This is a genomic window from Microbacterium sp. Nx66 (genome assembly GCF_904066215.1).
Classification (GTDB): Bacteria; Actinomycetota; Actinomycetes; order Actinomycetales; family Microbacteriaceae; genus Microbacterium; species Microbacterium meiriae.
This window is the reverse complement of record NZ_LR880474.1, coordinates 3,144,517-3,199,481: the sequence shown is the minus strand read 5'-3', so window position 1 is coordinate 3,199,481 and position 54,965 is coordinate 3,144,517. Positions and strand designations below refer to the sequence as shown.

56 protein-coding genes (2 of these 56 only partly in view) are annotated in these 54,965 nt (G+C 71.4%); 30 read left to right on the top strand and 26 right to left on the bottom strand.

Features of this window, described 5'->3' with window-relative positions; genetic code table 11:
• Window positions 1-3,347: the 3' portion of a bifunctional proline dehydrogenase/L-glutamate gamma-semialdehyde dehydrogenase gene (locus tag MICNX66_RS15465; RefSeq protein WP_187662609.1), read on the top strand. 148 nt of this gene lie to the left of the window's left edge; only the last 3,347 of its 3,495 coding nucleotides appear in the window; its start codon lies off the left edge, out of view; it ends in the stop codon at window positions 3,345-3,347.
• An 85-nt stretch (window positions 3,348-3,432) separates the two neighbouring features.
• Here MICNX66_RS15465 and MICNX66_RS15460 read toward each other — a convergent pair whose 3' ends face one another.
• From MICNX66_RS15460 to MICNX66_RS15440, 5 genes are all read right to left on the bottom strand, one after another.
• Window positions 3,433-4,515 (bottom strand): ABC transporter permease, encoded by a 1,083-nt coding sequence (locus MICNX66_RS15460; RefSeq protein WP_187662608.1) that lies wholly within the window; start codon window positions 4,513-4,515, stop codon window positions 3,433-3,435.
• A complete protein-coding gene (locus MICNX66_RS15455) occupies window positions 4,512-5,396 on the bottom strand; it encodes an ABC transporter ATP-binding protein (protein ID WP_187664243.1) in 885 nt (294 codons plus the stop codon). The genes MICNX66_RS15460 and MICNX66_RS15455 overlap by 4 nt, the downstream gene beginning before the upstream one ends.
• Before the next feature lie 106 nt (window positions 5,397-5,502).
• The gene (locus MICNX66_RS15450; protein WP_187662607.1) at window positions 5,503-6,681 is read right to left on the bottom strand and encodes a benzoate/H(+) symporter BenE family transporter; all 1,179 of its coding nucleotides are present in this window, start codon (window positions 6,679-6,681) and stop codon (window positions 5,503-5,505) included.
• A gap of 35 nt (window positions 6,682-6,716) precedes the next feature.
• A complete protein-coding gene (locus MICNX66_RS15445) occupies window positions 6,717-7,406 on the bottom strand; it encodes a response regulator (RefSeq protein ID WP_187662606.1) in 690 nt (229 codons plus the stop codon).
• Window positions 7,403-8,656, bottom strand: coding sequence for a sensor histidine kinase (locus MICNX66_RS15440; protein ID WP_187662605.1), 1,254 nt, complete (start codon window positions 8,654-8,656; stop codon window positions 7,403-7,405). Before MICNX66_RS15440 ends, MICNX66_RS15445 begins: the two co-directional genes overlap by 4 nt.
• 79 nt (window positions 8,657-8,735) lie before the next feature.
• Between MICNX66_RS15440 and MICNX66_RS15435 the strand changes: the two genes are divergently transcribed.
• The 3 genes from MICNX66_RS15435 (at window position 8,736) to MICNX66_RS15425 (ending at window position 10,821) form a co-directional block, all read left to right on the top strand.
• The gene (locus tag MICNX66_RS15435; RefSeq protein WP_232089116.1) at window positions 8,736-9,965 is read left to right on the top strand and encodes an MFS transporter; all 1,230 of its coding nucleotides are present in this window, start codon (window positions 8,736-8,738) and stop codon (window positions 9,963-9,965) included.
• Window positions 9,962-10,507 carry a hypothetical protein gene (locus MICNX66_RS15430; protein WP_187662604.1) on the top strand — a complete coding sequence of 182 codons (546 nt, stop codon included), beginning with the start codon at window positions 9,962-9,964 and terminating at the stop codon, window positions 10,505-10,507. The genes MICNX66_RS15435 and MICNX66_RS15430 overlap by 4 nt, the downstream gene beginning before the upstream one ends.
• An 83-nt stretch (window positions 10,508-10,590) precedes the next feature.
• A complete protein-coding gene (locus MICNX66_RS15425) occupies window positions 10,591-10,821 on the top strand; it encodes a hypothetical protein (RefSeq protein ID WP_187662603.1) in 231 nt (76 codons plus the stop codon).
• A gap of 134 nt (window positions 10,822-10,955) precedes the next feature.
• Here the strand turns inward: MICNX66_RS15425 and MICNX66_RS15420 are convergent, their stop codons facing one another.
• Together MICNX66_RS15420 and MICNX66_RS15415 are read right to left on the bottom strand one after the other, a co-directional pair.
• A complete protein-coding gene (locus MICNX66_RS15420) occupies window positions 10,956-11,813 on the bottom strand; it encodes a Cof-type HAD-IIB family hydrolase (RefSeq protein WP_187662602.1) in 858 nt (285 codons plus the stop codon).
• 46 nt (window positions 11,814-11,859) lie between these two features.
• Window positions 11,860-12,705, bottom strand: a complete 846-nt coding sequence (locus tag MICNX66_RS15415; protein ID WP_187662601.1) for an exodeoxyribonuclease III — start codon at window positions 12,703-12,705, stop codon at window positions 11,860-11,862.
• 37 nt (window positions 12,706-12,742) lie between these two features.
• Between MICNX66_RS15415 and pyrE the strand changes: the two genes are divergently transcribed.
• Window positions 12,743-13,303, top strand: a complete 561-nt coding sequence (gene pyrE / locus MICNX66_RS15410; RefSeq protein ID WP_187662600.1) for an orotate phosphoribosyltransferase — start codon at window positions 12,743-12,745, stop codon at window positions 13,301-13,303.
• Window positions 13,300-14,202 carry an ROK family protein gene (locus MICNX66_RS15405; protein ID WP_187662599.1) on the top strand — a complete coding sequence of 301 codons (903 nt, stop codon included), beginning with the start codon at window positions 13,300-13,302 and terminating at the stop codon, window positions 14,200-14,202. The genes pyrE and MICNX66_RS15405 overlap by 4 nt, the downstream gene beginning before the upstream one ends.
• Window positions 14,203-14,210: 8 nt before the next feature.
• Here MICNX66_RS15405 and MICNX66_RS15400 read toward each other — a convergent pair whose 3' ends face one another.
• From MICNX66_RS15400 to MICNX66_RS15390, 3 genes are all read right to left on the bottom strand, one after another.
• Window positions 14,211-14,513: a hypothetical protein gene (locus tag MICNX66_RS15400; protein ID WP_187662598.1), complete on the bottom strand. Its 303-nt coding sequence runs from the start codon at window positions 14,511-14,513 to the stop codon at window positions 14,211-14,213.
• 122 nt (window positions 14,514-14,635) lie between these two features.
• A complete protein-coding gene (locus MICNX66_RS15395) occupies window positions 14,636-15,778 on the bottom strand; it encodes an MFS transporter (protein ID WP_187662597.1) in 1,143 nt (380 codons plus the stop codon).
• Window position 15,779: 1 nt separating this feature from the next.
• Window positions 15,780-16,682 carry a MurR/RpiR family transcriptional regulator gene (locus MICNX66_RS15390; protein WP_187662596.1) on the bottom strand — a complete coding sequence of 301 codons (903 nt, stop codon included), beginning with the start codon at window positions 16,680-16,682 and terminating at the stop codon, window positions 15,780-15,782.
• A gap of 164 nt (window positions 16,683-16,846) precedes the next feature.
• Between MICNX66_RS15390 and MICNX66_RS15385 the strand changes: the two genes are divergently transcribed.
• From MICNX66_RS15385 to MICNX66_RS15350, 8 genes are all read left to right on the top strand, one after another.
• The gene (locus tag MICNX66_RS15385) at window positions 16,847-18,397 is read left to right on the top strand and encodes an ABC transporter substrate-binding protein (RefSeq protein ID WP_187662595.1); all 1,551 of its coding nucleotides are present in this window, start codon (window positions 16,847-16,849) and stop codon (window positions 18,395-18,397) included.
• A 67-nt stretch (window positions 18,398-18,464) separates the two neighbouring features.
• Entirely contained in the window at window positions 18,465-19,436 is a 972-nt protein-coding gene (locus MICNX66_RS15380; RefSeq protein WP_187662594.1) for an ABC transporter permease, read from the top strand.
• Window positions 19,433-20,320 (top strand): ABC transporter permease, encoded by an 888-nt coding sequence (locus tag MICNX66_RS15375; RefSeq protein ID WP_187662593.1) that lies wholly within the window; start codon window positions 19,433-19,435, stop codon window positions 20,318-20,320. Before MICNX66_RS15380 ends, MICNX66_RS15375 begins: the two co-directional genes overlap by 4 nt.
• Window positions 20,317-21,222 carry an N-acetylmuramic acid 6-phosphate etherase gene (gene murQ / locus MICNX66_RS15370; RefSeq protein WP_187662592.1) on the top strand — a complete coding sequence of 302 codons (906 nt, stop codon included), beginning with the start codon at window positions 20,317-20,319 and terminating at the stop codon, window positions 21,220-21,222. Before MICNX66_RS15375 ends, murQ begins: the two co-directional genes overlap by 4 nt.
• Window positions 21,222-22,412 (top strand): anhydro-N-acetylmuramic acid kinase, encoded by a 1,191-nt coding sequence (locus MICNX66_RS15365; RefSeq protein WP_187662591.1) that lies wholly within the window; start codon window positions 21,222-21,224, stop codon window positions 22,410-22,412. Before murQ ends, MICNX66_RS15365 begins: the two co-directional genes overlap by 1 nt.
• Window positions 22,409-23,536, top strand: a complete 1,128-nt coding sequence (locus tag MICNX66_RS15360) for an enolase C-terminal domain-like protein (protein ID WP_197971855.1) — start codon at window positions 22,409-22,411, stop codon at window positions 23,534-23,536. Before MICNX66_RS15365 ends, MICNX66_RS15360 begins: the two co-directional genes overlap by 4 nt.
• Window positions 23,533-24,615, top strand: a complete 1,083-nt coding sequence (locus tag MICNX66_RS15355; RefSeq protein WP_187662590.1) for a serine hydrolase domain-containing protein — start codon at window positions 23,533-23,535, stop codon at window positions 24,613-24,615. The genes MICNX66_RS15360 and MICNX66_RS15355 overlap by 4 nt, the downstream gene beginning before the upstream one ends.
• A complete protein-coding gene (locus tag MICNX66_RS15350; RefSeq protein WP_187662589.1) occupies window positions 24,612-26,243 on the top strand; it encodes an ABC transporter ATP-binding protein in 1,632 nt (543 codons plus the stop codon). The genes MICNX66_RS15355 and MICNX66_RS15350 overlap by 4 nt, the downstream gene beginning before the upstream one ends.
• A gap of 21 nt (window positions 26,244-26,264) precedes the next feature.
• Here the strand turns inward: MICNX66_RS15350 and MICNX66_RS15345 are convergent, their stop codons facing one another.
• The 6 genes from MICNX66_RS15345 to MICNX66_RS15320 all read right to left on the bottom strand — a co-directional run bounded on the left by MICNX66_RS15345 (window position 26,265) and on the right by MICNX66_RS15320 (window position 30,182).
• On the bottom strand, window positions 26,265-26,429 hold the full coding sequence (locus MICNX66_RS15345; RefSeq protein ID WP_187662588.1) for a hypothetical protein: 165 nt from the start codon (window positions 26,427-26,429) through the stop codon (window positions 26,265-26,267).
• On the bottom strand, window positions 26,426-26,995 hold the full coding sequence (locus tag MICNX66_RS15340) for a YdeI/OmpD-associated family protein (RefSeq protein WP_187662587.1): 570 nt from the start codon (window positions 26,993-26,995) through the stop codon (window positions 26,426-26,428). Before MICNX66_RS15340 ends, MICNX66_RS15345 begins: the two co-directional genes overlap by 4 nt.
• Window position 26,996: 1 nt before the next feature.
• Window positions 26,997-27,806, bottom strand: coding sequence for an HAD-IIA family hydrolase (locus tag MICNX66_RS15335; RefSeq protein ID WP_025104898.1), 810 nt, complete (start codon window positions 27,804-27,806; stop codon window positions 26,997-26,999).
• Between the two features lie 95 nt (window positions 27,807-27,901).
• Complete coding sequence (locus MICNX66_RS15330) at window positions 27,902-28,534, bottom strand: metal-dependent transcriptional regulator (RefSeq protein WP_187662586.1); 633 nt, start codon at window positions 28,532-28,534, stop codon at window positions 27,902-27,904.
• A gap of 44 nt (window positions 28,535-28,578) precedes the next feature.
• The gene (locus tag MICNX66_RS15325) at window positions 28,579-28,878 is read right to left on the bottom strand and encodes a hypothetical protein (protein ID WP_136052938.1); all 300 of its coding nucleotides are present in this window, start codon (window positions 28,876-28,878) and stop codon (window positions 28,579-28,581) included.
• Between the two features lie 20 nt (window positions 28,879-28,898).
• Window positions 28,899-30,182 (bottom strand): Nramp family divalent metal transporter, encoded by a 1,284-nt coding sequence (locus MICNX66_RS15320; RefSeq protein ID WP_232089115.1) that lies wholly within the window; start codon window positions 30,180-30,182, stop codon window positions 28,899-28,901.
• Window positions 30,183-30,287: 105 nt separating this feature from the next.
• Here MICNX66_RS15320 and MICNX66_RS15315 point away from each other — a divergent pair, with 105 nt between their 5' ends.
• The gene (locus tag MICNX66_RS15315) at window positions 30,288-30,953 is read left to right on the top strand and encodes a TrmH family RNA methyltransferase (RefSeq protein WP_187662585.1); all 666 of its coding nucleotides are present in this window, start codon (window positions 30,288-30,290) and stop codon (window positions 30,951-30,953) included.
• Window positions 30,954-30,975: 22 nt separating this feature from the next.
• Here MICNX66_RS15315 and MICNX66_RS15310 read toward each other — a convergent pair whose 3' ends face one another.
• The gene (locus MICNX66_RS15310; protein WP_187662584.1) at window positions 30,976-31,293 is read right to left on the bottom strand and encodes a hypothetical protein; all 318 of its coding nucleotides are present in this window, start codon (window positions 31,291-31,293) and stop codon (window positions 30,976-30,978) included.
• A gap of 119 nt (window positions 31,294-31,412) precedes the next feature.
• On the bottom strand, window positions 31,413-32,735 hold the full coding sequence (locus tag MICNX66_RS15305) for an MATE family efflux transporter (RefSeq protein WP_187662583.1): 1,323 nt from the start codon (window positions 32,733-32,735) through the stop codon (window positions 31,413-31,415).
• Window positions 32,736-32,829: 94 nt separating this feature from the next.
• Here MICNX66_RS15305 and MICNX66_RS15300 point away from each other — a divergent pair, with 94 nt between their 5' ends.
• Entirely contained in the window at window positions 32,830-33,375 is a 546-nt protein-coding gene (locus MICNX66_RS15300) for a J-domain-containing protein (protein WP_187662582.1), read from the top strand.
• Between the two features lies 1 nt (window position 33,376).
• Here the strand turns inward: MICNX66_RS15300 and MICNX66_RS15295 are convergent, their stop codons facing one another.
• Both MICNX66_RS15295 and MICNX66_RS15290 read right to left on the bottom strand, forming a co-directional pair.
• The gene (locus MICNX66_RS15295) at window positions 33,377-33,853 is read right to left on the bottom strand and encodes a DoxX family protein (RefSeq protein ID WP_187662581.1); all 477 of its coding nucleotides are present in this window, start codon (window positions 33,851-33,853) and stop codon (window positions 33,377-33,379) included.
• Window positions 33,850-34,299, bottom strand: a complete 450-nt coding sequence (locus MICNX66_RS15290; RefSeq protein ID WP_187662580.1) for a DM13 domain-containing protein — start codon at window positions 34,297-34,299, stop codon at window positions 33,850-33,852. The genes MICNX66_RS15295 and MICNX66_RS15290 overlap by 4 nt, the downstream gene beginning before the upstream one ends.
• Before the next feature lie 157 nt (window positions 34,300-34,456).
• Here MICNX66_RS15290 and MICNX66_RS16950 point away from each other — a divergent pair, with 157 nt between their 5' ends.
• The 6 genes from MICNX66_RS16950 to MICNX66_RS15265 all read left to right on the top strand — a co-directional run bounded on the left by MICNX66_RS16950 (window position 34,457) and on the right by MICNX66_RS15265 (window position 39,937).
• Window positions 34,457-34,612, top strand: a complete 156-nt coding sequence (locus MICNX66_RS16950; protein WP_232089114.1) for a response regulator — start codon at window positions 34,457-34,459, stop codon at window positions 34,610-34,612.
• Window positions 34,597-35,151: a winged helix-turn-helix domain-containing protein gene (locus MICNX66_RS15285; protein WP_232089113.1), complete on the top strand. Its 555-nt coding sequence runs from the start codon at window positions 34,597-34,599 to the stop codon at window positions 35,149-35,151. The genes MICNX66_RS16950 and MICNX66_RS15285 overlap by 16 nt, the downstream gene beginning before the upstream one ends.
• Window positions 35,151-36,308, top strand: a complete 1,158-nt coding sequence (locus tag MICNX66_RS15280) for a sensor histidine kinase (RefSeq protein ID WP_187662579.1) — start codon at window positions 35,151-35,153, stop codon at window positions 36,306-36,308. Before MICNX66_RS15285 ends, MICNX66_RS15280 begins: the two co-directional genes overlap by 1 nt.
• 45 nt (window positions 36,309-36,353) lie before the next feature.
• Complete coding sequence (locus MICNX66_RS15275) at window positions 36,354-38,339, top strand: M13 family metallopeptidase (protein ID WP_187662578.1); 1,986 nt, start codon at window positions 36,354-36,356, stop codon at window positions 38,337-38,339.
• A 112-nt stretch (window positions 38,340-38,451) separates the two neighbouring features.
• Entirely contained in the window at window positions 38,452-39,417 is a 966-nt protein-coding gene (locus MICNX66_RS15270) for a serine hydrolase (protein WP_187662577.1), read from the top strand.
• A gap of 121 nt (window positions 39,418-39,538) precedes the next feature.
• A complete protein-coding gene (locus tag MICNX66_RS15265; protein WP_187662576.1) occupies window positions 39,539-39,937 on the top strand; it encodes a hypothetical protein in 399 nt (132 codons plus the stop codon).
• Window positions 39,938-40,024: 87 nt separating this feature from the next.
• Here the strand turns inward: MICNX66_RS15265 and MICNX66_RS15260 are convergent, their stop codons facing one another.
• Window positions 40,025-41,467: an MFS transporter gene (locus tag MICNX66_RS15260; protein ID WP_187662575.1), complete on the bottom strand. Its 1,443-nt coding sequence runs from the start codon at window positions 41,465-41,467 to the stop codon at window positions 40,025-40,027.
• A gap of 56 nt (window positions 41,468-41,523) precedes the next feature.
• Between MICNX66_RS15260 and MICNX66_RS15255 the strand changes: the two genes are divergently transcribed.
• Window positions 41,524-42,144, top strand: a complete 621-nt coding sequence (locus tag MICNX66_RS15255; RefSeq protein WP_187662574.1) for a hypothetical protein — start codon at window positions 41,524-41,526, stop codon at window positions 42,142-42,144.
• A 48-nt stretch (window positions 42,145-42,192) separates the two neighbouring features.
• Entirely contained in the window at window positions 42,193-42,882 is a 690-nt protein-coding gene (locus MICNX66_RS15250) for a GNAT family N-acetyltransferase (RefSeq protein WP_187662573.1), read from the top strand.
• Between the two features lie 15 nt (window positions 42,883-42,897).
• Here the strand turns inward: MICNX66_RS15250 and MICNX66_RS15245 are convergent, their stop codons facing one another.
• Window positions 42,898-44,367 carry a peptide MFS transporter gene (locus tag MICNX66_RS15245; RefSeq protein WP_187662572.1) on the bottom strand — a complete coding sequence of 490 codons (1,470 nt, stop codon included), beginning with the start codon at window positions 44,365-44,367 and terminating at the stop codon, window positions 42,898-42,900.
• Between the two features lie 116 nt (window positions 44,368-44,483).
• Here MICNX66_RS15245 and MICNX66_RS15240 point away from each other — a divergent pair, with 116 nt between their 5' ends.
• The 3 genes from MICNX66_RS15240 to MICNX66_RS15230 all read left to right on the top strand — a co-directional run bounded on the left by MICNX66_RS15240 (window position 44,484) and on the right by MICNX66_RS15230 (window position 48,569).
• Window positions 44,484-45,869, top strand: a complete 1,386-nt coding sequence (locus MICNX66_RS15240) for a glycine--tRNA ligase (RefSeq protein WP_187662571.1) — start codon at window positions 44,484-44,486, stop codon at window positions 45,867-45,869.
• 1 nt (window position 45,870) lies between these two features.
• Window positions 45,871-46,611, top strand: coding sequence for a hypothetical protein (locus MICNX66_RS15235; RefSeq protein WP_187662570.1), 741 nt, complete (start codon window positions 45,871-45,873; stop codon window positions 46,609-46,611).
• Between the two features lie 278 nt (window positions 46,612-46,889).
• Window positions 46,890-48,569, top strand: coding sequence for an ABC-F family ATP-binding cassette domain-containing protein (locus MICNX66_RS15230; protein WP_187662569.1), 1,680 nt, complete (start codon window positions 46,890-46,892; stop codon window positions 48,567-48,569).
• Window positions 48,570-48,660: 91 nt separating this feature from the next.
• Here the strand turns inward: MICNX66_RS15230 and MICNX66_RS15225 are convergent, their stop codons facing one another.
• The 3 genes from MICNX66_RS15225 to MICNX66_RS15215 are packed head-to-tail and all read right to left on the bottom strand — an operon-like array spanning window position 48,661 to window position 51,054.
• Window positions 48,661-49,086 (bottom strand): DUF1801 domain-containing protein, encoded by a 426-nt coding sequence (locus MICNX66_RS15225; RefSeq protein WP_187662568.1) that lies wholly within the window; start codon window positions 49,084-49,086, stop codon window positions 48,661-48,663.
• Window positions 49,086-49,712 (bottom strand): HhH-GPD-type base excision DNA repair protein, encoded by a 627-nt coding sequence (locus tag MICNX66_RS15220; RefSeq protein WP_187662567.1) that lies wholly within the window; start codon window positions 49,710-49,712, stop codon window positions 49,086-49,088. The genes MICNX66_RS15225 and MICNX66_RS15220 overlap by 1 nt, the downstream gene beginning before the upstream one ends.
• A 25-nt stretch (window positions 49,713-49,737) precedes the next feature.
• A complete protein-coding gene (locus MICNX66_RS15215) occupies window positions 49,738-51,054 on the bottom strand; it encodes a glutamyl-tRNA reductase (RefSeq protein WP_187662566.1) in 1,317 nt (438 codons plus the stop codon).
• 72 nt (window positions 51,055-51,126) lie between these two features.
• Between MICNX66_RS15215 and hemE the strand changes: the two genes are divergently transcribed.
• Window positions 51,127-52,149 carry a uroporphyrinogen decarboxylase gene (gene hemE, locus MICNX66_RS15210; RefSeq protein ID WP_187662565.1) on the top strand — a complete coding sequence of 341 codons (1,023 nt, stop codon included), beginning with the start codon at window positions 51,127-51,129 and terminating at the stop codon, window positions 52,147-52,149.
• Window positions 52,150-52,200: 51 nt separating this feature from the next.
• Here hemE and MICNX66_RS15205 read toward each other — a convergent pair whose 3' ends face one another.
• A complete protein-coding gene (locus MICNX66_RS15205) occupies window positions 52,201-53,094 on the bottom strand; it encodes an NAD(P)H-binding protein (RefSeq protein ID WP_187662564.1) in 894 nt (297 codons plus the stop codon).
• A gap of 66 nt (window positions 53,095-53,160) precedes the next feature.
• Here MICNX66_RS15205 and MICNX66_RS15200 point away from each other — a divergent pair, with 66 nt between their 5' ends.
• Together MICNX66_RS15200 and MICNX66_RS15195 are read left to right on the top strand one after the other, a co-directional pair.
• On the top strand, window positions 53,161-53,472 hold the full coding sequence (locus MICNX66_RS15200; protein WP_060921528.1) for a metalloregulator ArsR/SmtB family transcription factor: 312 nt from the start codon (window positions 53,161-53,163) through the stop codon (window positions 53,470-53,472).
• A gap of 92 nt (window positions 53,473-53,564) precedes the next feature.
• A protein-coding gene (locus MICNX66_RS15195; protein ID WP_187662563.1) for a protoporphyrinogen/coproporphyrinogen oxidase crosses the window boundary here: on the top strand, window positions 53,565-54,965 show its 5' portion. The gene runs 105 nt beyond the window's last position; 1,401 of the gene's 1,506 nt are visible here — the first part of the coding sequence; it begins with the start codon at window positions 53,565-53,567; the stop codon falls past the right edge of the window.

The window sequence follows — 54,965 nt, the reverse complement described above, 5'->3', positions numbered from 1 at the left end:
CCGTCGGCTTCGTCGACGGCGTCATGCGTCCGGAGGACCTGCGGGTCGCCGGCCGCAAGCTCGCGGAGCTGTCGGACATCACGCCCACGCTGCTGCCCGGCTACCTCCGGGCCGCCATCAAGGCCGGCGGGTTCTGGGCGCCGAAGCTCCCGAACGTCGTCGTCCCGATCTCGCGGCGCGTGCTGCGGGCCATGGTCGGCCACCTCGTGCTCGACGCGACGCCGTCCAAGCTCGGCCCGGCCATCGCCAAGCTCCGCAAGACCGGCAACCGGCTCAACCTCAACCTTCTCGGCGAGGCCGTGCTCGGCGAGCGCGAGGCCGGCCGCCGACTGCAGGGCACGTACGACTTCCTCGCCCGCCCGGACGTCGACTACGTCTCGATCAAGGTCTCGAGCGTCGTCAGCCAGCTCTCCATGTGGTCGTTCGACGAGGCCGTCGCCGACGTCGTCGAGAAGCTCACCCCGCTGTACCGGCTCGCGGCGAAGGCCGAGGCGAAGGGGGCCCGCACCGGGACGCAGAAGTTCATCAACCTCGACATGGAGGAGTACCGCGACCTCGACCTGACGATCGCGGCCTTCACGAGCATCCTCGACCAGCCGGGCCTGGAGGACCTCGAGGCGGGCATCGTGCTGCAGGCGTACCTCCCGGACGCGCTCGGCGCCATGCAGCGGCTCCAGGAGTGGGCGGCTGCGCGCCGCGCCAAGGGCGGAGCGCCGATCAAGGTGCGCGTCGTCAAGGGCGCGAACCTCGCGATGGAGGAGGTCGACGCGAAGGTGCACGGCTGGCCGCTCGCGACCTACGGCACCAAGCAGGACTCCGACACGAACTACAAGCGCGTGCTCGACTGGGCGATGACGCCCGAGCGGCTCGACGCCGTGCGTATCGGCGTCGCCGGTCACAACCTCTTCGACATCGCGTACACGTGGTTGCTGGCGAAGGCCCGTGGTGTGACCGGCCCTTCGACAGGCTCAGGGACCCAGGGGCAGAAGGGCGCCCTCGTGGAGTACGAGATGCTGCTCGGCATGGCGACCGGGCAGGCCGAGGCCGTCCGCAAGGACGTCGGCCGTCTCCTGCTCTACACGCCGGTCGTGAACCCGGCGGAGTTCGACGTCGCCATCGCCTACCTCGTGCGGCGCCTCGAGGAGAACGCGAGCCCCGAGAACTTCATGTCGGCCGTGTTCGAGCTGGCCTCGAACCCGACCCTGCTCACCCGCGAGCGGGAGCGCTTCGAGCGCTCGCTCGCCGCGCTCGTCGCCGACCCGTCGGTGCCGGGCCCGAACCGCACGCAGGACCGCACGGCTCCGCGCCCCGCCGCCACGACGGACGGCTTCGCGAACGAGCCCGACACCGATCCCGCGCTCGCCGCGAACCGCGCGTGGGGCCGGGAGATCCTGCAGCGCTCGGTCTCCTCGACGCTCGGCCGGGACGCGATCGCCGCGGCCCGCATCGAGACCGACGCCGAGCTGGACGCCGTGTTCGCGGCCGCCACGTCCGCCGCCGAGAAATGGGCAGCGCTTCCCGCCGCCGAGCGCGCCGCCGTCCTGCACCGCGCGGGCGACGAGCTCGCCGCCCGCCGCGGCGAGCTGCTGGAGATCATGGCGCACGAAGCCGGCAAGACCATCGCCGAGGCCGACCCCGAGGTCAGCGAGGCGATCGACTTCGCGCACTACTACGCCGAGCGCGCGAAGGATCTCGAGGCCATCCCCGGCGCCGAGTTCGTGCCGTCGAAGGTGACCGTGGTCACGCCGCCGTGGAACTTCCCCGTGGCGATCCCTGCCGGCGGTGTGCTGGCCGGCCTCGCCTCCGGATCCGGCGTGATCATCAAGCCCGCGAAGCTCACCCAGCGGTGCGGCGCCGTGATGGTCGAGGCGCTGTGGGCCGCGGGCGTCCCGCGCGATCTGCTCGCCCTCGTCGACCTCGCCTCCCGCGACCTCGGCACCCGTCTGGTGGCGAGCCCCCAGGTCGACCGGGTCATCCTCACCGGGGCCTACGAGACTGCACAGCTGTTCCGCTCCTTCCGGGCCGACCTGCCGCTGCTCGCCGAGACCAGCGGCAAGAACGCGATCATCGTGACGCCGTCGGCCGACCTCGACCTCGCCGCCGCCGACGTCGCCCGCAGCGCGTTCGGCCACGCCGGTCAGAAGTGCTCCGCGGCGTCCCTGGCGATCCTCGTCGGGTCGGTGGCGGACTCGAAGCGCTTCGAGCGGCAGCTCGTGGACGCGGTCACCTCGATGCGCGTCGGGCTTCCCGACGACCCCGCCACGCAGATGGGGCCGATCATCGAGCCCGCGAACGGCAAGCTCCTCACCGCGCTCACCACTCTCGACAAGGGCGAGCGCTGGCTGGTGGAGCCCCGGAAGCTCGATGACGAGGGGAAGCAGTGGACACCGGGGGTGAAGACCGGCGTGCGCGAGGGCTCGTACTTCCACCTCACCGAGTTCTTCGGACCCGTGCTCGGCATCATGCACGCGAAGGACCTCGACGAGGCCATCCGGCTGCAGAACGCCGTCGACTACGGCCTCACCGCGGGGCTGCACTCGCTGGACTCCGCCGAGGTCGCGACCTGGCTGGACCGCGTCGAGGCCGGCAACCTGTATGTGAACCGAGGGATCACCGGCGCCATCGTGCAGCGTCAGCCCTTCGGCGGCTGGAAGCGCTCGGCCGTGGGTGCCGGGGCCAAGGCCGGCGGTCCGAACTACCTCTTCGGTCTGGGCGAGTGGCGTGCGGGCGAGCTGCCCGCCGCGGCTCCGGGGGCGGCGGTGACCCCCGCGGTGACGGGGCTGCTGGAGGCCGCCGCACCCGAGCTCGACCCCGCGGGCATCGAGTGGCTGCATCGTGCCGCGGCCGCCGACGAGCGCGCGTGGATCGACGAGTTCGGCGCCGTGAGCGACAAGTCCGGACTCGGCGTCGAGCGCAACGTGTTCCGGTACCGTCCGGTGGCCGTCGACGTGCGCATCGCCGAGGACGCGCCGCTCGCCGAGGGGGTCCGGGTGCTCGCCGCTGCCCTGCGCAGCGGCAGCCCGTTCACCGTGTCGGCCGCGTCGCTGCCGTCCCGGGTGGAGAAGGCGCTCAAGGCGCAGGGCGTGACCGTGAAGACCGAGTCGGACGCCGCGTGGACCAAGCGCTACGCGAAGGGGGCCCGGTCGTGGCAGCGGGTGCGGCTCGTGGGCGGCGACGCCGGCGCGCTGCACACGGCCCTCGACGGCAGCCCCGACGTCGCGGTCTGGTCGCACGCCGTGACCGGAGCGGGCCGGGTGGAGATGCTCCCGTTCCTGCACGAACAGGCCGTGTCGATCACCAACCACCGCTTCGGCAACCCGACCACGCTCTCCGAGGGCATCCTCTGACGCCGAGACCCCGGCTACACGTCGAGACCCCCTGCTGCACGCGCGTGCAGCAGGGGGTCTCGACGCGAAAGCGGGGTCTCGGGAGTCAGCCGCGCAGAGCCTCGGCGAGCTTCACCCGCGAGCCCATCCGGAGCAGGGAGTTCTCGTAGATCTTCGCGCCGACGACGATCGCCGCGACGCAGCTCGCCAGGAGGATCGCGAGGCTCAGCAGCGGCTCCCACCACTGCGCCTCACCGACGAAGAGACGCATCGGCATGCCGACCGGAGCCGAGAACGGCACGTACGACATGATCGTCAGCACCAACGGGTTGTCGTTGAACACGATCACCAGCACGTACGGCGCCATGATGAGCATCGTGATGGGGGTCGTCGTCGAGCCGATGTCCTCCTGGCGGGAGACCATGGAGGCGGCCGCCGCGAACATCGCCGCGAGCAGGATGAACCCGAAGAGGAAGAACACCGCGAACCAGATGATGGGCGCGCCGAGGGTGGTCAGAACCTCGCGTTGACCAGTCACGATGAGGCCGATGGTGGCGACGGCCGCGAGGGCGAGGATCTGCCCCATCGCGAGCACCGTGTTGCCGATGACCTTGCCGGCGAGCAGGGTGCGCGCGGGGATCGCCGACAGCAGCACCTCGACCACCCTGGTCTGCTTCTCCTCGACCACGCTCTGCGCGATGGTGCCGCCGAACGTGGCCGCGGCCATCATGAAGACGAGCCCGAACGCGATCGCGATGAAGTAGCGCAGCAGCGGGTTGGTGGTCACCGGCTCGAGGATGACGACCTCGGGCGAGAGCGACAGCCCGGACACGAGCGACCCGGGGGCATCCTCCAGGGCGACGATCGTGTAGCCCGCGGCGTTGTCGCCCGCGAGCACCGCCGCATCGACGTCGCCCTCGCGGACCAGCTCCTCGGCCTCGGCGCGGGAGGCGACCTCGGTCACCTCGACGTCGGGCAGGGCGGACACGGCGCCCGCGGTCTCCGAGGTCACGGCCACCGGCATGGCGTCGTTGTTCTGGCTCGCGAAGCCGCCGAACAGCACGCCGGCGAGGGCGATGAGCAGCAGGATGCCGGTCGAGATCAGGAACGCCTTGCTGCGGAGCTTGGAGCCGATCTCCCGCTCGGCGACCAGCCAGATCCCGTTCCGTGCGGGGGTCGAGGCGTTCACTGGATGACCTCCTTGAAGATCTGCGCGAGGGAGGGGTGCTTGGGTGCGAAGCTCGCGACGTCGCCGCGCGCGACCGCCGACTGCAGCACACGCTGCGCGGTGTCGGGGCCGTCCGCGTCGAAGAGCGCGTAGCCGCCCTCGAAGTCGACGACCGTGACCCCGGGCTCGGTGCGCAGCCACCCGGCGTCCCCCGCGGAGACCAGCTCGTACCGGTCGCGGGCGTGCTCGGCGCGGAGCCCGTCCCGGGATCCGGCGGCCCGGATCGTGCCGCCGGCGAGGATGACGAGGTCGTCGCAGAGACGCTCGACCACGTCGAGCTGGTGCGAGGAGAAGAGGATCGAGGCGCCGCGGGCCGCGCTGGCCTGCAGGACCCCGGCGACGACGTCAACCGCGAGGGGGTCAAGGCCGGAGAAGGGCTCGTCGAGGATCAGCACCTCGGGGTCGTGCACGAGCGACGCGGCGATCTGCGCGCGCTGCTGGTTGCCGAGCGACAGCGACTCGATCGTGTCGTCGAGGCGCTCGCCGAGCCCGAGCTCCGTGAGCAGCGCGGTCGCCCGCTCCGTCGCCTCCGGCTTGCTGAATCCGTGCAGGCGCGCGAGGTAGACGATCTGCTCCAGGACCTTCATCTTCGGATACAGGCCGCGCTCCTCGGGCATGTAGCCGAAGCGGCGGCGGTCGCTGGTGGTGAGGGGCGCCCCATCGAGGTCGACCCGTCCGCCGTCCGACGACAGCAGGCCGAGGATGATGCGCATGGTCGTGGTCTTGCCGGCGCCGTTGCCGCCGACGAAGCCGGTGAGGCGGCCCGGCGCGACCGTGAACGACACGTCGTCCAGCACCCGGCGGCTGCCGTAGCTCTTGGTGATGCCGGAGAGTTCCAGCAGTCCGGTTGTCATGTCGTGGTGCTCCGTCCGAAGGTGATCCGCATGATCTTCACGCTATTGAGCACGGGCGGGGCGGGGCATCCCCCACAGGGGGGACTGCGACGGATCAGCCGCGGGGCGGACGGCCGGCGTGCAGCACCGTGCGCACGAGCAGGCCGGCGACCAACGCCCAGAACGCCGCGCTCACCCCGAGCACCGCGATGCCGGAGGCGGCGACGAGAAACGTGACGACCGCGGGGAGCCGCTCACCGGGGTCGTCGATCGCCTGCTGGACGGCCGCGCCGAAGGCGCCGAACAGTGCCAGCCCCGCGACCGCCGGGATCACCGCCGTCGGGGCGAGCACGACGAGCGTGGCGAAGGCGGCGGAGAACGCGCCCAGCACGAGGTAGGACGCTCCGGTCGAGACACCGGCGAGCCAGCGCCGGGCGGGGTCGGGGTCGGCGTCGGGGGACGCGGCGAGGGCCGCGCTGATGGCGGCGAGGTTGATCGCATGACCGCCCGCCGGAGCGCCGAGCGCCGTGCCGAGACCGGTCACGAGCATCGCCGGACGCCACGGGACCTCGTAGCCGAAGCTGCGCATGATCGCGATACCCGGCACGTTCTGCGACGCCATGGTCACGATGAACAGCGGCAGCGCGATGCCGACCAGGGCCCCGACCGTGAAGGCCGGCATCGTCAGCTCGAACCGCGGCAGGAGGACGGCCGGGTCGACGGGGGTCCCGGCGGAGACCAGCGACACAGCGACGACCGCGGCCGCGGCGGCGAAGGCCAGCGGCACAGCCCACCGGGGAGCCAGACGGGCGAAGACCAGCCAGGTCAGCACGACCGGGAGCACACCCCACGGGTTCGCGACGATCCCGGTGATCGGCGCGAGGCAGAGCGGCAGCAGCACCCCTGCCAGCATGGCCGGCGCGATCGACGGCGGGATCCGCGCGATCAGGGCGCCAAGCGCGGGCCAGAGCGCCGTGAGGAGGATGAGGGACGCCGTCACGAGGAAGGCTCCGACGGCGGCGGGCCAGCCGCCCTCGACGCTGCCGGTCGCCACGAGCAGGGCAGCACCGGGGGTGGACCACGCGGCCGTGATCGGCATCCGGTAGCGCCAGGCCAGCACGATGCAGGCGAGCCCCATCGCGAGGCTCACGGCGAGGAGTCCGCTGGCCGCCTGCGCCGCCGACGCGCCCACGGCGTCGAGCCCCGTGAGCACCACCGCGAAGGAGCTCGTGAACCCGACCAGCGCCGTGACGATCCCGGCGACGATCGGACGTGAGGCGGGGGCGGCGGGCATGGCTCCGAGAGTATCGCGGGGCGGTCCGCCTCCGGTCAGGCCAGCCCCATCCGATGCGCGAGCACGACGGCCTGCACGCGGTCCCTGGCGCCGAGCTTCTGGAGGATGCGGGAGACATGGGTCTTCACGGTGGCCTCGCCGATGAACAGCGCACGTGCGATCTCGGCGTTGCTGCGGGCGTCGGCGAGCAGGGTCAGCACCTCGGCCTCCCGCTCGGTCAGCGGCTCCGCGAGCACGGCCGTCGCGGGCGCTTTCGCCACCGCGCGGGCGGGAGCGGCGCCGGCTTCCGGGGTCGCTCCGGCGAAGCGGGTGAGGACGCGGCGGGTCACCTCGGGTGCCAGCATACCGTCCCCGGCCGCGAGAGCGCGCACCGCGGAGATGAGATCCTCGGCGCCCGCGTTCTTGAGGAGGAATCCGCTCGCGCCGGCTTCGAGCGCCTGATAGAGATAGTCGTCGCGGTCGAACGTCGTCACGATCGCGATCGCGGCGCCCACCGACGGGTCGGCGACGAGGCGGCGCGTCGCCTCGATCCCGTCCATGTCGGGCATCTGCACGTCCATCGTGATGACGTCAGGGCGCAGCACGGCGGCCTGCGCGACGGCCTCGGCTCCCGTCGAGGCCTCGCCCACGACGGCGATGTCGGGCTGGGTGTCGAGGATCGTGCGGAATCCCGCGCGGAGGAGGGCGTGGTCGTCGACGAGGAGCACCCGGATCGGCGCGGTCATCGTGCGCCCTCCGGCACGGCCGTGCCGAGCGGCACCCGCGCCCGGACCCGCAGACCCCCGGCGACGCGCGGAGTGACCTCGACGGTGCCGCCGGAGGCCGCCGCGCGCTCGCGCATCCCGAGCTGCCCGAGACCGGGTCGCAGCTGGGCGATGGCGCGGCCGGTGTTCACGACCTCGACCTCCACGCCGTCGTCGTCGTAGCGCACGCGCACGTCCGCGGTCGCCCCCGGTCCGGCGTGCCGACGGGCGTTGGTCAGCGATTCCTGTGCGATCCGGTACAGGTTCACGGCGACGAGCGAGGGAACGGGCACCGGATCGCCGATCACGGTGTACGCGGTGGGGAGACCCGCCTCGGTCGATGCCTGCGCGAGCGCCGCGATGTCGTCGAGGGAGACGGTCGACGCCGACTCGGTCGTATCGCCGCCGGGAGTGCGCAGCGTCTCCAGCAGCTGGCGCAGCTCCTGGATCGCGTCCCGCGCGGAGGACTCGATCCCGGAGAGGATGCGCGCCGACTGGGCGGGATCGCTCTCGAGCACGAGGCGCGCGGCGCCCGCCTGCACGCCCATCACCGACACGTGGTGGGCGACGACGTCGTGCAGCTCCCTGGCGATCCGCACCCGATCGAGGGCCACTGCCTGCGCGGCCGTGACCTCGCGCTCGCGCTCCAGTTCGCGGGTGCGCTCTTCCAGCACGGTGCGCTGCTCGGCTGCCGCCCAGGAGCGCTCGCCGAAGTAATAGGCACCGCCGAAGTACAGGGCGTTGAGGAGGATCTGGATGAGCATGAACGCCACGTAGGGCGACATGGCCCCGGCGACGACGTCCGCCTTGTCCGCCTCGCTGATGGCGTCGCGGTACATGGTGATGAGGAGCCACACGAACATGCCGACGATGATGGCGACGCGGACGACGAGGGCCTTCCGGCGATCGTTCATCCAGGCGCCGACCGTGTAGAGCCCGATGAACATCGCGATATTGCCGACGTAGATCTCCGGTACCCGGATCGTCACAGCCGTGAAGTAGGCCAGCGACACCACGACGGCCACGGTGCCGGGCCAGCGCCGGCGGAACCCGAGCGGCGCCGCCACGACGACGGCGTAGACGAGCGCGGTCCACAGCGGAGCCTGCTCGTCGCCGTAGACCTGGGCGATGGAGGAGAGCGCCGCGCTGAGGATCGCACCGACGAAGAGGACGAGCGCGAGGAGGAGGTCGCCGCGCTGGTCGCGCAGGGTCGGCGTCCGGGTGAAGGCCATCCCTCCACCGTAGGGCGGGGGCTGTCGCGCGGCATCCCCCGTGCGACGGACGCGGGCGGTACGTCTGCCAGGATCAGGTGTGACCTCCTCGACGCGCCCGCGCCTGGCACCGCTCTACCTCGCCGGCTTCACCACCGCGTTCGGCGCGCACGGCATCGCCGCGGCCCTCGGCGCCGAGACCGAGGACATCGGCTGGACGCTGCTGGCGTTCGGTTTCACGCTCGCGCTGTACGACCTCGCCGAGGTGTTGCTGAAACCGCTCTTCGGCGCCCTCAGCGACCGGGTCGGCGTGCGGCCGGTGATCGTCGGCGGGCTGCTGGCCTTCGCCGCGTTCTCGATGGTCGGAGCTCTGGCCCCCGGCATGTTCGGTCTCGTGATCGCGCGCTTCGGCCAGGGAGCCGCGGCCTCCGCGTTCTCGCCGGCCTCGTCCGCTGCGGTGGCGCGGTTGACGGACGAGGCGTCGCGTGGCCGGTACTTCGGGCGCTACGGCTCCTGGAAGAGTCTCGGCTACGCCCTCGGCCCGCTGCTCGGCGCGGTGCTCGTGGTGGCCGGAGGGATCCCTGCCCTGTTCTGGGCCCTCGCCGTGCTCGGACTCGCGGCAGCCGGATGGGTGCTCCTCGCCGTCCCCGCCGTGCCGGTGCTGCCCCGGAAGCGGGTGACCCTCGTCGACCTCGGCCGGGAGCTCCTCGCCCCGGGGTTCCTCGTCCCGACCCTCGTGCTGGCGGCCACGACCGGTGCGCTCGCCGTGGCCGTGGGATTCCTCCCGCTGCTCGGGCGACAGGCCGGGCTCGGCACGGTGGGCAGCATGGCGATCGTCGCGGTGCTGGCGATCGTGTCGGGCATCGTGCAGCCGTTCGTCGGCGCGGCGCACGACCGCGGCCGGCTCTCCGTCCGTCTCGGCGCGGTCGGCGGGCTGCTCCTGATCGGCCTCGGCATCGGGCTCACCGCGCTGTGGGTGACGCCGATCGTGCTGTGCGTCACGGGCGTGCTGGTCGGCGCCGGGGTGGGCCTGGCGACGCCGGTGGCGTTCTCGCACTTGGCGGCATCGACGCCCGCGGAACGCATGGGACGCACGATGGGCAGTGCGGAACTGGGCCGGGAGCTGGGCGACGCGGGTGGCCCGTTGGTCGCCGGGGCCGTGGCGACGGCGACGGTGCCGGCGGTCGGAATCGGCGTCATCGCGGTGCTCACGGCGGGAGCCGGCGCCCTGGCGCTCCTCGGTCTCCGACCGCCGCGCGTCGACGCGCGGCCGGACCAGAACCGGGCGAACGGACACGACGGCGAAGGTCGGAACTATGAAGCGACATGAAGAGCGCCGAGTGCAATACGATCCAGTACTCAGTACTACAACTTCATTCTGAAGCACTGTGGAGAGATCGCGTGCAAGTGAATAAAACCGTGCTGTGGGGAGTAGTGGGGGCGGGGGTGGCCATCTTCCTCGTGGTGATATGCGCGGTCTTGGTCATTCCTGCTGTCACGAAGACACCGGGGCCCGGCGATCAGTTCGAGTTCCCGATCAGCTGGCAGCGATCGAAGGACCCAGACGTCCCGGATGCCGCCAACACAACCATCGAGCTCTACGCGGACGGAACTGCCCAACTGTCGGGAATCTCATTGGGGCACATCGAAACGTCTGCTGACGCCCGGCTTTGTGTCGCTGACGCCAGCGAGGGAGATGCTGGCGATGCGCGTTGGGAGGTGGACGACGACGGTGTACTTCACGTTCGTAGCGTCGACGGAGAAGCGGTCTTCCTGCCTGGGGCAGGACGGTTCTCGGGCTCCGACTGGTCCGAGCTTCGCGAACCGTTCTGTGATGAGACCTTCGTTGGCTTCAGTCCATCGCGGAATTGAAGCGGAGGACGCTGCCACACGGCGTGTGCGGGCTAGCAGTTCTCCGATGGCACCACCTATGAGCTTCGCTTCCGGGACTGCACGTGTCTGCTGAGTCAGTGATCGGACCGATACTGATCGTGATCGGGCTTGCCCTGGTGCTCTTCCGCAGGTCTGTTTCCCAGATCTTCCATCACGGCGTGGAGAGGATGTACGGGGAGCCGTTAGCTGATGACGCGATGCCGCCCGGGAGGACGCCGATGAGGATGCTCATCGTCGGGATACTCTTCATCGGCTTCGGCATCTTCACTCTCGTCGGCGCACTTCTGCGGTAGCGGTGGCACAACGCTGACGTGGTGGTTCTCGAACCTTGGAGGGGACGGTGAACGTGCAGACGGTGGCGAACGCGACGGGTACGACCACCCGCATGCTCCGCCCGCAATATCGATGTGTCGGGTGAATCGATTTGTCAGGTATTCGCCCGAGAGGCGATAGCCCGATAGCCGAGCAGGCGCTCGATCACGCGGGCCACGCCGTCCTCGTCGTTGGTCGCGGTGGTCTCGTCCGCGGCCTCCTGCACGACGGGTTCCGCGTGCGCCATCGCCACGCCGTGACCGGCCCAGCGGAGCATCTCGACATCGTTGAGGGCGTCTCCGAACGCCACGACGTCGGAGCGATCGATGCCGAGGTGGGTGCAGAGGCGCGCGAGTCCCGTGGCCTTCGTGACGCCCTGCGCCATGACCTCGACGAACGGGGCGCCGGACAGCGTGGCCTCGAAGCCGGTGAGCCCGAGGGACCGCAGGGTCTCGAAGAGTGCGGCGGGCGCGAGCTCGGGGTGCCGGATCACGAGTTTGAGCGTCGGCGCGGCCAGCACCTCGTCCAGCGGGACGCCGCCCATCGTCGCGGGGTCGCGCTTGTGGTCGGACAGCTGCGCGATCGTCGCGTAGCCGTGCTGCGCGACGAACGTCTCGCCGCCCTCCCGTACGCTCGCGAAGAGCAGGCCGGGAACGCTGGCGCGCAGCGCGTCGGCGACGGTGCGGAGGGTCGCGGGCGGCAGCTCCTCGGCGAACAGCATGCGGCCCTCGGTGAGATGCGTCGCGTACGCGCCGTTGCCGCACAGCGCCCACCCGTCGAATCCGGCGTCGGCGGCGATCACGCGAAGGCCGATGGGCTGGCGGGCGGTGACCGGCACCACCGCGACACCGGCGTCCCGCGCGGCATCGAGCGCCGCACGGGTGCGCGGCGACACGGTGGACGAGCTATCGAGCAGGGTGCCGTCGAGGTCGGTCGCGATCAGCCGCACGGAATGGGTCCCTGAGTCTGCCATGCGATGGGTCCCTGAGCCTGTCGAAGGGCCTGAGCCTGTCGAAGGGTCAGGAGAAGATCATCGGCAGGTCGTCGTCGGCGTCGTCGCCGCCGAAGTCCACATCGACCACCACGGGCACGTGATCGCTGGGCTGCTCACCCTTGCGCTCATTGCGGTGGATCGACGCGCCGGTGACGGCATCGGCGAACGTCTTCGAGCCGAGGATGAAGTCGATGCGGATGCCCTCGTTGCGCGGGAACTTCAACCGCTGGTAGTCCCAGTAGGTGTAGCCCTCGGGGAGCAGCGGGCGCACGACGTCGGTCACGCCCGCGTCGGTCAGCGCGAAGAACGCGTCGCGCTCGGCGGGGGAGACGTGGGTGGAGCGGCCGACCACGATGTCGGGATCGCCGTTGTCATGGTCGAACGGGATGATGTTGAAGTCGCCGACGAGGGCGAGCGGAAGGTCGGGGTTCGCCGACAGCTCGGCCGCGGTGGACCGCTTGAGTTGCTCGAGCCAGTGCAGCTTGTAGGCGTAGTGCGGGTCGTCGAGCGAGCGGCCGTTGGGCACGTACAGGCTCCAGACGCGCACGCCGTCGACCATGACGCCCAGGGCGCGCGCCTCCTGCGGGGCGTCGGGGCCCTCGTGGCCCTTCGCGAACCCGGGCATGCCGTCGAACGCGGTGCGCACGTCGGTGACGGGCAGTCGGCTCGCGATCGCGACGCCGTTCCACTGATTCAGGCCGTGCACCTCGACGTGGTAGCCGGCCTCCTCGAACGGTGCATACGGGAACTGCTCCGGCTTGCACTTCACCTCCTGCATCGCGAGCACGTCGATGTCTTCACGGACGGCGAACTCGACGGTGCGGGTGACGCGGGTGCGGATGGAGTTGACGTTCCAGGTGGCCAAGCGCATGCGTCCAGCCTAGGGTGTGCCTCCTACACTGGATGCCGTGACCGCACTCGACGCAGACCGCCGGACCCTCCTCGCCCTCATCACGGACGAGGCGGTGTTCCACGGCGATTTCACCCTCTCCAGCGGCAAGAAGGCGACGTACTACGTCGACATGCGCAAGCTCACCCTCGACCACCGCGCCGCCCCGGCGATCGGCCGCATCATGCTCGACCTGATCGCCGATCTCGACGTCGTCGCCGTCGGCGGTCTGACGCTCGGCGCCGACCCGATCGCGAACGCCGTCCTGCATGCCTCGGTCGGCACCGACCGTCCGCTCGACGCGTTCGTCGTGCGGAAGGAGCCGAAGGACCACGGCCGCGGTCGCCAGATCGAGGGCGCCGACGTGAAGGGCAAGCGCGTGGTCGTGCTGGAGGACACCTCGACCACCGGGCAGTCCGCGCTCAAGGCGGTCGAGGCGCTCCGCAAAGAAGGCGCGGAGGTCGTCGCCGTCGCGGTGATCGTCGACCGCAAGACCGGCGCGCAGGCCGCCATCGAGGCCGAGGGTCTGGAGTGGCGCGCGGCGTTCGACCTCGACGACCTCGGGCTCGACCCGCAGTGACCCGCTACGCGCTGGCCGTCGATGTGGGCGGCACGAAGATGGAGGCCGCCCTCGTCGCCGACGACGGCGCGCTCGTCCCCGGCAGCCGCAGCCGGCAGCCCACCGGCCGTGAGGCGACGTCGGCGTCGTTGACGGCGGCGGTCGACGCGATCGTGCGGCATGCGCTCGCCGCCCTTCCCGCCGACGCGGAGCTCGTCGGCGCCGGGATCGGCAGCGCGGGTCCCGTGGATCGGACCCGCGGTGAGATCCTGCCGGTGAACATGCCCCTCGCCCGCGGGTTCGGCCTCGTCGACGCGGTCGCCCGTGCGGCCTCGACCGCACTCGGACGGGACGTCCCGGCGGTCCTGGGCCACGACGGCGGCGCGCTCGCGCTCGCGGAGTCGTGGCTGGGGGCGACGCAGCAGGCGGGAGCCTCGTTGTCGATCGTCGTGTCCACCGGCGTCGGCGGCGGCTTCGTCGTCGGTGGTGCGTATGTGCCCGGGGCGAGCGGCAACGCCGGGCACCTCGGCCAGGTGCGCCGCGAGGGCGGGCTCACTCTCGAGGAGATCGCCTCCGGACCTGCCAGTGCCGCCTGGGCGCGGGAGCAGGGCTGGTCCGGCGCGACCGGGGAGGACCTGGCTCGGGATGCCGCGGCCGGTGTCGCCGTCGCCCGTGCGGCGATCGAGCGCTCGGCCCGCGCCGTCGGGGAGGCGCTGGCCGATGCCGCCACCCTCGTCGACCTCGATGTCGTCGCCATCGGCGGGGGCTTCTCGCAGGTGTCGGCGGACTACATCGACCTCGTCCAGCAGGCTCTCACCGCCAGCGCCGTGCACGAATACTCGCGTCGCACCCGCGTCGTCCGCTCGGGCCTGGGCGACGAGGGGCCGTTGATCGGCGCCGCCGCCCTCGTCCTGCGCTGACGGGAGGCTCAGCTTCCGGACACGAGCAGGCGTCGCGGGGGCCCTTCGAGCCGGGCGACGGCGATCTTCAGGTCCGTGACGTCCGCCGCCACCGCATCGATGCGGGCGCCGAGCTTCTCCTCGACGGTGTCGATGCGGGCGCCGAGCTTCTCTTCGACGGTGTCGATGCGGGCGGAGAGCCGGTGGTCGACGGTGCCGAGACGCTCGTCGATGCGACGGATCATCCACGCCCCTGCCGCGAACAGGCTCGCGCCGAGGGTGAGCACGATGCCGATCGCGCTGACGATGATCGTGACGGTGTCCGCGGACACGGTGCTCCCTTCCTCGGCGCGGGTGTGACTTCGACGATACGTGGTCGGCGTGCGGGCGCCGGTCGGAATTCCGGCATCTGTGAAGAGGTCGCGTGCAGGCTCGATAGGGGAGGAAGAGTCGGTCACCGCAACGCCGGGACGGCGCGCCCGGAGTGCGACGCCACGAGCATCAGCACGGGGATGATCGCGCACAACACGGCGGACACGAGGAACGTGACGCTCGATGCCGGGTCGCGCCCGATCAGCAGGACGAGCGTGGGCACGAACGTGCCGCCGACCGCGCCGCAGGCCACGAGCGCCCCGGTGACCGCGGCGCTGCGGACCGGATCGAGACGGTCGAGCGCGAGTCCGAGGATGAGTCCGTAGCTCGGGGCCAGCAGGACCACCACGACGGCGAGGATGATCAGCGCTGCGACCGGCTCATCGCCGAGGAGCACGCCGGCGAGCACCAGGAGGACGGCGGCAGCCCCCGTCGCGGTCGCCAGCAGCGCGAGCGGCGGAACCGCCGCGCGCCGGAGCGCGGCGGCGCCGAAGCGGCCGACGGCCATCAGCGCCCAGAAGGCGGAGGTGCCGAGGGCGGCGGCGGCGGGCTCGATAGCGAGCACCCGCTCCGGGATCACGGCCGACCAGCCGGACAGGACGGTTTCCACGCCGACGTAGAGCGGCAGAGCCAGCGCGAAGGGGAGGAGGACGAGCAGGGAGCGGGCGTCCCGTCGCGCCGGGGGCTCGGTCGAACGGGCGAGAGTGGTGGCACCGGCGAGCACCGCCACAGTCGCCAGGGGTACGGTCGCGAGCAGCGCCAGAGCCGGACGGGAACCGGCCCCGAGCGCCACCACGAGCGGTGTGACGGCGGCGCACACGGCGACCGTGCCCATCAGGGCGCTCAGCACCCCGGTCGCGCTTTCGGTGCTGGCGGCCTTGGCGGCCACGGAGCCCGCGGCCTCGACGAGACCGAACCCGAGCCCCGCGAGCGCGGCGGAGGCGATGAAGACGCCCGGATCCGTCGCGAGGGCGACACCGACGATGGCGGCCGCCTGCAGGCTGCTGCCCAGCACGAGCGTCGTCCGCGGGGCGCGTCGCACGAGGAGCGGACCCGACAGCAGCACCCCCACGAGGAGTCCCGCGAAGAGGACGGGCACGGCGGCACTCAGGTCGGCGTCCGTCGTGCGCTCCGCGGAGGGGAGGACGGCAGGGACGAACGCCGCGGTCACGCCGAGGCCGCCGAACGCCATGAACAGCCCGACGCGGAGTCGGCTCGCGCTCATCTCAGGCACCGCCCGCGCGCACGTGATGCACGGCGGCGAAGGTGTCGCGGAGGGCCTCCATCGAGCGGTCGTAGTTGGACTGCGCGACCCCGATGAAGATGCAGTCGACGACCATGAGCTGGGCGATCCGGCTGCCCAGGGCCCCGGAGCGGAAGCCCGTCTCGCGCGCCGCGGTGGTCAGCACGATGTCGGCCTGACCGGCGAGCGGGGAGCCGGCGTGGTTGGTGATGGCGATGGTCGTCGCGCCCGCCTGCCGGGCGAGCAGGAGGAACTCGATGGTGTCGGTCGTGGCGCCCGTGTGCGAGACGGCGATCGCGACGTTCCCCGGCCCGAGGGTGGCGGCCGAGGTCCACGCGGCGTGCGGGTCAGACCACTCCAACGCCGTCCGCCCGATCCGGGTGAGCTTGCGCTGGAGGTCGAGCCCGACGATGGAGCTCGCGCCCACGCCGAAGATGTCCACCCGGGTCGAGGAGGTGATCGCCTCGACCGTGGCGCGGAGCGCCTCGGTGTCGAGCACCTTGGCGGTGTCGGCGAGGGAGAGCGTCTCGGCGAGCGACACCTTCGCGACGATGTCGGCGAGGGTGTCGTTGCGGTCGATGTCGCCGGACACGGCGGGGAGTGCGGCGGTGTCGAACGTCTCGCGCTCGACCTCCCGCAGCACGTGGTTGCGCAACTCGCGCACATGCTCGTACCCGAGTCGTTTGCAGAACCGCACGACGGACGTGGTCGAGGTGTCGCAGCGGTGCGCGAGCTCCGCGACGGAGAGCCCGGCGGTTCCGGCGGGGTCGGCGAGGAACAGGTCGGCGATGCGCTGTTCGCTCGGACGGAGTTCGGGGCGGAGGGCGCGCATCCGCACGAGCACGAGGTGGGTGCCGGCATCGTCGCGGGCGGCATCGTGGGGCATGGGGTCTCCGATCGGTGTTCATAACACTAGAGGAACTTCTGTTACACGCGTAGGTACTTTCGTGTACTTTTGGTACTTACCCAGACCGACGATGTTCGCGGGGCATCAGGCAGCACCGCCTGATCCGAGCCAGGGCGACGCGGTCCCAGCCAGGAGGAAACAGCATGAGCACAGCACGGTGGGCGTCCCTCGGCGCCCTCACCGCCACGGGCCTCGCCGCGGCGCTCGTCATCACCGGGTGTTCCGCGCCCGCATCCAACCCGTCCGACGGTGGATCGGGCGCCGCCGGCGGCGACCTCGTCATCGGCGTCACGAGCGATCCCGACACGCTCTTCCCGTGGAAGGCCACCCAGTTCCAGGCGGTCAACGTCCTGCAGAACCTGTACGGCACGCTGACCGAGTTCGACGAGGAGCTCAACGTCGTCCCCGGTCTCGCCGAGTCGTGGGACGTCTCCGAGGACGGCCTGACGGTCACCCTCCACCTCCGCGAGGGCGTCACGTTCGCGGACGGCAGCGCGTTCGACTCCGCTGACGTGAAGTACTCGCTCGACGCCATCGCCGACGAGGCGACCGCCGCGGTGGCCGCGAGCTCGCTCGCCTCGGTGGCCGCGGTCGAGGCCACCGACGAGAGCACCGTCACCCTCACCCTCAGCGCCCCCGACGCCGCGCTGCCGGCGAACCTCGCCGTGATCAACATGGCGATGCTCTCGTCGGACGACACCGAGGAGGCGCTCAACACCACTCCGAACGGCACCGGCCCGTTCGTGCTGGAGGACAGGAAGGCGAGCCAGTCGCTCACCCTGGCCAAGAACGACGACTACTGGGGCGACACCGCGCTGCTCGACACCGTCGAGTTCCGCGTGATCCCCGACGAGTCGTCCATCGTGTCGGCGATGCAGTCCGGCAACGTGCAGCTGGCCGTGTTCGACGACCCGCTCGTCGCGCAGACGGCCGAGGGTGCGAACGTCGAGGTCGCCACCACCCCGCAGCTCAGCTACCACGCCCTGCAGCTGAACGCACAGCGCGGCGACCTCGCCGACGTGAACGTGCGCCTCGCGATGCAGTGCGCGATCGACCGCCAGGAGGTGCTCGACACCGCCGCGCTCGGGGAGGGCGAGGTCACCGGTCCGATCACCTCTCCCGCCTTCAAGTCCGACCCCGACGCGCGCCCGTGCCCGGAGCGCGACCTCGACAAGGCGGCCGAGTACCTGAAGAAGGCCGGCAAGGAGGACGGCGTCACCGTCAAGACGATCGTGTCGCAGGGCGAGTACGCCACCTCCGTCAACGAGGCGCAGAACCTCAAGGCGCAGCTCGCCGATGCGAACATCACGCTCGACCTGGAGGTGCTGGAGTCCGGCGCGTTCGTGGACCGCTGGATCGCGGCCGACTTCGACGCCGCGGTCGCCCTCAACGGCGGACGCCCGGACCCGGACGGCATGTACGGTCGTTACTTCACCAGCACCGGCAACCTGAACCAGGTCGCAGGGTACTCCTCGCCTGAGCTCGACGCCCTGTTCGCCGAGGGACGCGAGACAGCCGACCCGGAGAAGCGCAAGGACATCTACGCGCAGGTCTCCGAGAACCTCGAGGACAACGCCGCCTGGATCTGGCTGTTCACCAGCTACACCTACACCGCGACGGCCTCGACCGTCGACGGCTTCACCCCGATGGCGAACGGTTCGCTGCAGTACCTGCGGACCACCTCCATCCAGTAGTGGAACGAGGGGGCGCGGACACGCGCGCCCCCTCGCCTCCCCGACGACAGGCACCCCACCCACGCGCATGTTCAGACAGCTCCTCCGCAACAGCGTGCTGCGACGCATCCTCGCAGCCCTCGGCACCCTCTTCGGCGTCGCCGTCTTCGTCTTCCTGATGCTGCGCGCCATCCCCGGCGACCAGATCAGCTCCGGCCTCGGCACCGAGGCGGCGGCCCTCACCCCGGCGCAGCGCGCCGCGCTCGAGGCGTACTACGGGCTCGACCAGCCGCTCATCGTGCAGTTCTTCTCCTGGCTCGGCAACATCTTCACCGGCAACCTCGGCTTCTCCTCCCGGGCCCAGACCAGCGTGCTCGAGCTCACCGCCGCCGCGCTGCCGGTCACCTTCGAGCTCGCGATCTTCTCGATCGTCATCGCGCTCGCCATCGGCATCCCGCTCGGCATGCTGTCCGCCTCGAAGCCCGACTCGCTGCGTGACGGCGTCGGCCAGGTCGTCGGTCTCGCCGGCCTCTCCATCCCCGCGTTCCTGCTCGGCACGGCGCTGCTCGCGATCCTCGCGCAGTCGCTCGGCTTCAACCCGAACGGCCAGGGCTACGCGCGGCTCTTCGACGATCCGGCCCTGAACCTCCAGCAGATGCTCCTGCCGTCGATCGTGCTCGGCTTCGGCATCGCCGCGCCCATCATGCGCACCACCCGCACCGCGGTCCTGGAGATCCGCGCCAACGACTTCATCCGCACCGCCAGGGCGAAGGGCGTGCCCCCGCGTCGGCTGCAGGTGCGTCACGTGCTCGGCAACGCCCTGGTCCCGATCGTCACGATGACCGGTCTGCAGTTCGGCTACCTGCTGGGCGGGGCGGTCGTGGTGGAGCAGATCTTCTCGCTCCCCGGCATCGGGCGCCAGGTGCTGCTCGGCATCCAGCAGAAGGAGTACGCGCTCGTGCAGAGCACCGTCCTGGTGATCGCGCTCGCCTTCGTCATCGTCAACCTGCTCACCGACCTGCTCTACCGGGTCATCGATCCCCGGGTGCGTGCCGCATGACCGACATCTCTCAGACCCCGGCCCTCGCTCCCGGCGGCGGGCGCACGATGGAGCGCGTGCGTCTCCTGCTGCGCAGCCGCAGCGGTCTCGCCGGCCTCATCATCGTCGTGCTGCTCGCAGTGCTGAGCCTCGTCTCGGCGTTCGGCCTGCTGCCGTTCGACCCGCTCGCGCAGGACCCGCCGTCCCGGCTGCAGCCGCCGTCCGCGGTGCACTGGTTCGGGACCGACCAGTTCGGCCGCGACGTGTTCTCCCGGGTGGCTGCCGGCGTCGCCAACTCGGCCCTCATCTCCGTGGTCGCCGTGGCGTTCGCGACCGTGGTCGGCACGGTCTGCGGACTCATCGCCGGCTTCTACCGCGGCTTCTCCGACGGGGCGATCACCGCGGTCACCAATGTGCTGTTCGCGTTCCCGCCGCTGCTGCTCGCCCTGTCGCTCGCGTCGGTGTTCGACCGCAACTGGTTCACGATCGCCGTGGCCATCGCCATCGTCTACGTGCCGATCTTCATCCGCGTCACTCGCGGCCCGGTGCTGTCGCTGCGCGAGGTGGAGTACGTCAAGGCGGCCAAGAGCACCGGTCAGGCGCGGATGGCGACCATGTTCCGCCACGTGCTGCCGAACATCACCTCGATCATCATCGTGCAGGTCACGCTGTCGCTCTCGTGGGCGGTGCTGACGGAGGCGTCGCTGAGCTTCCTCGGACTCGGGACTCCGCCGCCCGCGCCGTCGCTCGGCTCCATGATCTTCGAGGCGCGCACCCTCGTGACCATCGCCCCGTGGACCATGATCGCCCCCGGCGTGATCGTCGTGCTCCTCGTCGTCGGCCTGAACCTGCTGGGCGACGGGCTGCGCGACAGCCTCGATCCGCGGAACCGGGGCAAGCGATGATCGCGGAAGACCTCGGCGCCCTCGCCACCGAGGCGAGCGATCCCCGGTACGCCCGCCTCGACCAGATGAGCGTGGCCGAGCTCGCGCAGACCATGAACGAGGCCGACGCCACCGTGCCCGCGGCCGTGCAGCGCGCTCTCCCGCAGATCGTCCCGGCGATCGAGCAGACGGCCGCGCGCATGGCGCAGGGCGGGCGCCTGGTGTACGTGGGCGCCGGCACCCCCGGGCGCATCGGGGTGCTCGACGCCTCCGAATGCCCGCCCACGTTCAGCACGCCGCCGGAGCTCGTGTTCGCGATCATGGCGGGCGGTCCTGGCGCGATCGTGAACCCCGTCGAGGGCGCGGAGGACGACGACGACGCCGGCGCCGCCGCGATCGACGAGGCCGGCATCGGCCCGCTCGACACCGTGATCGGCATCGCGTCCAGCGGTCGCACGCCCTATGTCGTCGCGGCCGTCCGGCGGGCGCGTGAGCGCGGGGCACTCAGCATCGGTCTGTCGTGCAATACCGGCACCGTGCTGAGCGCGACCGCGGAGCACGGCATCGAGGTCGAGGTCGGCCCCGAGGTGCTCTCCGGCTCCACGCGACTGAAGTCCGGCACGGCGCAGAAGCTCGTGCTGAACATGTTCTCGACCATCGCGATGGTCCGGAACGGCAAGGCCTACGGCAACCTGATGGTCGACGTGAAGGCCACGAACCACAAGCTCCGCGAGCGGGCGATCCGCATGGTGCGGACGATCGCCGCTGTCGATCGCGACACGGCGGCCGCCGCGCTGGAGAGCTCCGGGTGGGATGTGAAGCTCGCCTCGATCATGATCCGCCGCGGGGAGGACCTCGCCGCGGCCACCGACCGACTCGCGGCAGCAGGCGGCCGTCTGCGCACCGCACTGGAGGAGAACTGATGCGCGTCCTGGGACTGATCTCCGGCACTTCGCACGACGGGATCGATGCCGCCGTCGTCGACTTCGCCACCAACGGGGGCTTCACGGCGCACGGCGTCGACCTCCGGGGCACGGTGCTCGCCTCCACGAGCATCCCCTACGATCCCGAGCTGCGGGCACGCCTCATCGCCGCGCTGCCCCCGGCGCAGACCACCCTGGCCGAGGTGGCCGAACTCGACACCCTCATCGGGCAGGCGTTCGCCGACGTGGCGGCCGACATCGCGGCGGAGGTCGGCGGCGTCGACGCGGTGTGCTCGCACGGCCAGACCGTGTACCACTGGGTCGACGGCGCGCACGCGCTCGGCACCCTGCAGATCGGGCAGCCCGCCTGGATCGCCGAGAAGACCGGTGCGCCCGTCGTCTCCGACATCCGTATCCGCGACATCACCGCGGGCGGCCACGGCGCGCCGCTCGTGTCGTTCCTCGACGAGCTGCTGCTCCGCGGCCGCGCCGGTGTCTCGGCGGCGCTGAACCTCGGTGGCATCTCGAACATGACCGTCGTCCGCCCGGACGGCCTCGTCGCCTACGACATCGGCCCCGCGAACGCGCTGGTCGACGCGGTCATCGTCGCGCACGATCTCAACCCGCTCGGCTATGACGACGATGCGGCGATCGCCCGGACCGGACGGGTCGACGAGGCGCTGCTGGGCGCCATGCTCGCGGACCCCTACTACGCCCTCACCCCGCCGAAGAGCACCGGCAAGGAGCACTTCCACCTCACCTACGTACAGGAGCACCTCGCGGCACAGGGACGCGAGATCGCGGTCCCCGACGTCGTGCGCACGCTCACCGAGCTCACGGTCCGCACGGTCGCCCGCGACGTCGAGGCCGCCGGGATCGGGTTCCTCGCGGTGTCCGGCGGCGGCTGCCGCAACCCGCTGCTCCTGGAGGGGCTGCGGACCGCGCTGCCGCAGACCGACGTCGTGCTGGCCGACGAGCTCGGCGCCCCCGCCGACAGCAAGGAGGCCATCCTCCTCGCGCTCATCGGCTGGTCGACCCTGCACGGCGTCCCCGCGATCGTCCCCGGCGGGACGGGGGCGCGCGAGCCGCGCATCCTCGGCACGATCACGCCCGGCGCCGGCCCGCTGCAGATGCCCGAGCCGGTGGCGGCCATCGACTCCCTCACCCTCACGGAGGCGGCGGGATCGTGACCGTCGTCGAACGGATACGCGTGCTGCGGGTGCCTTCGCCGCTGGCCCGCCCCTTCGTCACGGCCGTCCGTCGCACGGCCCACCTCGACGTCGTGCTCGTGGAGGTGACCGACGCCGACGGCCGCCGCGGATACGGGGAGGCCGCGACGAGCTGGCGCGTCACCGGGGAGAGCCCCGAGAGCGTGGCGGCTGTGGTCGCCGGTCCCCTCGCCGACGCCGTGCTCGGGCGCTCGGTCGACGATCCCGGGCTGCCGGACGCCCTCGCCGCGGCCGCCTGGGGCAACGCCGCCGCACGCAGCGCGGTGGCGTGCGCGCTCGCCGACCTCACCGCGCAGCACCGAGACGAGCCGCTCGCACAGACGCTCGCCACGGACGGAGACGCGCCCGCGCGCATCCGCACCGACATGACGCTGTCGGTGGCGGAGCCGGCCGCGCTGGCCGCGACCGCCGTCGAACATGCGGCGGCGGGATTCCGCTGCCTCAAGATCAAGGCGTCCCAGGACCACGACACGGTCGCGGGGCTCCAGGCAGTCCGTGCCGCCGTCGGCCCCGACATCGCCCTGCGCGTGGACGCGAACCAAGCGTGGGACGCCGGGACCGCGATCCGCGTCATCCGGGCGGCGGAGGACGCCGGCGTGGGTCTCGAGCTCGTCGAGCAGCCCGTCGCCGCGCGCGACCTCGACGCGCTGGCGGTGGTGACCGCGGCCGTCGACACCCCGATCATGGCGGACGAGTCCGTCCGCACCGCGCAGGATGTCCGCGACATCGCCGCGCGCGGGGCTGCCGAGCTCGTGAACGTCAAGCTCGCCAAGACCGGCGGGCTCAGCGAGGCGCTCGCCTGCGTGCAGGCCGCCCGTTCCGCCGGCCTCGGCGTCGTCGTGGGCTGCATGATGGAGTCGCACGTGGGTGTGGCCGCCGCGGCGCATCTCGCCGCCGCCGTCGCTCCGGACGTCGTGCACGACCTCGACGCGGCATCGTGGCTGCGCCGCTCCCCGGTGACCGGAGGGCTCACCGCCGACGCGGAGTGGCTCACCCTCGCCCCGGCCGCAGGACTGGGGATCACCGGGATCGCCCCCGATGCCGAGGTGCTGCTCGACCGCTCCCGGACAGGGGTTCTCGTATGAGCGCTGCCGAGGCGATCGCCGCCGTCCTCGCCGGGCCGACCGCGCCGCGGGGAGCCGTCGCCGGTGTCGCCACCCGCACGAGCCGGGACACGGCCGCCGGCGGTTTCGCCGACCTCGCGGGGACGCCGGTCACGACGGACACCGCGTTCGACCTCGCCTCGGTCACCAAGGTCGCCGGGACCACCACCGCCATCCTCCGGCTGGCCTCCCGGGGCGACCTCCGACTCGACGATCCGGTCGACCGCTTCGTCCCCGGCACCGCCTGCGCACCAGGGACCACCGTGCGCCATCTGCTGCTGCATCGGGCGGGACTGTGGGAATGGCAGCCGCTGTACCTCGACGGCGCGCACGCCGATGGCGCGGCCGCCGCAGATGCCCTCCCGCTCCGCTACGGCGTGGATGAAGGGCGGCACTACTCCGACCTGGGCTTCCTGATCCTCGGCCGCATCGTCGCCGCCGCGACCGGCCTCTCCCTCGACGCGGCCGTGCGCGAGCTCGTGACCGAGCCCCTCGGCCTCACACGCACGGGCTACGGGCCCGTCTCCGGTCCGGTCGCGTCATCCGCGGGCGACGGGGATGCCGCTGAGCGACGCATGGTCGCCACCGGCACGCCCTACCCGATCCTCACCTCTCGTCGGCACTTCCCCTGGCGTGAGGGGGAGATCACCGGTGTCGTCAACGACGGCAACTGCTTCCACGCCCTGCGCGGCGTCTCCGGGCACGCCGGCCTCTTCGGCACGGTCGACGACCTGCTCACTCTCGGCGTCGCGCTCGCCGATGCCGACGCGCACCCGGACCTCTGGGACCCGGCACTCGTGGCCGAGCTGTTCCGCGACGGCCCCGACCCCGGTCAGGCGCTCGGCTGGCGCAGTGACACCGTCACCGCCGGCGGACGACCGGTCCGGATGCTCTGGCACCCCGGATACACCGGCTGCGCCCTGGGCGTGGTCCCCGCCACCGGAGCCGCCGTCGTCCTGCTCGCGAACCGGCTGTTCGCGAGCGAGGTCGCCCCCACCGAGACCCTCTGGCGCGCAGCGCTGCCCGCACTCCTGGACCCCGAAGGAACGAGTACCCCATGAGCACCACTCCGCCCGTGCTGAGCATCGACGGCCTCGCGGTCGCCTTCCGGACCGGCTCCGAGCTGGTCACCGCCATCAGCGACATCTCGATCGACATCGCCGCCGGGGAGACGGTCGCCGTGGTCGGCGAGTCCGGCTCCGGGAAATCCACCACGGCGGCTGCGGTCAACCGTCTGCTGCCCGAGAACGGCGTCATCACCGCGGGCAGCATCCGATTCGACGGCCGCGAGCTCACCGACCTCCCCGAGAACGCGATGGTGTCCCTCCGCGGGGCCGGCATCGGCCTCGTGCCGCAGGACCCGATGTCGAACCTCAATCCCCTCATGCGCGTCGGCGAGCAGATCGGGGAGGCGCTCGAAGTCCACGGGCATACCAGCGGCGACGCGACGAAGGCCCGCGTGGTCGAGCTTCTGGAGATGGTCGGGATCCCCGATGCCGCCCGCCGGGCGACCCAGTATCCCCACGAGTTCTCCGGCGGCATGCGGCAGCGCGTGCTCATCGCGATGGGACTCGCCTGCAAACCGCGGCTGCTCATCGCCGACGAGCCCACCTCGGCGCTCGACGTCACCGTGCAGCGGCGGATCCTCGACCAGCTCGATCAGCTGACCGACGAGCTGGGCACCGCGGTGTTCCTCATCACCCACGATCTCGCTCTCGCCGCCGAGCGCGCCGACCGGATAGTCGTGATGTTCCGCGGCCGTGTCGTCGAGGAGGGGACCTCGGCGCAGGTCCTGGGGAACCCGCAGCACGAGTACACCCGGCAGCTGCTCGCGGCCGCGCCGAGCCTGGCGTCCCGCCGCGACGCCCTGCCCTCACGCGAGATCGCCGCCGACGCCGTGCCCTTCGTCGAGATCCGCGACCTGCGCAAGGAGTTCCCGCTCCGGAACGCGAAGGCCGGGGAGCCGCAGACCTTCACGGCGGTCGACGGCGTGAGCTTCTCGATCCGCCGCGGCACGACCGTCTCCATCGTGGGCGAGTCGGGCTCCGGCAAGTCCACCACGGCGAACATGGTGCTGGGGCTGGAGGACGCGACCTCCGGGTCCATCCTCTTCGACGGCACCGACCTGACGACCCTCCGCCGCAAGGCGCTCTTCGCGCTGCGCCGCCGCGTCCAGCCCGTCTTCCAGAACCCCTACGCCTCGCTCGACCCGCGGTACACCGTGGAGCAGTCGATCGCCGAGCCGCTGCGCGTGCACCGGATCGGCACCGCGGCCTCCCGGCACGCCCGCGTCCTGGAGCTCCTGGAGCAGGTCGCCCTGCCCGCGGCCATGGCCGAGCGGCTGCCGCACGAGCTCTCCGGCGGACAGCGGCAGCGTGTCGCGATCGCCCGCGCCCTGGCCCTGGAGCCCGAGCTCGTCGTGCTGGACGAGGCGGTCTCCGCGCTCGACGTGCTGGTGCAGGCGCAGATCCTCGACCTCCTCGCCGACCTGCAGAAGCGCCTCGGGCTCAGCTACCTCTTCATCAGCCACGACCTCGCCGTCGTGCGCATGATCTCCGACGAGGTGCACGTCATGCAGCGCGGCATCGTGGTCGAGAGCGGCACCCCGGAGAGCATCTTCGACACGCCGCAGCATCCGTACACCCGGGAGTTGCTCGCCGCGATCCCCGGGGCGTCGCTCGCCTCCTGAGACGTCCAGGCGGCCGTCGGCTCAGCGCCGGCGGTCGTCGTCGTCCCAGGGGCCTTCCCACCAGCCGGCGCGGCTGTCGTCCTCGCCGCCGCGGCGGCGGGAGCGCACGAACTGCACCACGAACCCGACCAGCGACGTGAGCGTGATGAGGATCAGGACGAGGAACAGCAGGTCGCTCTGGTTCATGGGCGCTTCCCCTCCGCGGCATCCGCCACGATCTTCGCGATGCGGGCGGCCTTGGTCTCCGCGCGCTTGGCCATCGCGATGTGCGTGAGGCCGAACTTCTTCACCGACTTCGGGAACGCATCCCAGGTGGCCCTCGCCGCCGGCACCGCGTCGAGGGCGGCGGTGAGCTCCGGGGGCTCGATGCCGGACTCCGGGCCGTCGAGCACGGTCCACGAGCCGTTCGCCTTCGCCGTCTCCAGCGCGCGGATTCCGGCAGGGGCGAGCAGCCCCGCGGCCTCCAGCTCCGCGATGCGCGCCTTGTTCGTCGCCGCCCAGCCGCTCCCCGGCCGTCGAGGGGAGAACCACTGGCCGCCGGTCCCGTCGTCGAACGTGCGCACCGGGCCGTCGATCCACCCGAAGCAGAGGGCCTGCCGGACCGCGTCCTCGTAGCCGACGCCGGTGGCGGATCGCCCGCGGACGCTCAGCAGCCACACCCCGGCCGTGCGTTCGTGGTTCGCCTCGAGCCAGGCGCGCCAGGCCGCGGCGTCCGCCGCCGTGACCCGCTCGCCGTCGTCGAGGGCGCCCACGTCAGTCCTCGTCGAGGGTGGGGATCGAGTCGGTGATGGTCGGCAGCAGGTCGGCGACCGAGTCGACGATCTCATCCGGCCGGAAGGGGTACTGCTCGATGATCCGCTGATCGCTGATGCCCGTGAGCACGAGCACCGTGTGCAGACCCGCCTCGATGCCGGCGACGATGTCCGTGTCCATCCGGTCGCCGATCATGCCGGTCTTCTTCGAGTGCGCGCCGATCTTGTTGAGGGCCGAGCGGAACATCATCGGGTTGGGCTTGCCGACGACGTAGGGCTCCTTGCCGGTGGCCTTGGTGATGAGGGCGGCGATCGCTCCCGTGGCCGGCAGCACCCCGTCGGCGCTCGGGCCGGTGGCGTCCGGGTTGGTCACGATGAAGCGCGAGCCGTTGATGATGTGGCGGATGGCCTTCGTGATGGCCTCGAACGAGTAGTTGCGGGTCTCGCCGACGACGACGAAGTCGGGGTTCGTCTCGGTCATGATGAAGCCGGCCTCGTGCAGCGCGGTGAGGATGCCGGCCTCGCCGATGACGAACGCGGAGCCGCCGGGGAGCTGCTGCGCGAGGAAGTCGGCGGTCGCGAGCGCCGAGGTCCAGATGCGCTCCTCCGGCACGATCAGGCCGCTCGCGCGCAGGCGGGCGGAGAGGTCGCGGGCGGTGAAGATCGAGTTGTTCGTGAGCACGAGGTAGGGGATCTCGTTGCGCTCCCATCCGGCGAGGAGTTCGGAGGCCCCGGGGATGGCGTCGTTCTCATGGACGAGCACGCCGTCCATGTCGGTGAGCCAGCATTCGATGTCGTCACGGTGTGCCATGTGCTCAGCCTAGAGGCCCCACCTTTCCTTTCGAATCGCCTGATTGGCCCCATCCCCGGCCGATTTGCCGCAAAGTGCGCGATTCGAAGCGGGGGTCAGGCCGACAACCACACCACGTCGCGGGCGGCGGCGGGCAACGGCGGCTCGGTGCCGTCGAGGGCGATGCCGAACGGCGTCACCGTCACGGTCGTGCCGACGGTGAGGCCCTGGGCCTCCAGGGTCCGCAGGAGCTCCGGGTCGCGGTCGTCGACGCGGAGCACGCGGCCGGTGTGTCCTTCCGGGGCATCGGCGAGCAGGACGAAGGGCACCCGTTCGATGCGGCCCTCCGCGTCCGGGATGGCGTCTCCGTGCGGGTCGAAGCGCGGCCGCCCCAGGCGCTCGTCGATGCCCTTGAGCAGCCGGTCGCTGATGGTGTGCTCCAGCACCTCGGCCTCGTCGTGCACCTCGTCCCACCCGTACCCGAACTCCTGCACGAGCCAGGTCTCGATGAGGCGGTGGCGGCGGACCATCGCGAGGGCGCGGGTGGTCCCGGCCTCCGTCAGCCGGACCGCTCCGTACGGCACGTGCGACACGAGCCCCGCCGCGGCGAGCTTCTTCACCATCTCCGTGACCGACGACGGCGCGATGCCGAGCTTGGCGGCCAGGACCGAGGGGGTGATCGGCGCATCCTGCCACTCGGTGTGTGCGTAGACGGTCTTCAGGTAGTCGTCAGCTGCCGGGGATGCCACCCGTCAACCTTACGCGTTCGGGTCGGGCTGCCTCGCGGCCTGGGTCAGGCGCTCGCGGAGCCGAGCAGGATCACGGCCGCCTGCCCCGCGAAGAACAGGACGAGGAACCCCAGGAGGGCGGCGGCGAGCGACAGGCGCCCGTCGAAGCCCTCCACCTCGGCGATGCCCACCTTGCGGGCACGGAAGGCGAAGACCAGGGTCGCGACCCCGAGGGCGAGCTGGACCCAGGGGCTGGCGGGGCCGATGACCTTCGGGAACGCGATGAGCAGACCGCCGATGACGCCGGTCGCGAAGCCGCTCCAGGTGAGGAGGCGGACGGTGCGACGGGCGGAGGCGGCAGACATGGTGTCGAGCCTATCCGCCGTCATGCCCCCGTCAGCACCAGCCAGAGCAGGGCGCCGTTCAGGGCGATGAGGAGCACCGAGGCCACGACGCCGGCGACCGTCGTCCACACCCGGTTGACCCACGCGCCCAGTGTCCGGCGCTGCGCGGTGAGGGTGACGAGAGGGATGAGCGCGAACGGGATGCCGAACGACAGCACGACCTGGCTGAGGACGAGGGCGAGCGTCGGATCCACCCCGATGCCGAGGATCACCAGCGCGGGGATGAGCGTCACCAGGCGGCGCGCCAGCAGGGGGATGCGCACGTGCAGCAGGCCGTGCATGATCTCGGCGCCCGCGTATGCGCCGACGGAGGTCGAGGCGAGACCCGAGGCGAGCAGCCCCACGGCGAAGAAGGTCGCCACGACCGGGCCGAGGCCTGCGGCGAGGGCGGCGTGCGCACCCTCCAGCGAGTCGGTCCCCGCGACCCCCGCGAGGTTCGCCGCCGCGAGCAGGAGGATGCCGAGGTTCACGGAGCCCGCGATGACCATGGCGATCGTCACATCCCAGCGCGTCGCCGTGAGGAGGCGGCGGATCCGCGAGGTCTCGACCCGGGCGACCTCCTCGGTCGTCTCGGCGCTCGTCGCACCGAACCGGTCGCGGGCCAGGGAGGAGTGCGCGTAGATCGCGTGCGGCATGATCGTCGCGCCGAGGATCGAGGCGGCGAGGAGCACGGACCCCGTGTCCTCGAAGCGCGGCACGAGGCCGCTCGCCACGCCGGCCGGATCCGGCGGCGCGAGGAAGAGACCGGCCATGAAGCCGATCGTGATCACGAACATGAGGCCGATGATCACGAACTCGAAGGGCCGGGCGCCGCGACGGCTCTGCACGGCGAGCAGGACCATCGACACCGCGCCGGTGATGAGGCCGCCCCATAGCAGGGGGACGCCGAACAGCAGGTTCAGGGCGACGGCGCCGCCGATGACCTCGGCGAGGTCCGTCGCCATCGCGACCAGCTCGGCCTGCAGCCAGTAGGCACGGCGGGCCCAGGGGCGGCGCAGCCGCTGGCCCAGCACCTCCGGAAGGCTCTGGCCGGTGACGACGCCGAGCTTCGCGGACAGGTACTGGATCAGCCAGGCCATCACATTGCCGGCGACGACCACCCACACGAGCAGGTAGCCGTACTGCGCCCCCGCGGTCATGTTGCTGGCGACGTTGCCGGGGTCGAGGTAGGCGACACCCGCCACGAGCGCCGGTCCCAGCAGCCACAGCAGGCGCGGCGAAGCGGTGCGAGCGGGGGTCAGCGAGGCGTCGGAACTTTTAGGCACACCGAAACCGTAGCCTATTTTTCGGTATGCCTAAATATCTGCGAGATGATTCTGGCGACCTCTTCGCCGACGGGGAGACGGCCGACACGGCGATAGCCTGGCGGGATGGATGCGCAGCGCCCCGAGAGCTCGGACCCGACCGCCCCCGGTGGGTCTCCGGCGCAGCCCGGATACGGCGTCGGACCCTGGTCGGGGGGACCGTCGGCCTGGCCGCGGGGAGACCAGTACGATCCGGAACTCCTCGCGGAGGGCGACACGCGGAACGTGATCGACCGCTACCGCTACTGGCGCATGGAGGCGATCGTCGCCGACCTCGACACGCGGCGTCATCCGTTCCACGTCGCGATCGAGAACTGGCAGCACGACATGAACATCGGTTCCATCGTGCGCAGCGCCAACGCGTTCCTCGCCGACACGGTGCACATCATCGGTCGCCGTCGCTGGAACAAGCGGGGCGCCATGGTGACCGACCGCTATCAGCATGTCGTGCACCACGAGGACATCGCCGCGTTCGCCGCCTGGGCCGCGGCGGAAGGGCTGCCCGTCATCGCGATCGACAACGTCGACGGGGCCGTGCCGGTCGATCGTGCCGACCTGCCGCGCTCCTGTGTCCTCCTCTTCGGTCAGGAGGGGCCCGGGTTGTCCCCGGAGGCATTGGCGGCCGCCTCGGGTCACATCGAGATCACGCAGTACGGCTCGACCCGCTCGATCAACGCGAGTGCCGCCGCCGCTGTCATCATGTACGAGTGGTGCCGTCGCCACGCGGAGTGACCAGCGCGGCCGGTCGGCTCCGTCAGGCCGGATCGATACCGAACAGGTGTCGCGAGATCGCGCTGACGTCGCGGTCGAGGCCGTCCATGCGCCGGCTCAGGCCGTGCACCTCCTTCCGGAGATCCCCGATCTCGGATTTCACGCCGACGATCTCGCCCTTGATCCCGCCGATCTCACCCTTGATCCCGACGATCTCGCCCTTGATCCCGCCGATCTCGGTGCGAACCGTGCCGATCTCCGTCTTGATGATCCTCACGAACATGGTCGCCATGAGAGTGATCGTGGCGTACATGCCCGTGGCAAGGACTCCGATCGTCGTCCATACCTGTGCGTCGTTCATCCCCAGCATCCCTTCAGTGTCGCTCCATGTTCGTCGGAAGCGCGAGGGGTGCGGGGTGCTGTATTCCGCTCTGCCCGGCGGCGGGGGATAAGTCGTCCTCTCCGTCGGTTGTGGAGGACTTATGCGGACGCGGCGAGCCATCGCCCGGAGCGCACTCGCCACCCCAGCGTCGCCAGCCGTGCGAGCAGGTACACCCCGAAGAACGCGACGGCCAGCCACACGAGGCCGGCGGTGCCGTCGATCCCCGTCGCGGCGATGATGCCCAAAGCGGGCAGGAACGGCACGAGGTTCAGACCGCCCGCGATCGCCAGGTACCGGGCGTCGTCGGCCCCCATGAGCACGCCGTCGAGCACGAACACCACGCCCGCGATCGGCTGCGCCACCGCGAGCACGAGCAGGGCCGGCTGCACCACCTCCGCCACGGCCCGGTCGCCGGTGAAGACGATGCCGAGCACCCCGGAGAGGGCGGCGATGACGGCGCCGACCACGACCCCGAACCAGGCCCCCCATGCGACCGTCCGCGCCAGCACGCGGCGCACCTGCTCCTCGTCCCCGGCGCCCAGCTCCTTGCCGATCAGCGCCTGCGCGGCGATCGCGAGCGCGTCGAGCGCGAACGCCGCCGCCGAGAAGATGGTGAACACGATCTGCCAGCCGGCGAGCTCCTCGGTGCCGATCCCCGTCGCCACGGCGACGGTCGCGAGCAGGGCGACGCGCAGGCTCACGGTGCGGAGGAACAGCCAGCCGCCCGACGTCGCGGTGTGGCGCAGACCGTCGCGCTGGGCACGCAACGAGGCGCTGTGCCGGGTCGCGAGACGCCGGACCACGAGCGCGTACGCCGCGACCATGCCCCACTGCGCCGTCACGGTGCCCGCCGCGGAGCCGGCGATGCCCCAGCCGAGTCCGTAGATGTAGAGCCAGTTCAGCAGGGCGTTCGCCGCGAAGCCGAGTCCCGCGATCCACAGCGGCGTCATGGTGTCCTGCATTCCCCGCAGCAGCCCCGTGGCGGCGAACACGATGAGCATCGCGGGGAGACCCCACATCGAGATCACGAGGTACTCGTTCGCCTGGGCCGCGACCTCGGGGCTCGCCCCGAACAGCGAGACGAGCCAGGGGGAGGAGACAGCGCCGACGACGGCGAGCACGGCACCCAGGCCGAGCGCCAGCCACATGCCGTTGATCCCGACCGAGACCGCCTCTCCCGGACGCCCGGCCCCGAACCGACGCGCGACCGCGGGGGTGGTGGAGTACGCGAGGAACACCATGAGGCCGACGATCGTCTGCAGCACGGCTCCGGCGATGCCGAGTCCGGCGAGGGGGACGGTGCCGAGGTGGCCGACGAGGGCGGCGTCGACGATGAGGAAGGCCGGCTCCGCGATGAGGGCGCCGAGCGCGGGGACGGCCAGGCGCAGGATCTCGCGGTTCAGGGAGGTGCGGGCGGCCATCCTCCGAGCCTATGACCTGTCGTCGACCCCCGAGACCTCCGGCCTCGACCGGACGTAGGGTGAAGGAGGAGCTCCGAGCGGACGGAGGCGCATCATGACGGATCCCCGGGAGGCGGCCGCGCGTTATCGGGCCCGACGGCAGCAGGGTGGTGGTGGTGCTGAGGACGACGGCGAGACCGGTGCCCCGTCCGCGGCGGCGGTCGATCGAGCCGCCTTCGTCGAGTCCGCCATCCAGGTCGCCATCCGTCGCGGCGACTTCGACGACCTGCCGGGCGCCGGGAAGCCGCTCGAAGGGCTCGGAGACCACCACGACCCGGACTGGTGGATCCGTCGGAAGATCGAGACGGAGGGGCTGACCGGGCTCGGCCCTCCCGCGATCCTGCTGCGCACCGAGGACCGGGAGCTCGACGGCCAGCTCGACCTCCTCGGCAGGGAATCCGACGTCCGTGAGGTGCTCGAGGACTTCAACCGCCGCGTGCGCGAGGCGCGCAGGCAGCTGCAGGGCGGGCCACCCGTCGTGACACCGCTGCGCGATGTCGACGCCGAGGTCGTCGCATGGGCGGAGCGCCGGGCGACGCGTGCCGCCCCGCCCGAGGCGCCATCCCGGCGCCGACGTTTCGGTCGTCGGCGCCGGGGATGACTCAGCCCTCCGTTCCCTCCACCGTGCGCGCCCGCCGCGCCTGCATCCAGCCGTCCACCCCGAATCGTCCGGCGGTGACGATCAGCAGCACCGTCGCGGACAGCACCAGCATCACCGGGTACTGTGCGATCAACTGATCCGCGCTCCAGTAGAGCGCCAGGGTCCCGGCCGAGACGAAGGCGACCGTTCGGGTGAGCAGCCCCGCCACGAGGAGGATGCCGAGACCGACCTCCAGCGCCGGGACCACCGCCCCGAAGAACGGAGACGCCGAGGCCATCGCCGCGCCGAGCGGATCGAAGAACGCCGGCACCCTCGTGTTCCCCTGCGCGCTCTGCGCCACGAGCTCGATGTCAGCGGCCCCGAAGCCCGCCCGGTACTTGAGGACACCCTCGATGAGCCACAGGACCCCGACCGCGACCCGGGCGGCCGCCCCCAGCAGCGAGCCGATCACGAGGCGAGCGGATCGTGGCGCGGTCATGACAGCTCGGCTGCCCCGAAGACGGCCTTCGCCTTGTCGCAGTAGATGACGACGTGCGAGTACTCCCCGGCCTTCACTCCGTCCAGAGCGAAGGTCTGCGTGGCGGTGTCGTACGAGACCGCGTCGACGAGCATGCCGGCGGCGATCGCGGCTTCATCGGTGCCGTCCGCGAGGTACACGTGCAGATCGGGCCCCTCGTCCGAGGAGAACTCCGTCAGCATCACTTCGCCGTCGGAGACCGAGACGGTGCCGGCCACCTTCTTGCCGTTCAGGCCGGCGAACTCCCCGGTCCTGGCGGCGGTGTCCGTGCTCGCCGAGCTCTTGGTGGTGCTCTGGGAGGAGGAGGACGACGGCGCGGAGGAAGCGCCGGAGTCCTGGGGACTGCAGGCGGTGAGGGCGAGGGCGAGCCCGAGGGCGGCGGTCGTGGCGAGAAGGGTCTTGCGCATGAGGATCTCCTGTCCGGTGCGGGAAGAGCCCGCCCGGCGAATGCCGGACGGACGTGCTGCACAGCACGCTAGGAAGCACCGGAGCAGGACGGGGAAGACATTTCGGAACTGTAAGGATCCGCCGACCGCCGTGGCCGCGGGAGCTACCCTCGACCGCATGGAAGGCGTCGTCACAGTCGCGGTCGTGGAGGACGACCCCACGGTGCGCGAGGCCGTGGGGGAGTATCTGCGTACGCACGGCTATGCGGTCTCGAGCTTCGGCGACGGCGTCTCGGCACGAACGGCGCTGCGGGAGACGTGCCCGATGTCGTGATCGTCGACCGCATGCTGCCGGGCATCAGCGGCGATGAGCTCTGTCGTGAGCTGCGCGCCGCGTCCGATGTCCCGATCATGATGCTCACCGCCCTCGGCGAGGTGGAGGACCGTATCGACGGCTTCGCGTTCGGTGTCGACGACTACCTGGCCAAGCCGTTCTCGATGCGGGAGCTGTCCCTGCGGATCGCGGCCCTCGTCCGCCGCTCGCACGCCGCGCAGGCCGCGTCCGGGGAGCTCAGGGCCGGCGCCTTCGCGATCGATCTGCTCCGGCGGCGCGCGTGGGTGCGCGGAGACGAGATCGCCCTGACGAGCAGGGAGTACGAACTGCTGGTCTTCCTCGTGCGCAATGACGACCGTGCGCTGGGGCGCGACGAGATCCTCCGCGAGGTCTGGGGATGGACCGTCGGCGATCTGTCGACGGTGACGGTCCACGTCAGGCGCCTGCGGGAGAAGGTCGAGGAGGATCCGCAGGACCCGCGCCATCTGCTCACCGAATGGGGCGTCGGCTACCGTTTCGTGGCGAGAGGGGACGGCTGATGACGATGCCCTCCGGTGCGGTCGTCCTGCAGATCGTCGTCACGAGCCTGCTGGTGGCGATCGTCGTCGCCCTCACCGCCGTACTTCTCCTGCGAGCCCTTCGGCGTCGCGGACTCCGCGCACAGCTGATGGTCGTGGCGAGTGCGGGCACGGTCGCGATGGCGGGGGCCGTGGTGGCGATCGCACTCGAGATGTACCTCTCCGCCCACGACCTGACGATCCTCCTCACCGTGATCGCGGTCTCGCTCGTGCTCGGTCTGGGCATGGCGTGGTGCATGGCGCGGACGGTGCGTGCCTGGGTCGAGGGGTTCTCGGTATCGCTGGGCAGGATCGGTCGAACGGACGACGCGGTGGTGGACGCGGCGGCCTCTCGGGAGCTCGCCGGCCTCTCGACACAGCTCGCGGTGGTCTCGGCCGAGGTGGATGCGGCGAGGGCCGAGCTGGTGCGGCTGGACTCCGCCCGTCGGCGCTTCTTCGCCTGGATCTCGCACGACCTGCGCACCCCACTCACCGCGGTCCGTGTGCTCGCCGAGGCGGTGGAGGACGGCGTTGCGGTCGCTCCGGAGCGCTTCGCCGGTCAGGTGCGGGGACAGGTGGAGACGATGAGCCGGATGGTCGACGACCTCTTCGAGCTGTCCCGCCTCACGTCCGGCGCGGTGCAACTGCAGACCGAGCAGGTGGTCCTGTGGGATGTCGTCTCCGATGCGGTGGCCGACGTCGCGGCCGCCGCGGCGAAGCGCGACCTCCGCATCGTCGAGCGCGGGATCGCCGGTCCGGTGCTCTGGGCCGATCCGCATCAGCTCGGCAGGATCGTGGTGAACCTGCTCACGAACGCCGTCCGGCACGCCCCTCCGGGCACGGAGATCGTGCTGTCCGCGACGATGGTCGACCGGGACCGCCTCGTCCTGGGGGTGCTGGATCAAGGGGCCGGTGTGGCGGTGGAGGACCTGGATCGGATGTTCGACGTCGGCTGGCGCGAGGACACGGCGCGAGCGACGGCCGGCGACGAGGACGGGGTCGCGTCGGGTGCCGGGCTCGGGCTGTCCATCGCCAGAGGCCTCGCGCGTGCGCACGGCGGTGACGTCTTCGCCGAGCGCACCGCCGCCGGGTTCCGCATGAACGTCTCGCTCCCCGTGGGGGCCCCTGGGCATCCGTGACGCCGTCTGGACACCGTGGGGGACCCCGGCCATAGGCTGGAGCGCATGACCGATGTGCTTCCCGCGGGCCTCGCGCTCGACGACCTCAGCCCCGACATCCGCCCGCAGGACGATCTCTACCGTCACGTGAACGGCGCCTGGATCGCTCGCACCGAGATCCCCGGAGACAAGGCGCGCTGGGGCTCCTTCCATCTGCTGGCCGAGCAGGCCGAGAAGGATGTGCGCGCGATCGTCGAGGAGTCGCAGGAGGCGGAGGAGGGGACTCTCGCCCGCAAGATCGGCGACCTCTTCGCGAGCTTCATGGACACCGATCGCATCGCCGCCGCCGGTGTGACCCCGCTGGCCGAGACGTTCGCCGAGATCGACGCGATCGACGGCATCCCGGCCTTCCTGCGCACCGTGGGGACCTACGACCGGGAGGGCCGGGCGGCGGTGATCGGCCTCTATGTCGACGGCGACCCCGGGAACCCGGAGCGCTACCTCCCGGTGCTCGTGCAGGCCGGACTCTCGCTGCCGGACGAGAGCTACTTCCGTCTCGACACCTTCGCAGAGACCCGCGCGGCGTACCGGGAGCACCTCGAGCGCCTGCTCGCTCTCGCCGGTGTCGCCGATGCCGCCGCGCAGGCCGAGCGCTCCATCGCCCTGGAGACCGAGCTCGCCGGGCACCACTGGGACAACGTGCGCAGCCGTGACGCGGTGGCGACCTACAACCTCAAGACGTGGGACGAGCTCCAGGCCCTCACCGGCGTCGACCTCACCCCGTGGCGCGAGGCCGTGACGCCGACGAACCCGCGGGCGTTCGACGAGGTCGTCGTCGCGCAGCCGAGCTTCTTCGAAGGGCTGGGCGGCCTGCTCACTCCCGAGCGGCTGGACGACTGGAAGGCCTGGCTGCGTGCGAAGGTCGTGCACGCGGCGGCGCCCTACCTCACCGACGACCTCGTGCAGGAGAACTTCTCGTTCTACGGCACCCAGCTCACCGGCGTCCCCACGATCCGCGAGCGCTGGAAGCGGGGCGTGTCGGTCACCGAGGGGGCGCTCGGCGAGGCGATCGGCAAGGTCTACGTCGAGCGGCACTACCCGCCGACGGCGAAGGCCGCCATGGACGAGCTCGTCGCGAACCTCGTCGAGGCGTACCGGCAGAGCATCGAGACGCTGGAGTGGATGACCGCCGAGACCCGGCAGCGTGCGCTCGCGAAGCTGGACGCCTTCACGCCGAAGATCGGGCACCCGGAGGTGTGGCGGGACTACTCGGCCCTCGCGATCGACCCAGCCGACCTCCTCGGCAACGTGCGCCGCGCGGCGATCTTCGAGCACGACCGCAACATCGACAAGGTCGGGAAGCCGATCGACCGCACCGAGTGGCACATGCCGCCGCAGATGGTGAACGCCTACTACAACCCCTCGATGAACGAGATCGTGTTCCCCGCGGCCATCCTCCAGTACCCCTTCTTCGACGCGGGGCGCGACGCGGCGGCGAACTACGGCGGGATCGGCGCGGTCATCGGGCATGAGATCGGCCATGGCTTCGACGACCAGGGCAGCCGGTACGACGGCGAGGGGCGCCTGCAGGACTGGTGGACCGACGCCGACCGCGCCGCCTTCGAGGAGCGCACGAAAGAGCTCATCGCCCAGTACGACGCCCTCGTGCCGGAGGGGCTGGACGCCGAGCACCATGTGAACGGCGCCCTCACCATCGGCGAGAACATCGGCGATCTGGGCGGGCTCGGCATCGCGCTGAAGGCGTATGAGCTGTCCCTGCGCGCCGATCCCGCGGTCCCTGAGCCCGTCGAAGGCCCGGTCATCGACGGCTACACCGGTGTGCAGCGGCTGCTCCTGTCGTGGGCACAGGTCTGGCAGCAGAAGAGCCGGGACGCCGAGACGCTGCGTCTGCTGACCATCGACCCGCACTCGCCCAACGAGTTCCGGTGCAACCAGATCGTCCGCAACATCGACGCGTTCTACGAGGCCTTCGGGGTCACCGAGAAGGACGCCCTGTGGCTTCCGGAGTCTTCCCGGGTGACCATCTGGTGACGAACCTCCGCACTCTGTGAGACGCGCCCCGGCGGTGGGGTTACGATAGCCCTGCCGCCGGGGCGCCCCTTCCCGGAAGCGCAGTATCCCTCCCCCTCCTGAAGGACCACGCGTGGGTGCGACCGACCCTGGTGACGCGTTCCGGAACGCCTCGGCTCCCGGAGCGTCCGGGAGCGCGCCCGAGTCGGCCAGCGGTCGCCGTTCGCAGCGGCCGGGAGCCCGCCGGCTGCCGCGTCGCGTGGCCGTCGGTCGGCGGTCGTTCACCTCGACGCTGAAGGCCCTCGAAGGCCTGGCGAACGCCGGGGCACAGGTGTCGGTGCACGTGGTCGACCTCGACTCCCATGTGCACGTGCTGGCGGGGGACGACCACGTCACGATGCCCGTCGCGGGGCTCGGTGTGGTCCCCCTGCTCATCGAGGTGGCGGCGGCGTTCGAGTCCGGCGCTCTCGACCCTCTCGAGATCGTCGAGCGCTCGAGCGTCGAAGCCGTGGAGAGCTCCGGCCTGTGGCGGCATCTGCGGGCACCGGCGCTGCCGCTGGAGGATCTCGCCGTGCTGGCCGCCACCGCCGGAGATCCGATCGCCGTGAACATCCTGCTGCAGAAGGTGGGGCATGACCGGGTGCGGGAGCGCATCGAGGAACTGGGTCTGCGGCGCACCGCCCTGCTCGACCGGTTCCGCGACCGCCGCGGTCCGGACGACGCCCCGCAGGTCGCCGTGGGGTCGGCACGCGAGCTCGCGGGTCTGTTCTCCGCGCTCGTCAACTCCCAGGTGGTGGATGCCGCGGTCAGCGCCCAGGTGTCGGAGTGGCTCAGCCTCAACCAGGACCTCAGTCTCGTGGCCGCCTCGACGGGGCTCGACCCCTTCGCACACGAGCACGATGCCCACGGCCTGCTGTTCGTGAACAAGACCGGCCGCGATCGGGGGGTGCGCGCCGAGGCCGGTGTGCTCGCGGGGCCGCGGGCCGGTGTCGCCTACTCGATGATCGTGTGCTTCGACGACCTCTCGATCAGCCACCGCCTCCGTGCGCACGACGCCTTCCGCGTGCTCGGGGTCGAGCTCATGGAGTACACGCACTGACTCCGGACGCCTGCCCCGCGCGTCAACGCAGGCATCCGCGCGGCATCAGGCTTCTGGAACGGCAGTGAGCATGGTCTCGCGCGAGCGCCTGATCGAGGGCAGGGGTGGCTAGCATCGGGGGATGCCTCACGCCTGGACTCCGCACCGCCGCGACGACGGGGAGCTGCTCGGCTGGATCCATCCGGAGGGCGCGGACTGGGTCGCCGTCGACGTGCTCGGACGCAGGGTCTCCACCCCCGGCGAGTGGCTGGACGCGGAGGCCGCGCTGGAGGAGCACGGCATCGCGTGGCTCGCCGATCCGTGGATGCTCGAGGGCGAGGGGGACCGCCCGCTCCGGGTGCGCATCCTCGAAGTGACACCAGACGAAGAAGGGGTTCCGGGGCGCATCGTCGTGAAGGTCGACGACTTCGGAGACATGACCCGACCCGCGACCGCACGGTTCACCCTGCCGTGGCCGCTGCCCGCCCGCCTCCGGCCACCGCGTGCCGACGACCCGGATCCGCGCACGATCTCCCGCTGAGACCCGGCGCCGCGTCGCAGATCCGCCGCACGTCGCACGTTCTGCGGCAATCCCTGCGACCCCGACGCGAATCTGCGACGGGCCGAGTCAGCCGGGGAGCGAGGGGTGCTGCTCCGTGGCACGGCGCCGCGGAATGAACAGCGAGAGGATCACGGCCACGATGCCGGCGGCGATCGCGAGCCAGAAGCACACCTCGAACGCCGTCCGCGTCGGCACGGCCACGCCTCCGACGTCGACGCTCATCGCCGCGAGCACCCCGCCCATCACGGCCGAGGCCGTCGAGGTGCCCACGGAGCGGAACAGCGCGTTGAGCCCGTTCGACGCCCCGGTCTCGTTTGCGGGCACGGAGCGCATGATGATCATGGGCATCGCGGCGAAGGTGAACCCGATTCCGACGCCGATGAAGATGTTGGCGACGAAGATGTGCCACACCTCGGTCGACCACAGCAGCACGAAGACGTAGGCGAGCACGATCGCGATGGCGCCGACGGTGAAGAGCGGACGCGGCCCCACGGTGCGCTCCAGCCATCCGGACAGCGGCGAGATCACCATCATGACCAGACCCGCCGGCATGATGACGAGCGAGGCGGCCACCATGTCGAGCCCGAACCCGGCGCCGCCCACCGCCGGCATCTCCAGCATCTGCGGGAAGGTGACGTTGGAGGCGAACAGGGCGAAGCCCATGCCGATCGCGGCGATGTTCGTGAAGAGGACGGCGGGCCGAGCGGCGACCCGCAGGTCGAGCAGCGGATCCTTCGCGCGGAGCTGATACCAGCCCCACAGCAGCAGGACCGCAACGCCGCCGATCACGCAGACGAGGGTGAGCGGTGCCGTCCAGCCCCACTCGGCGCCGCGCGACACGAACAGCAGCAGGCCCGTGAGGCCGATCGCGAGTCCGATGGCCCCGAGCACGTCGAGGCGGCCGGGGGAGCGGAGCACGTCCTCCGGCACCACGGCGAGCACGAGGAGCAGCCCGAGGACTCCGAGGGCGGCGGCGAGCCAGAACAGCATGTGCCAGTCGGCGTTCTCGGCGAGCAGTGCGGCGACGGGCATGCCGATCGCCCCGCCGACGCCCATGGTCGCGCTCATCAGGGCCACCGCGGTGCCGAGGCGCTCAGGCGGCAGCACATCGCGCATGATGGCGATGCCGAGGGGGACGACGCCGGTCACGGCCCCCTGGAGGGCGCGGCCGATGATCACGCCGACGATCGATCCGGAGAGCGCGGCGATGACCGAGCCCACGATGAGGATCGCGAGGAGCACGATGACGACGCGGCGCTTGCCGTACATGTCGCCGAGACGGCCGGAGATGGGGGTCGCGACGGCGGCCACGAGCAGGGTGATCGTGACCACCCAGGTGGTGTCCTCGCGGGAGGAGTTCAGCAGCTGCGGCAGCTCGGCCTGCAGCGGCACGACGAGGGTGAACATGAACGACGAGCACAGGCCCGCGAACGCGAGCACGGCGATGACCGCCCACTGCGGAGGGGTACGGGAGAGGCGTTTCCTGGCTCTGTCGTCGTTCGCACCCACCGGCTCAGGCTATCGGCGTTCCCGGAGGGGAGGGGCCGATGTGGTTGCATGGCCGGATGACCGACGACTCCGCGCCCGTGCAGCACCCCGCCGACTCCGCGTACCACCGACGGCTCCCGATCGGGGAGGTGCTCGACGCTTCGGCGCTCGCGGAAGGCCTGCCCTGGGCGTTCGAGAGCATCACGATGCGACCGCTGGAGCCGATGCTCGTGCCGGAGGAACCCCGAGCCGGCGAGCAGGACCCGGCCGAGTGCGGCCACTGCGGTCCGAGCGTGCACACCATCTGGCACGACGACCTCTGGCAGGTGCGTGCCGGGTGGGATGTCGGCGGCCTGCCGTTCATCGGCGGGGTCGCGCCGCGTGAGCACTGGCTCCTCGAGAACGCCCCGCAGGAGGTGCTCGCCGCTCTCGGACCGCTGATGCAGCGCGTGTCGGAGGCGGTCAAGAGCATCCCCGGCGTCGCCCGCTGTCACTTCGGCCGCTGGAATGACGGCTCCGCGCACATGCACATGTGGGCGCTGGGCCGTCCGGCCGGCATGATGCAGGGACGCGGCGCGGTGCTCGCGTTCTGGGACGGGATCCTGCCGCCGCTGCCGGCGGAGATGGCCGAGGACCACCTCCGCATCGTCGCGGAGGCGCTCGCCGCGGGCGGGGGACAGGCCTTTCCGCACCGGTGACCCGGGGTCGGTTTCCGCGAACGGGCGGAGGAGGGGCAGACTGGGATCGTGCGAACCATCCGCGATCTCGACACCGTTGAACTCATCCTCGACGCCCAGAGCCTGCTCGACTCCATCCGGGGTCCGCAGCGCGTGGTGGACGCCGGGACCCTGCGCGCCCTGCAGCAGTCGGGCAACTACGTCGTCGGCTTCTTCGACGGCGAGAGCGACGAGGAGCGCATGGTCGGCGCCTCGATCGCCTTCTTCGGCGAACCGGCCCGCCGTGCCATGCACTCGCACATCACGGCCCTGCTGCCCGAGTACCGAGGGCGCGGATGGGGGCGGGAGCTCAAGGAGCACCAGCGGCAGTGGGCCTTCTCCCGCGAGGTCGGCCGCATCACGTGGACCTTCGACCCGCTGGTCGCCCGCAACGCGCACTTCTTCCTCACCGTCCTCGGCGCCCGCGCCACGGGCTACTCGGTGAACCGCTACGGCATCTTCGGCGGCGGCGACGCGGGCGACGAGAGCGACCGCCTCGACGTCGAGTGGGCCCTCGCGGACATCGCCAAGCCCCCGGCGGAGGATGCGGTCGTCGAGACGCTGGAGATCCCGGACGACATCGAGAGCATGCGGGAATCCGACCCCGCGGCCGCGCACGAGTGGCGGCTGCGCCTGCGCGCGCAGATGGAGGGCCTGCTCGGCAGCGGTCTCACGATCGGCGGCTTCGAGGCCGGTCGGGGCTACCTCTTCACCGCGTGATCGGCGGCGCGGCCGTCACCGCACGCCGCGCATGAGCCGCAGCACTGGCTTCACGCTCAGCAGCAGTCCGATGCCGACGAGGATCGCGATGCCGCCGAGGATCGAGAAGTACGGCACCTCGTTCCCCGGATCGTAGAACTTCACGAGCTCGCCCGAGATGGCGGTGCCGAGCGCGATGGACAGGAAGAACAGTGCGACCATCTGCGTGTGGAAGACGGCCGGGGCGAGCTTCGTCGTCACCGACAGCCCGACCGGCGAGAGCAGCAGCTCGGCGACGGTGAACACGAACAGGATGCCGACGATCGCGAGCAGCGGCGTCGAGTTCGCACCGCCGCCGGAGAACGGCAGGAACAGCAGGAACGCGGAGCCCATGATGATGGCGGCCAGTCCGAACTTGACCGGGGTCGACGGCTGGCGCTTCCCCAGCTTCGTCCAGATCGCCGCGAAGACCCCGGACAGGATGATGATGAACACCGGGTTGATGGACTGCACCCACGACACCGGCATCTCCCACCCGAACAGGTCGCGGTCGAGCCGCTTGTCGGAGTAGATCGTCAGCACCGTGAACTGCTGCTGGTACAGCGACCAGAACGCAACGCTCGTGAGGAACAGCGGCAGGAACCCCCAGACCCGCGAGCGCTCGGTGGCGTCGATGCGGCGACTGCCGAGGATCACCGCGAAGTAGGCGACCGCGGCGACCACGGTGACCCCGATCACGATCGTGGCGAGGTTGTCGGCCTGGATGACTCCGGTCAGCACGAGCACCGCGATCACGACGACCGCACCGACCGCGATGCCGGCGACCAGCGGGTAGCGCGTGCGGGGGAGTGGGTTCGGCACCTCACGCGCGGAGGCGGGCAGGCCGCGGCGGCCGAACGAGTACTGCACGAGACCCAGCGTCATGCCGAGGGCGGCGAGGCCGAACCCCCAGTGGAAGCCGAGGGTCGACTGGAGCAGCCCGGTGAGGATCGGTCCGAGGAAGGCGCCGAGGTTGATGCCGAGGTAGAACAGCGAGAACCCGGCGTCGCGTCGTTCGTCGTCCGGACGGTACAGCGTCCCCACGACCGACGTGGCGTTCGCCTTCAGGCCCCCCGAGCCCAGGGCCACGAGCACGAGTCCGACCCCGACGCCGACGAACCCCGGCAGGAGCGCGAGGGCGAGGTGGCCCGAGACGATGACGATGGCGCTGACGAACAGCACCCGCTCGGAGCCGAACAGCCGATCGGCGAGCCAGGCCCCGAGGATGGTGGACAGGTACACGGAGCCGCCGTACGCGCCGACGATCCCGCCCGCCACCGCCTCTGGAAGCCCGAGGCCGCCGTCGGTCACCGAGAAGTACAGGTAGATGAGCAGGATGCCCTGCATGCCGTAGAAGCTGAAGCGCTCCCACATCTCCACGCCGAAGATGTGCACGAGCGACCACGGCTGTCCGAAGAAGCGGGTGTCCTCGTCGCGGGAGGCGGGCGGCTGCGCGGTGGTGCTCATGCGTGGGACGGTACTCCTCCCGCGGGGCCCGCGGCCAGGGGTTGCGCTCCGGCCCCGGATAGACTGGGGGTGCCCGTGCTCACGGGCATTCTCCGCATCCGACCATTGGAGCCACCGTGGCCGAACAGTCCCGCCTCGACAAGGTCATCGCCCTCGCCCGCCACCGCGGGTTCGTGTTCCAGGCGGGTGAGATCTACGGCGGTTCCCGGTCGGCCTGGGACTACGGACCCCTCGGCACGGAGCTGAAGGAGAACATCCGCCGCCAGTGGTGGCAGACCTTCGTGCGCGGTCGCGGTGACATGGTCGGCCTCGACTCCAGCATCATCCTGCCGAAGCGCGTGTGGGAGGCCTCCGGCCACGTCGCGACCTTCACCGACCCGCTCGTCGAGTGCCTGCAGTGCCACAAGCGCTTCCGTGCCGACAACCTCATCGAGGACTTCGAGGCGCGCAAGGGGCGGAAGGCCGAGAACGGTCTCGCCGACATCCCCTGCCCGAACTGCGGCACCAAGGGGCAGTACACCGAGCCGAAGGCCTTCTCCGGTCTGGTGAAGACGTACCTCGGTGTGGTCGACGACGAGTCCGGCCTCTACTACCTGCGTCCGGAGACCGCGCAGGGCATCTTCGTGAACTTCGCGAACGTGCTCACCGCGAGCCGCAAGAAGCCGCCGTTCGGCATCGGCCAGGTCGGCAAGGCGTTCCGCAACGAGATCACCCCCGGCAACTTCATCTTCCGCACCCGCGAGTTCGAGCAGATGGAGATCGAGTTCTTCACGCCGCCCGCCGAGGCGCCGCAGTGGTTCGACCACTGGGTCGAGGCGTGCTGGAACTGGTTCATCGACCTCGGCATCGACCCGGAGAACATGCGGCAGTTCGACGTGCCGGAGGAGGACCGCGCGCACTACTCGGCCGGCACCATCGACGTCGAGTACCGCTTCGGCTTCGCCGGCAAGGAGTGGGGCGAGCTCATGGGCGTCGCCAACCGCACCGACTACGACCTCTCCAGCCACAGCGAGGCCTCCGGCCAGAGCCTGACGTACTTCGACCAGGCCACGGGCGAGCGCTACACCCCGTACGTGATCGAGCCCTCCTTCGGACTCACCCGCGCGATGATGGCCTTCCTCGTCGACGCGTACGTCGAGGAGCAGGTGCCCAACGCCAAGGGCGGCACCGACACGCGCACCGTGCTCAAGCTCGACCCGCGCCTGGCTCCGGTCAAGGCCGCCGTGCTCCCGCTGTCGCGCAACGAGAAGCTGTCGCCGCTCGCCCGCGAGGTGGCCGACACGCTGCGCGGCTCGTGGGCCGTGGACTTCGACGACGCCGGTGCGATCGGCCGGCGCTACCGCCGCCAGGACGAGATCGGCACGCCGTTCTGCGTCACGGTCGACTTCGACTCACTCGACGACCGCGCCGTGACGGTGCGGGACCGGGACACGATGGCACAGGAGCGCGTCCCGATCGACGAGCTGCATGCCTACCTGGCGGAGCGCCTCCGCGGCGCCTGACATGACGACACCGGGGGGAGCCGACGCGCGGGTGGAATCCTCGCCCGTGCGTCCGGTCGCGGCCATCGTGCTCGGCGCGCTCGCAGTGTCGTGGATGATCCTCACGGTGCTCGACCTGCGCGAGAACGACGGCGCAGGCCCGATCATCGCGATGTTCGGCATCCCGGCGCTCGCGGCGGCGGTCATCATCCAGATCGTGATGGCGCGGCTGGGGGAGCGCAAGCGGGTGCCGAAGGCCGTGTTCTGGTGGGTGCTCGCGGTGCTGCCGCTGGGGACCCTTGCGGGCTTCGTCGTCGCGATCCTCCGCGACCCGGACTACTTCATCGCGGACGAAGGCCCCTGGATGCTGATCTGGGTGCCGATCTTCATCGTCGTGGGGCTGCTGCTCGGCGCCCTCGTCTGGTTCTTCTTCGTGTTCCCCCTCGTGTCGCTCGTGACGGTGATCCGCATGATCGCGCGCGGGGAGGCGAAGTCCGGCGCCCTCATCATGCCGATCGTGCTGCTGAGCCTCGGGGTGCTGAGCATCGTGGGCGGACTCTCGATCGACACGGACAGCAGCGGCCGCGCGTCGTGGGGATCGATCATCGCCGCGTTCCTCGGTCTCCCTGGGAACTACGAGGTGATCTGGGAGCCCGGCCTCTGGATCGTCCGCGGCATCGTCCTCGCGATCATCCTCCTCTTCGCCGTCCCCGCCGCCCACGCCCGCCTCTCCTCCCGCCTCCGCTCCCGCCCCCGCCGTTGACGCCGAGACCCCGGATTCCCGTCGAGACCCCGGGGTGCATGCGGGTACACGTCGGGGTCTCACCGAGAAGGCGGGGTCTGGCGCGTGCCGGGTCGCCCTGCTATGGTCGCTCCTCGTGGGTACTCTGATTCGCTAGATCGGGACGCCGCGTCGAGAGCTCTTCTCCGCGGTGGGTCCTGAGCGACCCGCACCCGAGCAGGGGGCGGTCGAGGTTCCTGTTCCCCGCGTCATCGACGCAGATCCCGGCGGTGCGCGTGCGCCGCCGGAGAGGACCCCTCATGTTCCCTGTACCCTCGACCCCTTCCGACACTCCGGCCCGCGTTCATCGCGAGTGCGCGCTGCAGGCCGCCTCCGTCCGGTTCGCCGACCGTCTCGTGCTGAACCGCATCGATCTCGCCGTCGGACCCGCCGACCGCCTCGCCGTCATCGGCGACAACGGCGCCGGGAAGTCGACGCTGCTCGATCTGCTCGCCGGTGTTCTCGCACCGACATCCGGGGAGGTGCGGCTCGACCTCCCCGGCGGGATCGCTCATGCCCGGCAGAACCCCGTGTTCGCGGATGGAGCGACGATGGCCGATGCCATCGACGATCTCCTCGGCGACCTCCGCGTGCTGGAGCGCGACCTCGGCCACGCGTACGAGCTCCTCGCCGCCGGGGGCTCCGCCGAGCGTGCGCAGCAGATGGCCGCTGTGGCCCTGTTGCAGGACCGTTTCGAGTCCCGCGAGGGATACGACGTCGACCGTCGCATCGACACCGCCCTCGAACAGCTCGGGCTGGGCGGAGTGGACCGCGCGCGACCGGTGGCCGCGCTGTCGGGCGGAGAGCGGGCGCGGCTCGCTCTCGCGGTCGCCCTCTCTTCCGGAGCCGAACTGCTCCTCCTCGACGAGCCCACGAACGACCTCGACGACCGGGCGCTGACCTGGCTCGAGGAGCGACTCGCCGCGCACCGCGGAGCGCTGGTCGTCGTGACGCACGACCGCGACTTCCTGGACCGTTTCGCGACGGCTGTCGTGCAGGTGGAGGACGGTCGGATCCGGCGCTACGGCGATGGCTACGCCGGGTTCCTGCGAGCGCGCGAGACCGAGAGACGTGCGGCGGTCGCGCGCCACGAGGAGTGGAAGGCCGAGCTCGCCCGGGCCGAGTCGCTGCTCGCCGCCAACGCGTTCCGGCTGCAGGCGATCCCGCGGAAGCTCGAGCTCGACGGCTTCGGTCATGGCGCGTTCCGGGCGCGGAGCCGCGACCACGGTGCCGTCGGACGCATCCGCATGGCGAAGGAGAGGCTGTCGCGGCTGCGGGAGAACCCGTGCCCGGCGCCGCCCGAGCCCCTGCGGTTCGTGGTCGCAGCAGAGGATCGGGCACCGCTCGACGACCCACTCCTGACCCTCGATGCCGTCTCCCTCCGTGAACAGGGACGACGGCTTGACGTGTCGCAGTGGACGATCGAGGCCGGTTCGCGGTGGCTCGTGACCGGGCCGAACGGCGCCGGGAAGACGACGCTCCTCCGCCTCCTCGTCGGCGAGCTGATCCCCGCGTCCGGGACGATCCGCCACGCGGACGGGCTGCGGATCGCGTTCCTCCGGCAGGACGTCGACACGCGCCTGCGAGGTACCGCCGTCGAGGTCTTCGCGGCGCGGACGGGGACGGCACCGGCGGATGCGCAGGACGCCCTCCTGGCTCATGGACTCTTCCGGGGGCCGGAGGCGGACCGCGACGTGCGGACACTCTCGGTCGGGCAGCGTCGCCGGCTGGATCTCGCGGTCGCGCTGGCGACGCCGTTCGACCTGCTGCTGCTCGATGAGCCGACGAACCATCTCGATCCCGAGCTCGTGGAGCAGCTCGAGGGCGCCCTCGTCGATCATTCCGCCGCCGTCGTCACAGTGACGCACGACCGCCGGTGGCGGCGTCACGCGGCGCACGCACGGTGTCTGCGGGTCGCGGAGGGGGTGGCCACCACCTGAGACCCCGCCCTCCCGCCGAGACCCCGGGCCCCACACGTCCCCACGCCGGGGTCTCGGCGGGAACCCGGGGTCTCGGCGACAGGAGGGGGAGCTACGACGTGACCGTCAGGTGCATGCGCGCGTCGCCGCCGGACTCGACCCAGGCGCGCGAACGCTCGAGGATCACGCGCAGCACGTCGAGGTCGACCTGGTCGAGGTCCTTGATGTAAAGGCAGCCCACCCCTGTCGTGTGCGGGCCGAGCGCGCCGAGAGCCTCCGCGTGGGCGTCCACGCCGTCGAGGAGGTAGATCGTGGTCGCGGCCTTCCGGGGGGCGAAGCTCAGAATGCCGCTGTCGCCCTCCGTCCCGGTGGGGTAGCGGTAGTGGCAGGAGCCGAACCCGATGATCGAGCCCCAGGTCTGCGGTTCGCGTCCGGAGATGTCCCGCAGGAGAGCGGTCAGCGTCTCCGCATCACGGCGACGCACGGCCGGGGAGGAGCGGGCGATCAGCCCCGCGACGTCGTCCCCGGTCGGCTGCACTACTTCGCCGCCTTCGCCGCCGCCTTCATCGCCTTCTTGTACTCGCGCACCTTCGTCAGCGATTCGGGCGACACGATGTCGGCGACGCTGCGGTACGAACCGTCCTCGCCGTAGGGAGCGGAGGCCTCACGCCAGCCCTCGCCGGTGAACCCGTACTGCTTGCCGAGGAGGGCGAGGAAGATCTTCGCCTTCTGCTCACCGAAGCCGGGAAGAGCCTTGAGCCGTTCGAGCACCTCGGCGCCGCTCGGCTGGGTCCCTGAGCCTGTCGAAGGGCCTGAGCCTGTCGACGGGCCGGAGCCTGTCGAGGGTCGTGTCCAGAGGGCGGCGGCGTCCCCGTCCCAGTCGTCGACGAGCGCCTGGCACAGGGTCTGCACCCGCGTCGCCATGGAGCCGGGGAACCGGTGCACCGCGGGGGTCTGCCGGAAGGCCTCCAGGAACTCCTCCGGTGCCATGCCCGCGATCGCCGCAGCATCCGCGGCTCCCGTCCGCTGCTCGATCTTGAGCGGTCCGGTGAACGCGGTCTCCATGGGGATCTGCTGGTCCAGCAGCATGCCGATCAGCAGAGCCGTCGGGTTCTCGGTCAGCAGGGCGTCGGCGGCGGTGTCTCCGGTGATGTGAAGGGCCATGCCTCCAGTCTCCCACCCCGCCGGATCAGGCTGTGGCGGCGTCCTCGACCGTGTCCGCGGCAGGGGTGATGCCGTACAGCGTCGCGAGCGCGGCGGCGAACTCGTCCGCGCGACCGGCGGCGGCGAGCTCATGAGCCCGCACGGTCGGCGTGTGCAGCAGCACGCCGGAGAGGTGCCGGAGGGCCTGCTCGACCTTGCCGTCCTCGTCGCCGCGGGCGCGCGCACGGTCGATCTCGCGCTCCAGCAGCTCGAAGATGTGCGACCGGAACGCCACCACCGACGGGGTCACGCTCTGGCGGGCACCGACGACGTGGAAGGTCTCCGCGGCCTCGCGGACGACGCTCCGGGCGGCGTCCGTCGCCTGCAGCTCCTCGAGCGGGGCGTGCAGGCGGATGGTCTCCAGGTCCAGCAGCGCGACGCCCTCCAGTGCGGCCACGGCCGGGTCGACGTTGCGCGGCATGCCGAGGTCGACCACCAGCCGGCTCGGGACACCGGTGGTGCCGCTGGTCGCGCTGACGGGGCAGCCCGCGGCGGCGAGGCCGACCGGGAGCTGCAGGTGCTCCGGGCCGAGCACGGGCTCGGTCGCGGTGGTGCAGGTGATCAGCAGCGTGGAGTGCGCCGCCGTGCGTGCGTACTCGTCTGCCGGAACCGGGCGGATGTCGTGCTTGGCCGCGAAGATCTCTGCGCGGCCCGAGGGGGAGTAGACGGAGATGTCGACGGCGCCGCGCTCGCGCAGAGTCGCGAGGGTGACGGCGGCGTAGGCTCCGGTGCCGACCAGCAGCACGCGCTCGGCCGACCAGTCGGCGATGCGGCTGTCGGCGAGCTCCAGTGCGAGACGCACGAGAGATCGACCGGCGCGGCCGAGGGCGGTGACGTTCTTGACCTTGCGCTGCGCCTGGCTCGCGCGCTGGAACAGGCGCTCGAGCTCGGGGGAGGTGGTGCCGTCCTTGCGGGCGGACTTCAGGGCACGCCGCACCTGGCCGGCGATCTCGCCCTCGCCGGAGACGACGGACTCGAGACCGGAGGCCACGGAGAAGAGGTGCTCGGCGACGCGGCGACCGGAATGCACGGCGTAGGCACCGTCGAGGTCGGCGGCGGGAATGCCGGTCGCGGACTCGACGGCCTCGATCACGGCTTCGACGCCGATGGCGCCGGCCGCGGTCACGGGCTCGTCCATTTCCACGTACGCCTCGAAGCGGTTGCACGTCGCCAGGACCACGGCACCCTGCACGCACGGCGCCATGCCCACGATGGTGGGAGCGACGTCGTCGGGGGTGCGGCTCAGGCGTTCGAGCAGTTCGAAGGAGGCGGTCTTGTGACTCGCCGTCACACACAGCAGCACCCTTCGATTGTACCCGAGCGTACGGAGCCGGGACTCGGCGGCTCCCTAGGCGCCGGATGGGAGGATGGGGGCATGGCACTCTCCGACGCCCCGCTGCTGCGCGCCCTCACCGGCGACCGCCCCGCCACCGCTCCGGTCTGGTTCATGCGCCAGGCGGGCCGGTCCCTGCCCGAGTACCGGGAGCTGCGGGTCGGCACGCGCATGCTCGACGCCTGCCTCACCCCCGACCTCGCCGCCGAGATCACCCTCCAGCCCGTGCGACGGCACGGCGTCGACGCGGCGGTGTTCTTCAGCGACATCGTCATCCCGCTGCGTCTCGCCGGCGTGGACGTGGAGATCGAGCCCGGCCGCGGCCCGGTCTTCGCGAACCCGGTGCGGACGCTGGCCGACGTCGACCGCATCACGGCGATCGATCCGGACAGCCTCGACGGCAGCGCGATCGCGGAAGCCGTCGGCATCGTCGCCGCCGAGCTCGGCGACACCCCGGTCATCGGCTTCGCGGGAGCCCCCTTCACGCTCGCGGCGTATCTCGTCGAGGGCGGTCCGTCCAAGGAGCACCTGCGTGCGCGCGGCATGATGCACGCGGAGCCCGAGGCCTGGCACCGTCTCGCGGGCTGGCTGGCGCAGATCTCGCGGCGGTTCCTGGAGACGCAGCGCGATGCCGGCGCCGCGGTCGTGCAGCTCTTCGACAGCTGGGCGGGTTCCCTCAGCCCCGCCGACTACCGCACCTTCGTGGCGCCGCACTCACGGACCGCTCTGGACGGCATCGGCGTCCCGACGATCCACTTCGGCGTCGGCACCGGCCCCTTCCTCGGCGACATGCGGCTGGACGGCATCGCCGACGGCGTGGGGGTCGACTGGCGGCTGCCCCTCGACGAGGCCGCCGCGATCCTCGGCCCCGACGTCTCGGTGCAGGGGAACATCGACCCCGCGTTCCTCGGCGCGCCGTGGCCGGTGCTCGAGGCGCATGTCCGCGACGTGCTCGAACGCGGTCGCGCGGCCCGCGGGCACATCCTCAACCTCGGCCATGGTGTGCCCCCGGAGACCGACCCCGACCAGCTCACCCGTATCGTCGAGCTGGTGCACGCCGGCTGACCTCCGTTCGAATCGCCTGCTTTGCGGCATCTGCAGCCCAGATGCAGCCATTCAGGCGATTCGAAGCGCCCGCGCCAGCCGCAGGTCCGAAAGACCGAAGCGGCCGGTGGGCAGCGCCGCGCGGATGCTGTCGTCGTCGAACGGCCGCGACGGGCGGATGCCCTCCGGCGGCTCCGGCGCCCACGGTGCCGGTTCGCTGACGCCCTCCGCGAGCATCCGCGCCTGCGCCTTCGCGACCAGGGGCACGACCATGGTCCACTCGGTGAGCTGCGCGAGCACCCGCACGACCCAGGCCGGAACGGGGAGGAACGCGGGACGACGTCCGGCGACGCGGGCGATCCGGCGGATGGCCTCCCCGAGCGTGACCTCGTCCGCCCCCATCACGGCGACCGTCGGCTCCGGGATGCGGCCCTCGAGCGCGGCCACCAGCACGTCCGCGGCATCCTCGACGGGGACCGGGCGGGCGGTGCGTTCGCGGTAGCCGACCGTCCAGAAGAAGGGGAGGGTGCGGACGGCACGGGTCACATGGTCGACCATGTGATCGCCGGGGCCGTAGATCATCCCGGACTTCAGGATCGTGTGCGGGAGCCCGGAGCCGCGGATGATCTCCTCGGCCTCCCACTTCGACTCGTGGTAAGCGGAGCCGCAGTCGGGCCGGGCGCGGAGGAAGCTCACCATGACGAGCCGCCGGACGCCGGCGCGGCGAGCGGCCTCGACGACGGCGGCCGTGCCCTCGACGTGCACGCGGCGGAAGGTCTGGTCGCCGATCTCCCGGTTGATCCCGGCGCAGTGGGCGACGGCGTCGCATCCGGCGAAGGCGGCGGTCAGCGCGTCGACGTCGGTGATGTCCGTGCCGGAGCGTCGGGAGATCGCCACGGGCTCCTCCAGGCGATCGGCGAGGGCGCGGCCGACGAATCCACTGCCTCCGGTGATGGCGACCTTCATGGTGTTCTCCTTCGCTAATTAGCTATCTGGCGAAACTGTATCTAGCGAAGGTGCTATATTGCAAGCATGGCCGACAGCGCATCCGACATCTTCGCGGCGCTCGCCCATCCCACCCGGAGGCAGATCCTGCAGGACCTCAAGGAGGGGGAGCTCGCGGCCGGGGAGATCGCGTCCCGCTTCTCCGCGAGCGGCCCGACCATCTCCCGGCACCTGAGCGTGCTGCGGCAGGCAGGCCTCGTCTCCGAACGTCGCGATGCCAACCGCATCTTCTACTCGCTCGTCGGTGAACGCCTCGCCCTCTCCGTCGGCGACTTCCTTTCCACGGTCTGTCCCGAGCAGATCGTCCTCCGCGAGGTGCGCAAGCGCGGTCGGGCCTGACCTCCGTTCGGATCGCGCACCTGGCGGCATCCGCGGCGATTATCCGGCCAATCGGGCGATTCGAAGCGCAGGGGCGGTGAAAGGATGGAGGCATGAGCCCCGAGCACCCCGCACCCGCTGAACCGGCCGACCTGGCGGCCCGTGCCGCACGGAAGCACGTCGTCGTGGTGGGCGGCGGCGTCGGCGGACTCGTGGCCGCGCGGGAGTGCGCGAAGGTCGGCATGCAGGTCACGCTGCTCGAAGGGTCCGAGTCCCTGGGTGGCGTGATCCGCAGGGTCGCGCTGGACGGTGTCGTCGTCGACGCGGGCGCGGAGAGCTACGCGACGAAGGGCGGGCACGTCCGGGCTCTCGTGAACGATCTCGGTCTCTCCGACCGCGTCGTGACGCCGCAGGCGGGAGGCGCGTGGCTCGCCGGACTCCCCGGCGGCGCGGCTCCGCTTCCGGCCGGCGGCATCCTCGGCATCCCCGGCAACCCCTTCCAGGACGACGTCCGCCGCATCATCGGCTGGTCGGGCGCCTGGCGGGCCTATCTCGACCGGGTGCGCCCGCCGCTCACCATCGGCCACCAGCTGAGCCTCGGCCGCCTCGTCGCCTCGCGCATGGGGGAGAAGGTGCGCGACCGCCTCGTCGCCCCCGTCACCACGGGTGTCTACTCCGCCTCCCCGGACGACGTGGACATCGACGTCGCCGCCCCCGGACTCAACGCCGCCCTGACCCGCGTCGGATCCCTCTCCGGGGCGGTGCTGGCCCTCCGCGGTGAGGCGGCGTCGCGCGGCGCGAAGACTCCCGGTGCCGCCGTCGAGGGGCTCGTCGGCGGGATGAGCGTACTCGTCGACGCCCTCGCGGCCGACCTCGACGAACTCGGTGCGACCGTGCGCACCCGCGTCCGAGCTCGTTGCCTCACCACCGACGGCACCACCTGGCGCGTCGTGGTCGAGGAGCCCGCCGCGGAGGAGCCGATCGAGGGCGAGGAGACGACGCAGGAGGCGGAACTCGCCGCCGACGCCGTGATCGTCGCGACCTCCGAGCACGGGGCGCGGGAGCTGCTCGCGGGCGCCGTGCCCGCCCTCGCGGCCGCCGACGCGGCACCGGCCCCCGAGATCGAGATCATCAGTCTGCTGCTCGACGCGCCCGCGCTGCGCACCCCGCCCCGCGGCACCGGCGTGCTCACCGTTCCGCACAGCCACACGGCGAAGGCGCTCACACACTCCACGGCGAAGTGGTCGTGGGTGCGGGAGGCCGCGGGCGACCGCGAGGTGGTCCGCGTCTCCTTCGGTGCGCAGGGGGAACCTGCGGCCACCGCGGCGCTGGATGACGGGGCCGCGATCGACCTCGCCCGCCGGGAGGCCTCGGCGCTCCTGGGCGTCCCGCTGTCGCCCGCCCAGGTCGTGGCGGGTCATCGTGGGCGCTTCGTGCAGGCGCAGCCCGCGTCGATCATCGGCTCGGGGGAGCGGCGTGCCGCAGCGCGTCAGGCCGTGCAGGCCGTGCCAGGG

What these genes read in the sequence shown, in the direction of transcription:
- MICNX66_RS15335 (WP_025104898.1), bottom strand. Translation starts at nt 27,806, where the DNA reads ATGGCACACCGTGACGACATCGAATGCTGGCTCACCGACATGGACGGC.
- MICNX66_RS15385 (WP_187662595.1), top strand. Translation starts at nt 16,847, where the DNA reads ATGAGCACAGCACGGTGGGCGTCCCTCGGCGCCCTCACCGCCACGGGC.
- MICNX66_RS15310 (WP_187662584.1), bottom strand. Translation starts at nt 31,293, where the DNA reads ATGAACGACGCACAGGTATGGACGACGATCGGAGTCCTTGCCACGGGC.
- MICNX66_RS15245 (WP_187662572.1), bottom strand. Translation starts at nt 44,367, where the DNA reads ATGAGCACCACCGCGCAGCCGCCCGCCTCCCGCGACGAGGACACCCGC.
- MICNX66_RS15395 (WP_187662597.1), bottom strand. Translation starts at nt 15,778, where the DNA reads ATGAGCGCGAGCCGACTCCGCGTCGGGCTGTTCATGGCGTTCGGCGGC.
- MICNX66_RS15205 (WP_187662564.1), bottom strand. Translation starts at nt 53,094, where the DNA reads ATGAAGGTCGCCATCACCGGAGGCAGTGGATTCGTCGGCCGCGCCCTC.
- MICNX66_RS15235 (WP_187662570.1), top strand. Translation starts at nt 45,871, where the DNA reads ATGACGACACCGGGGGGAGCCGACGCGCGGGTGGAATCCTCGCCCGTG.
- MICNX66_RS15230 (WP_187662569.1), top strand. Translation starts at nt 46,890, where the DNA reads ATGTTCCCTGTACCCTCGACCCCTTCCGACACTCCGGCCCGCGTTCAT.
- MICNX66_RS15315 (WP_187662585.1), top strand. Translation starts at nt 30,288, where the DNA reads ATGGATGCGCAGCGCCCCGAGAGCTCGGACCCGACCGCCCCCGGTGGG.
- murQ (WP_187662592.1), top strand. Translation starts at nt 20,317, where the DNA reads ATGATCGCGGAAGACCTCGGCGCCCTCGCCACCGAGGCGAGCGATCCC.
- MICNX66_RS15280 (WP_187662579.1), top strand. Translation starts at nt 35,151, where the DNA reads ATGACGATGCCCTCCGGTGCGGTCGTCCTGCAGATCGTCGTCACGAGC.
- MICNX66_RS15365 (WP_187662591.1), top strand. Translation starts at nt 21,222, where the DNA reads ATGCGCGTCCTGGGACTGATCTCCGGCACTTCGCACGACGGGATCGAT.
- MICNX66_RS15345 (WP_187662588.1), bottom strand. Translation starts at nt 26,429, where the DNA reads ATGAACCAGAGCGACCTGCTGTTCCTCGTCCTGATCCTCATCACGCTC.
- MICNX66_RS15440 (WP_187662605.1), bottom strand. Translation starts at nt 8,656, where the DNA reads ATGGCCTTCACCCGGACGCCGACCCTGCGCGACCAGCGCGGCGACCTC.
- MICNX66_RS15355 (WP_187662590.1), top strand. Translation starts at nt 23,533, where the DNA reads ATGAGCGCTGCCGAGGCGATCGCCGCCGTCCTCGCCGGGCCGACCGCG.
- MICNX66_RS15290 (WP_187662580.1), bottom strand. Translation starts at nt 34,299, where the DNA reads ATGCGCAAGACCCTTCTCGCCACGACCGCCGCCCTCGGGCTCGCCCTC.
- MICNX66_RS15430 (WP_187662604.1), top strand. Translation starts at nt 9,962, where the DNA reads ATGAAGAGCGCCGAGTGCAATACGATCCAGTACTCAGTACTACAACTT.
- MICNX66_RS15450 (WP_187662607.1), bottom strand. Translation starts at nt 6,681, where the DNA reads ATGCCCGCCGCCCCCGCCTCACGTCCGATCGTCGCCGGGATCGTCACG.
- MICNX66_RS15265 (WP_187662576.1), top strand. Translation starts at nt 39,539, where the DNA reads ATGCCTCACGCCTGGACTCCGCACCGCCGCGACGACGGGGAGCTGCTC.
- MICNX66_RS15295 (WP_187662581.1), bottom strand. Translation starts at nt 33,853, where the DNA reads ATGACCGCGCCACGATCCGCTCGCCTCGTGATCGGCTCGCTGCTGGGG.
- MICNX66_RS15275 (WP_187662578.1), top strand. Translation starts at nt 36,354, where the DNA reads ATGACCGATGTGCTTCCCGCGGGCCTCGCGCTCGACGACCTCAGCCCC.
- MICNX66_RS15305 (WP_187662583.1), bottom strand. Translation starts at nt 32,735, where the DNA reads ATGGCCGCCCGCACCTCCCTGAACCGCGAGATCCTGCGCCTGGCCGTC.
- MICNX66_RS15255 (WP_187662574.1), top strand. Translation starts at nt 41,524, where the DNA reads ATGACCGACGACTCCGCGCCCGTGCAGCACCCCGCCGACTCCGCGTAC.
- MICNX66_RS15420 (WP_187662602.1), bottom strand. Translation starts at nt 11,813, where the DNA reads ATGGCAGACTCAGGGACCCATTCCGTGCGGCTGATCGCGACCGACCTC.
- MICNX66_RS15325 (WP_136052938.1), bottom strand. Translation starts at nt 28,878, where the DNA reads ATGTCTGCCGCCTCCGCCCGTCGCACCGTCCGCCTCCTCACCTGGAGC.
- MICNX66_RS15200 (WP_060921528.1), top strand. Translation starts at nt 53,161, where the DNA reads ATGGCCGACAGCGCATCCGACATCTTCGCGGCGCTCGCCCATCCCACC.
- MICNX66_RS15375 (WP_187662593.1), top strand. Translation starts at nt 19,433, where the DNA reads ATGACCGACATCTCTCAGACCCCGGCCCTCGCTCCCGGCGGCGGGCGC.
- MICNX66_RS15300 (WP_187662582.1), top strand. Translation starts at nt 32,830, where the DNA reads ATGACGGATCCCCGGGAGGCGGCCGCGCGTTATCGGGCCCGACGGCAG.
- MICNX66_RS15350 (WP_187662589.1), top strand. Translation starts at nt 24,612, where the DNA reads ATGAGCACCACTCCGCCCGTGCTGAGCATCGACGGCCTCGCGGTCGCC.
- MICNX66_RS15220 (WP_187662567.1), bottom strand. Translation starts at nt 49,712, where the DNA reads ATGGCCCTTCACATCACCGGAGACACCGCCGCCGACGCCCTGCTGACC.
- hemE (WP_187662565.1), top strand. Translation starts at nt 51,127, where the DNA reads ATGGCACTCTCCGACGCCCCGCTGCTGCGCGCCCTCACCGGCGACCGC.
- MICNX66_RS15445 (WP_187662606.1), bottom strand. Translation starts at nt 7,406, where the DNA reads ATGACCGCGCCGATCCGGGTGCTCCTCGTCGACGACCACGCCCTCCTC.
- MICNX66_RS15390 (WP_187662596.1), bottom strand. Translation starts at nt 16,682, where the DNA reads ATGCCCCACGATGCCGCCCGCGACGATGCCGGCACCCACCTCGTGCTC.
- MICNX66_RS16950 (WP_232089114.1), top strand. Translation starts at nt 34,457, where the DNA reads ATGGAAGGCGTCGTCACAGTCGCGGTCGTGGAGGACGACCCCACGGTG.
- MICNX66_RS15415 (WP_187662601.1), bottom strand. Translation starts at nt 12,705, where the DNA reads ATGCGCTTGGCCACCTGGAACGTCAACTCCATCCGCACCCGCGTCACC.
- MICNX66_RS15380 (WP_187662594.1), top strand. Translation starts at nt 18,465, where the DNA reads ATGTTCAGACAGCTCCTCCGCAACAGCGTGCTGCGACGCATCCTCGCA.